53 protein-coding genes and 2 tRNA genes are annotated in these 56647 nt (G+C 63.4%); 38 read left to right on the top strand and 17 right to left on the bottom strand.

The features are described 5' to 3' along the window. The first annotated feature begins 453 nt into the window (after window positions 1–453). Both ACMZ6R_RS06300 and ACMZ6R_RS06305 read left to right on the top strand, forming a co-directional pair. The gene (locus ACMZ6R_RS06300) at window positions 454–705 is read left to right on the top strand and encodes a hypothetical protein (protein ID WP_416110032.1); all 252 of its coding nucleotides are present in this window, start codon (window positions 454–456) and stop codon (window positions 703–705) included. Continuing rightward, a complete protein-coding gene (locus ACMZ6R_RS06305) occupies window positions 702–1172 on the top strand; it encodes a hypothetical protein (protein ID WP_416110033.1) in 471 nt (156 codons plus the stop codon). The genes ACMZ6R_RS06300 and ACMZ6R_RS06305 overlap by 4 nt, the downstream gene beginning before the upstream one ends. A 77-nt stretch (window positions 1173–1249) precedes the next feature. Here ACMZ6R_RS06305 and ACMZ6R_RS06310 read toward each other — a convergent pair whose 3' ends face one another. Both ACMZ6R_RS06310 and ACMZ6R_RS06315 read right to left on the bottom strand, forming a co-directional pair. Then, complete coding sequence (locus tag ACMZ6R_RS06310; RefSeq protein ID WP_416110034.1) at window positions 1250–5137, bottom strand: class I adenylate cyclase; 3888 nt, start codon at window positions 5135–5137, stop codon at window positions 1250–1252. Window positions 5138–5167: 30 nt separating this feature from the next. Continuing rightward, window positions 5168–6454, bottom strand: coding sequence for an HD-GYP domain-containing protein (locus ACMZ6R_RS06315; protein WP_416110035.1), 1287 nt, complete (start codon window positions 6452–6454; stop codon window positions 5168–5170). A 179-nt stretch (window positions 6455–6633) separates the two neighbouring features. On the opposite strand from ACMZ6R_RS06315, the gene ACMZ6R_RS06320 reads away from it, so the two are divergent. The 10 genes from ACMZ6R_RS06320 to thiD all read left to right on the top strand — a co-directional run bounded on the left by ACMZ6R_RS06320 (window position 6634) and on the right by thiD (window position 16631). After that, window positions 6634–7407: a tetratricopeptide repeat protein gene (locus tag ACMZ6R_RS06320; protein WP_416110036.1), complete on the top strand. Its 774-nt coding sequence runs from the start codon at window positions 6634–6636 to the stop codon at window positions 7405–7407. A 249-nt stretch (window positions 7408–7656) separates the two neighbouring features. After that, the gene (locus ACMZ6R_RS06325; RefSeq protein WP_416110038.1) at window positions 7657–7911 is read left to right on the top strand and encodes a hypothetical protein; all 255 of its coding nucleotides are present in this window, start codon (window positions 7657–7659) and stop codon (window positions 7909–7911) included. A gap of 116 nt (window positions 7912–8027) precedes the next feature. Next, entirely contained in the window at window positions 8028–8270 is a 243-nt protein-coding gene (locus ACMZ6R_RS06330) for a hypothetical protein (protein ID WP_416110125.1), read from the top strand. Window positions 8271–8406: 136 nt separating this feature from the next. Further along, window positions 8407–9330: a branched-chain amino acid transaminase gene (locus tag ACMZ6R_RS06335; protein WP_416110040.1), complete on the top strand. Its 924-nt coding sequence runs from the start codon at window positions 8407–8409 to the stop codon at window positions 9328–9330. A 48-nt stretch (window positions 9331–9378) separates the two neighbouring features. Beyond that, entirely contained in the window at window positions 9379–11154 is a 1776-nt protein-coding gene (gene dnaX, locus ACMZ6R_RS06340; protein ID WP_416110041.1) for a DNA polymerase III subunit gamma/tau, read from the top strand. A 25-nt stretch (window positions 11155–11179) separates the two neighbouring features. Beyond that, window positions 11180–11491 carry a YbaB/EbfC family nucleoid-associated protein gene (locus ACMZ6R_RS06345; RefSeq protein WP_416110042.1) on the top strand — a complete coding sequence of 104 codons (312 nt, stop codon included), beginning with the start codon at window positions 11180–11182 and terminating at the stop codon, window positions 11489–11491. Between the two features lie 469 nt (window positions 11492–11960). After that, window positions 11961–12575 (top strand): recombination mediator RecR, encoded by a 615-nt coding sequence (gene recR, locus ACMZ6R_RS06350; RefSeq protein WP_416110044.1) that lies wholly within the window; start codon window positions 11961–11963, stop codon window positions 12573–12575. Between the two features lie 14 nt (window positions 12576–12589). Next, window positions 12590–14782, top strand: coding sequence for an ATP-dependent RecD-like DNA helicase (locus ACMZ6R_RS06355; RefSeq protein ID WP_416110124.1), 2193 nt, complete (start codon window positions 12590–12592; stop codon window positions 14780–14782). 48 nt (window positions 14783–14830) lie between these two features. Continuing rightward, window positions 14831–15805, top strand: coding sequence for a lysylphosphatidylglycerol synthase transmembrane domain-containing protein (locus ACMZ6R_RS06360; protein ID WP_416110045.1), 975 nt, complete (start codon window positions 14831–14833; stop codon window positions 15803–15805). Between the two features lies 1 nt (window position 15806). After that, a complete protein-coding gene (gene thiD, locus ACMZ6R_RS06365) occupies window positions 15807–16631 on the top strand; it encodes a bifunctional hydroxymethylpyrimidine kinase/phosphomethylpyrimidine kinase (protein WP_416110047.1) in 825 nt (274 codons plus the stop codon). A gap of 99 nt (window positions 16632–16730) precedes the next feature. Here the strand turns inward: thiD and ACMZ6R_RS06370 are convergent, their stop codons facing one another. From ACMZ6R_RS06370 to ACMZ6R_RS06405, 8 genes are all read right to left on the bottom strand, one after another. After that, window positions 16731–16964 carry a hypothetical protein gene (locus tag ACMZ6R_RS06370; protein WP_416110049.1) on the bottom strand — a complete coding sequence of 78 codons (234 nt, stop codon included), beginning with the start codon at window positions 16962–16964 and terminating at the stop codon, window positions 16731–16733. A 13-nt stretch (window positions 16965–16977) separates the two neighbouring features. Next, window positions 16978–17487: a hypothetical protein gene (locus ACMZ6R_RS06375; protein ID WP_416110050.1), complete on the bottom strand. Its 510-nt coding sequence runs from the start codon at window positions 17485–17487 to the stop codon at window positions 16978–16980. Between the two features lie 239 nt (window positions 17488–17726). Further along, window positions 17727–18812 (bottom strand): NAD(P)H-dependent flavin oxidoreductase, encoded by a 1086-nt coding sequence (locus ACMZ6R_RS06380; protein WP_416110052.1) that lies wholly within the window; start codon window positions 18810–18812, stop codon window positions 17727–17729. A gap of 498 nt (window positions 18813–19310) precedes the next feature. Further along, window positions 19311–20147 carry a tRNA glutamyl-Q(34) synthetase GluQRS gene (gene gluQRS / locus ACMZ6R_RS06385; RefSeq protein WP_416110054.1) on the bottom strand — a complete coding sequence of 279 codons (837 nt, stop codon included), beginning with the start codon at window positions 20145–20147 and terminating at the stop codon, window positions 19311–19313. Between the two features lie 301 nt (window positions 20148–20448). After that, window positions 20449–20542, bottom strand: a tRNA-Ser gene (locus ACMZ6R_RS06390). 66 nt (window positions 20543–20608) lie between these two features. After that, window positions 20609–21154, bottom strand: coding sequence for a tRNA adenosine(34) deaminase TadA (tadA, locus tag ACMZ6R_RS06395; RefSeq protein WP_416110055.1), 546 nt, complete (start codon window positions 21152–21154; stop codon window positions 20609–20611). Between the two features lie 61 nt (window positions 21155–21215). After that, complete coding sequence (locus ACMZ6R_RS06400; RefSeq protein ID WP_416110057.1) at window positions 21216–21575, bottom strand: cupin domain-containing protein; 360 nt, start codon at window positions 21573–21575, stop codon at window positions 21216–21218. A gap of 56 nt (window positions 21576–21631) precedes the next feature. Beyond that, window positions 21632–22447: a phosphoribosylformylglycinamidine synthase subunit PurQ gene (locus ACMZ6R_RS06405; RefSeq protein WP_416110058.1), complete on the bottom strand. Its 816-nt coding sequence runs from the start codon at window positions 22445–22447 to the stop codon at window positions 21632–21634. 181 nt (window positions 22448–22628) lie between these two features. Here ACMZ6R_RS06405 and ACMZ6R_RS06410 point away from each other — a divergent pair, with 181 nt between their 5' ends. From ACMZ6R_RS06410 to ACMZ6R_RS06460, 11 genes are all read left to right on the top strand, one after another. Then, entirely contained in the window at window positions 22629–24263 is a 1635-nt protein-coding gene (locus ACMZ6R_RS06410; RefSeq protein WP_416110060.1) for a CTP synthase, read from the top strand. Window positions 24264–24459: 196 nt separating this feature from the next. After that, window positions 24460–25002, top strand: coding sequence for a KdsC family phosphatase (locus ACMZ6R_RS06415; protein ID WP_416110062.1), 543 nt, complete (start codon window positions 24460–24462; stop codon window positions 25000–25002). 117 nt (window positions 25003–25119) lie between these two features. Then, window positions 25120–26556 (top strand): RNA polymerase factor sigma-54, encoded by a 1437-nt coding sequence (gene rpoN / locus ACMZ6R_RS06420; protein ID WP_416110063.1) that lies wholly within the window; start codon window positions 25120–25122, stop codon window positions 26554–26556. Window positions 26557–26605: 49 nt separating this feature from the next. After that, a complete protein-coding gene (gene hpf / locus ACMZ6R_RS06425) occupies window positions 26606–27154 on the top strand; it encodes a ribosome hibernation-promoting factor, HPF/YfiA family (RefSeq protein ID WP_416110064.1) in 549 nt (182 codons plus the stop codon). Further along, window positions 27155–27607, top strand: a complete 453-nt coding sequence (locus ACMZ6R_RS06430; RefSeq protein WP_416110065.1) for a PTS sugar transporter subunit IIA — start codon at window positions 27155–27157, stop codon at window positions 27605–27607. Between the two features lie 80 nt (window positions 27608–27687). Then, window positions 27688–28575 (top strand): RNase adapter RapZ, encoded by an 888-nt coding sequence (gene rapZ / locus ACMZ6R_RS06435; protein WP_416110066.1) that lies wholly within the window; start codon window positions 27688–27690, stop codon window positions 28573–28575. A gap of 218 nt (window positions 28576–28793) precedes the next feature. Continuing rightward, the gene (locus ACMZ6R_RS06440) at window positions 28794–29231 is read left to right on the top strand and encodes a PTS sugar transporter subunit IIA (protein ID WP_416110068.1); all 438 of its coding nucleotides are present in this window, start codon (window positions 28794–28796) and stop codon (window positions 29229–29231) included. Window positions 29232–29235: 4 nt separating this feature from the next. Beyond that, the gene (locus ACMZ6R_RS06445; RefSeq protein ID WP_416110070.1) at window positions 29236–29697 is read left to right on the top strand and encodes a PTS sugar transporter subunit IIB; all 462 of its coding nucleotides are present in this window, start codon (window positions 29236–29238) and stop codon (window positions 29695–29697) included. Between the two features lie 171 nt (window positions 29698–29868). Then, window positions 29869–30618, top strand: coding sequence for a PTS sugar transporter subunit IIC (locus ACMZ6R_RS06450; protein ID WP_416110071.1), 750 nt, complete (start codon window positions 29869–29871; stop codon window positions 30616–30618). A gap of 246 nt (window positions 30619–30864) precedes the next feature. Continuing rightward, window positions 30865–31785: a manganese-dependent inorganic pyrophosphatase gene (locus ACMZ6R_RS06455; RefSeq protein WP_416110073.1), complete on the top strand. Its 921-nt coding sequence runs from the start codon at window positions 30865–30867 to the stop codon at window positions 31783–31785. 321 nt (window positions 31786–32106) lie between these two features. Beyond that, a tRNA-Arg gene (locus tag ACMZ6R_RS06460) sits at window positions 32107–32183 on the top strand. A gap of 129 nt (window positions 32184–32312) precedes the next feature. On the opposite strand, the gene ACMZ6R_RS06465 is transcribed toward ACMZ6R_RS06460, so the two are convergent. Then, a complete protein-coding gene (locus tag ACMZ6R_RS06465; protein ID WP_416110074.1) occupies window positions 32313–33815 on the bottom strand; it encodes a GGDEF domain-containing protein in 1503 nt (500 codons plus the stop codon). Between the two features lie 128 nt (window positions 33816–33943). Between ACMZ6R_RS06465 and ACMZ6R_RS06470 the strand changes: the two genes are divergently transcribed. From ACMZ6R_RS06470 to ACMZ6R_RS06515, 10 genes are all read left to right on the top strand, one after another. Next, complete coding sequence (locus tag ACMZ6R_RS06470; protein WP_416110076.1) at window positions 33944–35608, top strand: glycosyltransferase family 4 protein; 1665 nt, start codon at window positions 33944–33946, stop codon at window positions 35606–35608. After that, window positions 35605–36456 carry a 16S rRNA (adenine(1518)-N(6)/adenine(1519)-N(6))-dimethyltransferase RsmA gene (gene rsmA / locus ACMZ6R_RS06475; RefSeq protein ID WP_416110078.1) on the top strand — a complete coding sequence of 284 codons (852 nt, stop codon included), beginning with the start codon at window positions 35605–35607 and terminating at the stop codon, window positions 36454–36456. The genes ACMZ6R_RS06470 and rsmA overlap by 4 nt, the downstream gene beginning before the upstream one ends. 187 nt (window positions 36457–36643) lie before the next feature. After that, window positions 36644–36946 (top strand): HU family DNA-binding protein, encoded by a 303-nt coding sequence (locus ACMZ6R_RS06480; RefSeq protein WP_416110080.1) that lies wholly within the window; start codon window positions 36644–36646, stop codon window positions 36944–36946. Window positions 36947–36967: 21 nt separating this feature from the next. Next, the gene (locus tag ACMZ6R_RS06485) at window positions 36968–37153 is read left to right on the top strand and encodes a hypothetical protein (protein WP_416110082.1); all 186 of its coding nucleotides are present in this window, start codon (window positions 36968–36970) and stop codon (window positions 37151–37153) included. A 152-nt stretch (window positions 37154–37305) separates the two neighbouring features. Next, window positions 37306–37506 carry a 30S ribosomal protein S21 gene (gene rpsU / locus ACMZ6R_RS06490; protein WP_005990045.1) on the top strand — a complete coding sequence of 67 codons (201 nt, stop codon included), beginning with the start codon at window positions 37306–37308 and terminating at the stop codon, window positions 37504–37506. After that, window positions 37506–37952 (top strand): GatB/YqeY domain-containing protein, encoded by a 447-nt coding sequence (locus tag ACMZ6R_RS06495; RefSeq protein WP_416110084.1) that lies wholly within the window; start codon window positions 37506–37508, stop codon window positions 37950–37952. The genes rpsU and ACMZ6R_RS06495 overlap by 1 nt, the downstream gene beginning before the upstream one ends. Before the next feature lie 20 nt (window positions 37953–37972). After that, the gene (locus ACMZ6R_RS06500) at window positions 37973–40318 is read left to right on the top strand and encodes an endonuclease MutS2 (RefSeq protein ID WP_416110085.1); all 2346 of its coding nucleotides are present in this window, start codon (window positions 37973–37975) and stop codon (window positions 40316–40318) included. A gap of 304 nt (window positions 40319–40622) precedes the next feature. Continuing rightward, a complete protein-coding gene (gene dnaG / locus ACMZ6R_RS06505; protein WP_416110087.1) occupies window positions 40623–42347 on the top strand; it encodes a DNA primase in 1725 nt (574 codons plus the stop codon). Next, a complete protein-coding gene (gene rpoD / locus ACMZ6R_RS06510) occupies window positions 42340–44106 on the top strand; it encodes an RNA polymerase sigma factor RpoD (protein ID WP_416110089.1) in 1767 nt (588 codons plus the stop codon). Before dnaG ends, rpoD begins: the two co-directional genes overlap by 8 nt. Before the next feature lie 111 nt (window positions 44107–44217). After that, entirely contained in the window at window positions 44218–44406 is a 189-nt protein-coding gene (locus ACMZ6R_RS06515) for a hypothetical protein (RefSeq protein WP_416110091.1), read from the top strand. A gap of 84 nt (window positions 44407–44490) precedes the next feature. On the opposite strand, the gene ACMZ6R_RS06520 is transcribed toward ACMZ6R_RS06515, so the two are convergent. The 3 genes from ACMZ6R_RS06520 to ACMZ6R_RS06530 are packed head-to-tail and all read right to left on the bottom strand — an operon-like array spanning window position 44491 to window position 46508. Continuing rightward, window positions 44491–44757, bottom strand: coding sequence for an amphi-Trp domain-containing protein (locus ACMZ6R_RS06520; RefSeq protein ID WP_416110093.1), 267 nt, complete (start codon window positions 44755–44757; stop codon window positions 44491–44493). Window positions 44758–44781: 24 nt separating this feature from the next. After that, window positions 44782–45705, bottom strand: coding sequence for a hypothetical protein (locus ACMZ6R_RS06525; protein ID WP_416110095.1), 924 nt, complete (start codon window positions 45703–45705; stop codon window positions 44782–44784). Next, on the bottom strand, window positions 45702–46508 hold the full coding sequence (locus ACMZ6R_RS06530) for a ParA family protein (protein ID WP_416110097.1): 807 nt from the start codon (window positions 46506–46508) through the stop codon (window positions 45702–45704). The genes ACMZ6R_RS06525 and ACMZ6R_RS06530 overlap by 4 nt, the downstream gene beginning before the upstream one ends. Before the next feature lie 244 nt (window positions 46509–46752). On the opposite strand from ACMZ6R_RS06530, the gene ACMZ6R_RS06535 reads away from it, so the two are divergent. Further along, window positions 46753–47919 (top strand): radical SAM protein, encoded by a 1167-nt coding sequence (locus tag ACMZ6R_RS06535; RefSeq protein ID WP_416110099.1) that lies wholly within the window; start codon window positions 46753–46755, stop codon window positions 47917–47919. Window positions 47920–48068: 149 nt separating this feature from the next. Here the strand turns inward: ACMZ6R_RS06535 and ACMZ6R_RS06540 are convergent, their stop codons facing one another. Continuing rightward, complete coding sequence (locus ACMZ6R_RS06540; RefSeq protein ID WP_416110101.1) at window positions 48069–48764, bottom strand: class I SAM-dependent methyltransferase; 696 nt, start codon at window positions 48762–48764, stop codon at window positions 48069–48071. A gap of 265 nt (window positions 48765–49029) precedes the next feature. Continuing rightward, window positions 49030–51498 carry a glycosyltransferase gene (locus ACMZ6R_RS06545; RefSeq protein WP_416110103.1) on the bottom strand — a complete coding sequence of 823 codons (2469 nt, stop codon included), beginning with the start codon at window positions 51496–51498 and terminating at the stop codon, window positions 49030–49032. 633 nt (window positions 51499–52131) lie between these two features. On the opposite strand from ACMZ6R_RS06545, the gene pstB reads away from it, so the two are divergent. The 4 genes from pstB to ACMZ6R_RS06565 all read left to right on the top strand — a co-directional run bounded on the left by pstB (window position 52132) and on the right by ACMZ6R_RS06565 (window position 56061). Beyond that, window positions 52132–52893, top strand: a complete 762-nt coding sequence (gene pstB, locus ACMZ6R_RS06550) for a phosphate ABC transporter ATP-binding protein PstB (protein ID WP_416110105.1) — start codon at window positions 52132–52134, stop codon at window positions 52891–52893. Window positions 52894–52984: 91 nt separating this feature from the next. Next, a complete protein-coding gene (gene phoU, locus ACMZ6R_RS06555; RefSeq protein WP_416110107.1) occupies window positions 52985–53650 on the top strand; it encodes a phosphate signaling complex protein PhoU in 666 nt (221 codons plus the stop codon). A 28-nt stretch (window positions 53651–53678) separates the two neighbouring features. Further along, on the top strand, window positions 53679–54785 hold the full coding sequence (locus ACMZ6R_RS06560) for an HprK-related kinase B (protein ID WP_416110109.1): 1107 nt from the start codon (window positions 53679–53681) through the stop codon (window positions 54783–54785). 58 nt (window positions 54786–54843) lie between these two features. Next, window positions 54844–56061, top strand: coding sequence for a GAK system CofD-like protein (locus ACMZ6R_RS06565; RefSeq protein ID WP_416110111.1), 1218 nt, complete (start codon window positions 54844–54846; stop codon window positions 56059–56061). 132 nt (window positions 56062–56193) lie between these two features. Here the strand turns inward: ACMZ6R_RS06565 and ACMZ6R_RS06570 are convergent, their stop codons facing one another. Beyond that, the gene (locus ACMZ6R_RS06570) at window positions 56194–56601 is read right to left on the bottom strand and encodes a bacteriohemerythrin (RefSeq protein ID WP_416110112.1); all 408 of its coding nucleotides are present in this window, start codon (window positions 56599–56601) and stop codon (window positions 56194–56196) included. Between the last annotated feature and the right edge of the window lie 46 nt (window positions 56602–56647).

A 56647-nucleotide genomic window follows, 5' to 3' on the forward strand; every position in this document is an offset into this window, starting at 1 on the left:
GAGGAGGAAAGGCTCTTTCAATTATTCAAGCCCAATGCTCCGGAAAGGGCGAATTTTTCGGAGCATACCGCCAGATTTGGTGGTTTTTACTGTTGGGATCAGGACAACGTGCTGTTGCTTCCATACGAAGCGGTTATCATCCCGACATTCGCGTAGCGGGCGGGCATTTTTCCCGGGCACGGAAGTGTGACCAGGGCCGGGGCGGGGGCAGGGCGGACGCGAAGGCGTATTCTTCAAATATGCGCCGCGCGCGGCCGTCCTGCCCCCGCCCCGGCCAACCCGCGAACCGACCAACGGATCAACAAACCACCCACTCACTCACTCATTCACCCCCCAGCCAGCCGAATGAACCGAAAAGTACGGATTCCCGTGAGGCGAAATCCGTCTCTCTCCTCCGAGGGGAGGACTTGCAACATCGCAGGGAGCCCGATATTTGAAGACCCGGCGAAGCGTATGGAAGAGAAAGACCCCTTGGGACCCGACGCCGCCCGGCTTCTGGCCTCATTGGCCGCGCAGCCGGAAGCGGCCTTCCCGGATCGCGTCATGCCCGGCGAGGTGGCGACGCGGCTCGGCTTTGCGCCGGGAAAGGCCTGGCGGCTTTTCCGGACTCTCTTCGACAAGGGTTATTATCAATACGACATCTCGGCCTACAGCGGCCGGCTGACCGAAGCCGGACGCGCGGCCGCAAAGGACCTGCCCAAGTGAAGTTGTATCAGCATTGCCTCAGCGCCATCCCCTTGGCCGTGGCCGGTTACGCTGCCGCCGGGGGAAGTGTGGCGGCCGGGTTCATGGCCGGTTTCTCCAGTGTGCTCATGGACCTCGACCACGTGGCGGACTACGTGATCCACAATCGCGGCTGGGGCGGGGTGGAGGATTTTTTCAAAAGCTGTGAGGAGGGCCGGCTGACGAAGCTCTATCTCGTGATGCACGGCTTCGAGTGGCTGATTCTCCTGTGGCTTCTCATCGGCACGGGCGCGGCCGCGCCCTGGGGTGTGGGGCTGGCCATCGGCATGTCGGGCCATATGCTGCTCGACTGGCTCGGCAACCGCCACATCGTCAAACCCTCGTTCTACTGGTTCTGGTTCCGGGCCCAGCACAACTTCGACGGCAACGCGCTTTATCGTGTCCCGCCGGGAATGGCCGTCGAGGCTGTTCGCGAAAATCGCGTCTAGTATTGCGCTCGTAAGAGCCACACCCTTTCGGGGCTGTAGCGCCGGCGGGCTTCGGAAGCACGGCAGGCGAAGCGCCTTTAACGTCTGGTCTGACGCCCGGTGGGGCATTGGGATTTGACCGGGGCGTGCATGGCAAGGCGCAACTCGGGGTCCAGCTTCGTCTCCACGGCCCCGGTCAGGAAAAAGGCCGGGGAATCGTCGAGCGCCTCGAGTCCCGTGACGCGCTCCAGGTGGAAAAGTTCTCCCCAGCTTGTGGCGTAGAGCACATCCGCGGTCACGGTACGGCGTTCCTCGCGCGGGGCGAGCAGGTTGACCGCGATCAGGGCGGCGGTGATGCGCTCCGGAGCCAGCCCCCAGGACAGCGGCGGGGCAAAGGTCTCCCTGGCCGGAAAGGTGTCGTGGATGGCCGCGAGCAGCCCGGTGACATCGGGCAGGGTGAGCGGTGCCGGCAGGGGCGATGCGCCAAGGGCCATGCCCGGCCGGTAGAGCTCGTTGGCCACGATCCAGGCGCAAAGGCGCGGCAGCGAGGCGTCCTGGCGCACGGTTTCCCGCGTTCGCGCCCCGCGCTCGCCGTCGCCTCCCCGCGGCTCGGCGCGCAGCACAAAGCCCTTTTCCTTGGGCGCAATTTCCTCGTAGCCGAATTCCAGCGAATCGAACAGGTCATGCCCCGGCCGCACGAACGGCAGACGCATGATCTTGCCGACTTTGCGGCCGAAGCTGGCGGCAATGCGGCGCGACAACATGGTCTGGTCGCGCTCGGTCAGCCCGCCGCCGCTGGCCAGTTCCCGGCTTCGCTCCTTGAGCCGTTCATAAGCGCGCAGAAAATACCGGGTGATGGCGTCGCCCAGGGCCATGGCCGCGGCAAAGTTCGCCTGTCCGGTCTTGGCCTCCCGTTTGGGCGGCGGCGGACAACCGCCGCCGCCCGTCGGGGCATAGGGGAAATAATGGTCGAGAAGGGTGTCGCCGTCTCGGCCGACGTATTCCTCGCAGGGATCGAAGCCGGTTTTTTGCATGAAGGCCTGGCGCAGCAGCTCCGCGGCACCGGTCTGGCCGCCGGCCTCGTAATGCCGGCTGACTTCGCGGAAAAGCAGGGCGTACGGATCACAATGCCAAAGTCCGCTCAGGTTGCTGAAGATGGACTGCTTGAGCGTGTCGCAAAGCAGTTCCGGCGTGCCCGGGGCGGCGGCGTATTTTTCCAGCAGCCCGAACTTGATGATGGATTTGAACGGGCTCGTTAAGGATTTGACGATCATCCACAACGAGGCACCGAAGTATTCGTCTCCGGCGATGGACTGCACGCAGCCGAAATCCAGGCTGTCGGCCGCGATTTCCGGTTCGGACCGGACAAGGCCGGTGAGCGCCTTGGCGTAGACATCCGGGGTGACGCGCGGAGCCATGCACCACCAGGCCGGTTTGCGGCCGGCCACGACCAAGGCCGTGCGGTAGAACTCCTCCTTGAGCAGGCAGCCCTGGGCCGAGCCGTAACCCTCGTCCTCGGAATAGCCGAACACGTTGTCGCGCACGTCGGCAACGGTCATGCAGAAAAAGTGGATTTCGAGCCCAAGCTCGGCCATGGCCTGCCGGCTGATGGTTTCGAGCTTTTCCTGAAAGGCTGCGTAATCCGGGCGCGAGGCCGCCTTTTCGTTCAGGCAGACCCAGACGTCGAGATCCGACTGCGCGCCCTGGGCCACGGTGCCCACGCTGCCGATGGTGTAGACCGCCTCCACGCCGATGGGGGCCAGGGGACGGCTGACGCAGTCCGCGATCGTCCGGCCGCCATGACGTGCGGCATGGCGCACGGCCGGCAGGTCGGGGGAGTATCCGGCGATGCGCGCCGCCGGCGCTTGCCGCGTGCCCGAGGCGTCGCGCACGAAGGGCGCTTCGATAAGAACGGGCATCATGTCCACAAAGGCCGCGCCCGCTTCGCCAAGGCGCCTTCTGGCCCAGGACAGTCTGCGTTTGTTGTTGGCCAAAAGTGCCCGCCGCCGCCGGGCCACGTCCCGGGAGAAAAAGGCCGCGTCGCAACAGGCGGCCACAAGGCGCAGGCCCGGGCCCGCGGCAAGCGCCGAAGGGAGGGGGATGTCCATCTCGGTTTCGGCCAGGGCGTCGGCTTCGTCCTTGGCCATGGCTCCCAGAATGTCGGGTTCGTCCGTGGCGCCGGAAAAACGCGATCCGGCGAAATAGCAGCCCTTGGTGCGCACGCCGCGCAGGTTGGCCCGGGGAAAGAAGGCCATCTCGAACAGGCAGTCGGAAAAAAGCGCGCCCCGGGCCGAAAATTCGTGCAACACCGCCCGCACCAGACTGACGCCTCGAAACCGGCAGCGGGTAAGCTTCAGGTTGACGACGGCGGCGCCGTAAAAGTCGCATTCCCAGGCTTCGACCGCATCAAAGGCCAGGTTGCGGCCCGTGATCGAGGCAAGGGAGCACAGGCGGAGGTCGCACGCGTCGAAACGCACGTTTTCGAGCATGCTTTGGGAAAACCGGCAATCGGCGAAGCGGCAGCCGCGAAAGGCCACCGTGGAAAACGAGGCCCCCTCGAAGCCGACGTCCGTGAACTGGCAATTGGTGAAGGTCGTCTTGGCAAAAGAGGCCTGCCGCAGGTTTGCCGCGCGAAACAGGGCTTTGGAAAAGGTGGCTCCGGTTACCTGCACGCCGTCCAGGCGCACCCAGGACGCCTGGAAGTTGTTGATTTCGCCGCCGGCCGCCAGTGTACGGCGAAGCGCCTCGGTCTTGCCGTCCGCATCGTCCCCGGCCGGGCCGCCCACCATGGTTTTGACGCGTCCCCAAAGCCCTTTTTGCTCCTGCCGGGTCACGGCCGTGCCAGGCAAGGGAGGGGGGGGCGGGAAAGGACGTGCGGCGGCCCTGGCCCTGGCGGCCAGATCGTTTAGGAGAATTTGCCCCAGGTCGGGGGAGGCGATTCCCGATTTGAGCGCGGCCCGGGCGGCGATCTCCATGGTCCGGGGGACGGCGGCGGCCAGGATGGCATAGACCGCCGTCAGCGTCCCCTGGCGTGCCTGGGCCGGAAGCGCCCGCAGGGACTGGCCGAAGGCGGTCAGGGGCAGGGTGGCCAGAAAGGCGGCCAACTCGACCGTGCGGCCCGGCGCGTTGGCGATGCAGTCGGCAGCGGCGGCGGCGGCCTGGGCGGGATCGCAATGGGCCAGGGCGGTCAGGGCGGCGGCCGTTAGCGAAGGCTCCGGCGTGGCCAGCAGGGCCAGCAAGGGACCAGCCGCCACAGCCGGGTCGACGCCGGGGGTCTCTGCCAGGGCGAAGCAAACCGTTTCGGCGGAAACCTCGTCCATTTCGCCAAGGCGCAAGGCCAGCTTTTCGATCAGCGTGGGTTCGCGCAGGCGGCCGACGACACGGGCCATGTACCGGGTCTGCTCGGCGGAGAGGTCCATGTCCAACAGCCGGTGCAACCACATGCCAAGGCGGCCCCGCACCAGGGCGTTGCGCACGGGCAGGGCCGGATATTCGTGGCGGTTGGCCAGAAGGTCGAGCAGGATGAGCAGTTCGTCCGGCACGCGTTCGACCACGTCGGCGATGATCTCGAGGCAAAACTGGTCCGTTTTGGGGCGCGAGGGCCGGGGGCGGCGGTAAAAGGCATTGGCAAAAAGGAGTTTTTCCTCGACGCCAAGGGAACCGAGGATGGAGACGGCCTGGTCCTCGGGCAGTTTTTCCAGGTGGATGACGGCCAGGACTTCGCCTTCGACGCCGAGGCGGAAAAGGAGCCCGAAGGCCTGCCTGGCGAAGTGCTCATCGCCGGCGGCGAGCAGGGCGGCCAGCAAAAAGGCCAGTTCGGACGCTTCGCCGGCCGTGGCCGGATCGTTGACGGCTCCCCGGTCGATAAAGGCCAGCGCCTGCCTGGCCAGGGGGACCAGGGGGGACAGGTCGGACCCCGGCGGCTGGGACAGACCGGTGCGCAGGGTCCGCATAATGGCCTGGGCCGGGGAGCCCAGCCGGGTCACGGCGTGCCTCTGGCCGCGGCGGCAAGCGCCTTACGTGCGGGGTGCGGCGTCCACATAGTAGGAAACCTGCCTGCCGGGATTGAGATAGTGGAGCACGTCCGGGGCAAGATCCGCAGGCTTCACGGCCTTGGTCACGGTCAGTTCCGTCTCGATGCCGAGATCGATGATAAGCGCCTCGCGTTTGGGGATGTCGGGATGGTATATCTTGATGCCCGGCCGCATGGAGTCGCGCATGTTGGCGGAAACGACCATGCCCTGCATGCCGTTGGACAGTGTGACCAGGGTGCCGGGCGGATAGACGCCGAGCTTGCGGATAAAAGAGGTGACGGCCTTGGGGTCGTAGAGCGCGCGGTGCCTGTAGAGGGCCTTCATGGCTTCATGGGGCGTCAGGCCTTCTTCGCCGTCCTTGCCGTTGCAGAAGCGGTCGTAGGCATCGGCCACAGTGGCGATGCGGGCGCCGAGGGAGATGGCGGAACCGGTGAGATGCGCGGGAAAGCCCGAGCCGTCGATGAGTTCGTGGTGTTGCAGGACCAGGGCCTGGGACGCGGGAGGAAAGGCAGGCACGGCGGCCAGCATTTTCGACCCAATCCTGGGGTGCTCCATGTAATATTCCTTGAGCACCTTGTTCATGGTCAGCATGTTGCCCTTGGTGAAGCGCTGAATGGGCACACGACCCTTACCGACATCGTGAAAAAGCGCGCCCAAGCCGATTTCCTCGATGTCTTTTTTGTCGACGCCCATCTCCTTGGCCAGCATCATGGACAGCACGGCCACGTTTAACGCGTGGTAGTGCTTGGCCTCCTCCCGCATCTTGGCGGTCATGACGTTGATGAGGACATCGAGGTCGGAAAGGAACACATTGGCCATGGGGCCGACCACCTCGCCGGCCGCTTCCAGCACTTCGGCGCTGGGGGAGGAGACGCGCTTTATGGCCTCGACCACCTTGTCCATGGCCTTTGCGTAGCGCCGTTCACAGTTGGCGAAGCGTTCCAGCCGCTCCTTGTTGCGCTCGATGGTTTCGCGCTTGAGGCTCGAGAGTTCGGCCGAAACCGGGGTGCGGGCGGCGGTCCAGGGGCCTTTCTGGGGTTTGCCGGACATGCCGTCGATCTCTTCCAGCGAGATGGGCAGACGGTCGGATTTGTCCGGCAAGCAAAGGACATGGGCCAGGCCGAGGGCGATCACCTTGGCCACGTCGGCTTCGTTTTTGAGCTTGAACCCCTTGGCCGGAAACGGATGAGCGAGTCCCGGTTCGTCGATGCGGATGAAAAGTCCGGGGCAGAGCTGTTCCACCAAGATGGGGTATTCGTCGATATGCATGGGGCGTTTTTCCTGAGCGTGCGGTTCCGGTCGCGGCCAGGACGCCATCGTGCCGTCCGACAGCCGAGCGCGCGGCATTTCGAGATATATGCGCCCGGAAAAAAACCTGTCAACTCGCCGGACGCGCTTGCCGAAAAAGCCGGCCAAGGCTATTGTAGGCAGACCCAACCCTCTTGCCTATGGAAAATTCCGCTCCTCCCCGCCGCAAACCCGTCAAGGGCGTATTTTCCACCGACGCTCAGGACTTTCATGGAAAAAGACGGCTTGGCCACCTCACCCAGCGGGTGTTCGTCCATGCCGTCGAGCAGGACGACGGCCGGGTGGTCATCCAGCGCCTGAGCCGCAACTTCATTCCTTCGGGTGCACGCCACGTTATCACCAGGGAACGCCTGCTGGCCGACTATCTGCCCGAGCCGTCCATCTATATCAACAAACTCGTGCCGGTCATGCGCCGCCTGGAGGAGACCGTGGCCACGGCGGACCGGCATCGGGAGCGCCAGGAACTCTTTACTGCGGAATTCGAATATAAAAACGTGCTGCGCCTGGACGAGGAGCACGTCAAGGCCACGTTCGGGCTGGGGCTCACCTATCTTGAACGCCAGGAAAAACACAATGCGGATATTGTGTTTCAAAAAATCATGTGCATCGAGGCGGCCTTCACCCCGGAGCACAAGCATCTGTTCAACGATTTCGGCATCCAGATGCGCAAGCTCGGCATGTACGATGAGGCCATGCGTTATTACACCCGTGCTTACCGCTTGTGTCGCACCGATGAGCATCTGCTCTATAACATGGCCCGGACCCTGTATGAGAAGGGGCGGCTGAGAAGCTCCCGGGTGATGCTGACCCATGCCCTGCGCCTCAATCCGGAATTTCCCGAGGGCAAGGCTTTCATGGCCTATTTCGATTCCAGGCAGCGCGGCGAGATGCCGCCGGAACCACCACTTGAATAGGCGTTTGTTGGCCCCGGGGGGATGGAGGCTGCCGGTTTTGTTTTCTTTTTTGAATGTCTAGCGCCTGTCTTGATTGTCCTTGTTGCTCCACGTCATGTCCGAGTCGTATTTCCGCATTCGCCCGCATGCCTTCCGTGTACTGCCTGAATTGACAAAAATGGCATAAACAGGAATACTTTTTCGGTGGCATGTCTCTGGCGCTTCATCAGCGTTCATTTCCCAACCAAGCAGTTCCGGGGAGGGACGACCATGGGTCGGTTCAAGGTCGGAGTGAGGCTTTTTGTTTCCGTGATCGTCACCGCGCTGATCACCGTGGGCATCGCGGTGCTTGGTTACCAGGGCCTGCGCCAGACCGGGGCCCGGGTTTCGGATGTGGCCGGACAGGCCCTGCCCTGCGTGGAGGGGCTCGGGTTCGTCAAGGAGGGTATCCTTGCCGCCCAGTCTGGCCCTTTCCATTGCCCTCGGCACTTTTGTCACCCTTTCCATCGTGCGGCCGTTGCGTAAGGGCGTGGCCTTCGCCCGTTCGGTGGCCGACGGCGATTTGGACGCGCGTCTGACGGTTGTCGGCTGCGACGAAATCGGCGAGCTGGCCGACGCCTTGCGCCGGATGCTGGCCCTCGTTGCGGGAGAGCCTGGAAGCGGCCAGGAAGCGGGGCGAGAAAGCCGCCGCCTCCCAGGAACAGTCCGCCGCCACCGACGCCATCGAAAATTCCATCGCCGACGTCAACAGGGTGTCCGGGGAAACGGCCCAGGCCATGGAGCGCGCGACGATGACCGTGACCGGGCTTGGCGAACAGACCCGGATTTTGCAGAGCCTCATCGACGAGTTGCGCGGTTCCGGCCAGGCGGCCCTGCCGGTCTGAAACGGCCGACCTCCTTGACCCTCCCGGGCAAAACCCCTACAATGCCACGTTTACGTTCCAACGTCACGCAAACGCGACACAAAACGCCGCTGCCGGAATGGTTCCGGCGACGGCCATACGCAACGGGGGAAGGAAGATGGGGCTACGTACTGATTTTATCTGGATGGATGGCACGCTTACGCCCTGGGATCAGGCCAATGTGCATGTCCTGACCCATGCCCTGCACTATGGTTATGCCGTGTTCGAGGGTATTCGGGCTTACGAGTGCGTCGACGGTTCCTCGGCGGTATTCCGCCTCAAGGAACATACGGCCCGGCTGTTCGGATCCGCCAAGATTCTGGGGCTGACCATACCCTTCACCCAAGAGCAGGTCGCCGCCGCCTGCGTGGAAACGCTCAAGGCCAACAAAATGACCGCCGGCTACATCCGGCCGCTGGTCTTCGTCGGCTCCGGCTCCATGGGCGTCAACCCCGCCAATAACCCCATCCGGTTGTCCATAGCCGTGTGGCCGTGGGGGGCCTACCTCGGCGCCGATGCCCTGGAAAAGGGTATCAGCATCCGCACCTCGAGCTACACCCGCTACCACGTTAACTCCATGATGGCCAAGGCCAAGGCCGCCGGCAACTACGTCAACTCGGTGCTGGCCAAGATGGAAGCCCTGGCCGACGGATTCGACGAGGCCATGATGCTCGATGCCGCCGGCTACGTGGCCGAGGGTTCGGGCGAGAACATCTTCATCGTCAAGAACGGCGTCATCAAGACGCCGCCCCTGACCACGGTCCTGGCCGGCATCACCCGTGACAGCATCCTCACCGTGGCCGGCGAACTCGGCTTTGAAGTGGTGGAGCAGTTTTTTACCCGCGACGAGGTCTATGTGGCCGACGAGGTCTTTTTTACGGGCACGGCCGCCGAGTTGACCCCGATCCGGGCCGTCGACCGCCGCGTCATCGGCGAAGGCCATGCCGGCCCGGTGGTCAAGGCGCTTCAGAAAGCCTTCTTTCAGGTCGTCAAGGGCGAAAATCCGGCCCATACCGACTGGCTGTACAAGTACGGCCTGTAGTACTACACCCGGGCGGTCCCCCTAAGCGGGGCCGCCCGGATACTCTTCATGAGCACAACCAGCCTCACCGCCAAATACAGGCCCCAGCGCTTCGCCGACGTCGCCGGCCAGGACGCCGTCAAGCGCATTCTGTCCCGGGCCGCAGCCGAGGACAAGATCGCGCCGGCCTACCTTTTCAGCGGCACGCGCGGCGTGGGCAAGACCACGCTGGCCCGTGTGCTGGCCAAGGCGCTCAACTGCGAGACCGCGCCCACGGCCGAGCCCTGCAACGTCTGCTCCCAGTGTCGCCAGATCACGGCCGGCATTTCCCCGGACGTCATCGAGATCGACGCCGCCACCCACGGCAAGGTGGAGGACGCCCGCAAGCTCAAGGAGGACGTGGGCTACGCGCCGCTCAACAGCCGCTACAAGGTCTTCATCATCGACGAAGCCCACATGCTGTCCACGGCGGCCTTCAACGCGTTGTTGAAAACCCTGGAGGAGCCACCCGCCCGCGTCACCTTCATCCTGGCCACCACCGAGGCCCACAAATTTCCGGCCACCATCATCAGCCGTTGCCAGCATTTCCTTTTCAAACGCCTGGCCCAGCCCGAGCTCGAGGCCCATCTTGCCAGCGTGCTCGACCGTGAGGCCATCCATTACGAACCCCAGGCCATAAGCCTCATCGCCCGGCGCGGCGCGGGCAGTGTGCGCGATTCCATGTCGCTTCTGGGCCAAGTGCTGGCCCTTGGCGGGGCGGAACTGACCGAGGCCGATGCCCGGGGCGTGCTGGGGCTGGCCGGTCAGGATATTTTTTTCGGGTTGATCGAGGCCATTTTCGCCCAGGACGGCCCGGCCGTGGTGACGCTGTTGCGCCAGGTGCTGGACAAGGGCCTGGACATCGGTTTTTTCCTGCGGGAACTGGCCGCCATGTGGCGCAATCTGTTTTTGTTGCGCCAGGCCGGGGCAAAGGGGTTGTCCGTGGTCGACCTGCCGGCCGAGGAAAGCGGGCTTTGGCTCGATTGGGCCGGCAAGTTCGACGCGGCCCACATCCACGCCTGCTGGCAGATGACCCTGGAAGGCCAGCGCCGGGTGCTGACCAGCCTGGAGCCGGCCTTGTCTCTGGAGCTGCTGCTTCTCAATATGGCCTACCTGCCGAACCTGCTTCCCCTGCAAAATCTCGCCTCCTGCACCGTCCCCCCGGAGCGTACGCCCCGGTCCGGCCCGGGGGGCGCTCCCTCCGGCGGTTCGGCTCCTCGATCCCCGGCCGGGCAGGGAGCGCACCAGGGAGGACAGCCGCAGGGCACGCCGACGCCCCGTTTCGCGCCGTCGCCCGCCGCCTCTGCTTCGGCCACCCCGGCGTCCCCCACTCCGCCGCCCCCGGGGCAGGCAGGTTATGCCACCAGGCAGGCTCCCTCTACCGCCAGCCATGCGGCCGTGGCCGAACGTCCGGCCGCCGCGCCGGCCGCGTCCGCGCCCGCTGCCGCTTCCGGCCCCCGCAACTGGGACGGGTTCAAGCGCTTTGCCATCAAAAACGGCGGAATTTCCGGGCTCAAACTGGCGCGCGGCGAGTTTGTCCCGGACCCCGAGCCGGGCATGGTGCATATCGCCTGCACCAACGCCTTTCACCGCAGTCAGCTGGCGCACCCGGACAAGCTGCGCCAGCTGGACGCCCTGGCCGCCCAATATTTCGGCCCGGGCGTCACCGTGCGCGTGGATACAGCCGGGCCCGATCAGGATCGCATGTCCGGCGAAACGCTCACCGCCTATGTCGACAGCCGGCCCGAAGTGCGTCAGGCTGTTTCCGATTTCGACGCCGAGATCATCGAACGCAAGCCCCGCTAATGGCGGGACACAAGGAAGGTTCACCATGAAGGGAATGAATGAGCTTGTGCGCCAAGCCCAGGTAATGCAAAAGAAAATGGCGAAACTTCAAGAAGAACTTCAAGAACGTACCGTCGAGGGAACGGCCGGCGGCGGTATGGTCACGGCCGTGGTGTCCGGAGCCAACGAGCTCAAGTCCATCGCCATCGACAAGACCGTCGTGGACCCGAATGACGTGGAGATGCTCCAGGACTTGGTGCTCGCCGCCGTCAACGACGGCCTCAAGAAGGCCAAGGCCATGATGGAAGAGGAAATGGGCCAGCTCACCGGTGGCATCAAGATGCCGGGACTTTTTTAGAGGGGAAGGGCGCCTCCGGCGGCCAGGGGGAAACTTTTTGAAAAAAGTTTCCCCCTGGACCCCCTTTAAAAACTTTTCATGGTTTTTGGGGGAGATTCACCGGTTGCGCCACGGGGGCGGAACCGAAAAAGGCCTTTTTTTCGTGATGACAGGATGTTTCCTTTTGCTCCAAGGCGACCAGAGCGCAAAGGCATGCCCTCTATGTTGCGTTGGACATGGGGCGAATGACCAGGGTCGGCGGAGGGCTGGGCGGACGCGAAGGCGTATTCTTCAAATATGCGCCGCGCGTGGCCGACCAGCCCTCCGCCGACCAGCCAGCCGCATAAACGAGTCCGGACGGACCCCGATGGAATTCAACACAAGCACAAGCACAAGCACAAGCACGACCACGGCCTTGGTGTAAAATACCGCGACCTCGGTGGCCAACCAGAGGCGCTGCCGCGCCCGGGAAATCGGATAAAACGCAAAAATGGCAGTACAGACGACATTGCCCGCGCCGCTGGTAGAGCTGGTCGAACAGCTCGCCCGCCTGCCCGGGCTTGGCCCAAAATCGGCGCTCAAGGTGGCCATGACCCTGCTCGAATGGCCGCGCGGCCGGGCCGAGACCCTGGGCGAGGGTATCTTGCGCCTGCGGGAGCGGCTTTGCCTGTGCTCGCGCTGTTTCGGCCTGTCCGAAACCCCGATGTGCCCGGTGTGCGCCGATCCCTCCCGCGATCCTCAGCAGCTGTGCATCGTGGCCCAGTGGGATTCCGTCATGCTGCTTGAGGAAACGGCCCAGTTCGGCGGCTATTACCTCGTTCTCGGCGGTCTGCTTGATCCCCTCGACGGCGTGACGCCCGGCAACCTGCGCCTGGACGCCTTGCGCGCGCGTCTGCGGGAGGACGACATCACGGAGTGCATCCTGGCCCTCGGGGCGACGCTGGCCGCCGAATCCACGGCCTCGCACATCAAAAACCTGCTCGCCCGGGAATTTCCGGGTGTGCGCCTGACACGCCTGGCCCAGGGGATCCCGCTCGGGACCGAGGTCAAATACGTGGATAAGGAAACCCTGTCCCAATCCCTGCGGTACCGTCAGGATTTGTGAGGCAAGCATCCGCCATGGCCGACGCGGCGCCAACCAGCGAACTTTCGGCGGAAGTGCAGTCCGTCACCTTCTTCAGCGAGGAGACGAATTACCTTATCGCCCGGGTCAAGGCCAAGGACGAGCCGGGGCCGTTCTCCATCGTCGGCAACATCGGCCCGGTGACCCCCGGCGAGATGCTGCGCGTGACCGGCTCCTGGGTCACCCATCCCAAATACGGCCGCCAGTTCCTGGTGACCGTGGCCACCCGCGAGATGCCCGCCACCGTAAACGGCATACGGCGCTACCTCGCCTCGGGCATGATCAAGGGCGTCGGCGGGGTACTGGCCACACGCATGGTCGACGCCTTTGGCGAAAAGGTGCTCGAAATCCTCGACACCGCACCAGAGAAGCTTTTGACCGTGGAGGGCGTGGGCAAAAAAAAGCTCAAAGAGATCGTGGCCTCCTGGCAGGCCCAGCACGAAGTGCGGTCGCTCATGCTTTTCCTCCAGACCCACGAGATCGCAACAACCCACGCCGGCAAGATTTTCAAGCTCTATGGCAACGATGCCGAGACGCGCATCCGGGCCAATCCCTACGAGCTGGCCTACGAGATTCGCGGCATCGCCTTCAAGACCGCGGACAACATGGCCCTGCGCCTGGGCTTTGCCCCGGACAGCACCGAGCGCATCCAGGCCGCCCTGGTCTACGTCCTTTTTTCCATGGGCGACCAGGGGCATCTGTTCGTCCCGCGCGACCTGCTTTTCGAGAAAACCACGTTCATGCTCGGCGACGTGTCCCCGGAGCGCCTGGACGAGGCGCTTTCCGCCTTGGAGGAGCTCAAACGCATAAAAATCGAGCCCATGCCGGATCGCAATATCGAGGCCGCCGTCTATCTGCGCCATTATTACGCCCTGGAAGTGGAAATCGCCCGCCGTCTTCACGAGCTGGCCACCCATCCCGGGGCGGAACTGCGGGGCAAGGTCGAAAAGCTCCTGCCGGCCCTGGAATCCGAGGCGCGGCTCCAGCTTTCCCCGGAGCAACGGCAGGCGGCCGTGGACGCCTGCGCCGAAAAAGTCTTCGTCATCACCGGCGGTCCGGGCACGGGCAAGACCACCATCACCCGCATGGTGGTGGCCGCCCTTGACAAGTTGTCCTTAAAAGTCAAACTTGCCGCGCCGACGGGCAGGGCGGCCAAGCGCCTTTCCGAGGCCACCGGCGTGCCGGCCGCGACCCTGCACCGGCTGTTGCAGTCGGCCCCGAACGGCACGTTCGCCCTGTGTGAGGACAACAAGCTGAAAACCGACGTGCTGCTGGTGGACGAGGCCAGCATGCTCGACGCCAGGCTTTGCGCCCATATGCTGCGGGCCTTGCCGTTTACGGCCCGGTTGATCCTGGTCGGCGATGCGGACCAGCTGCCTTCGGTCGGAGCCGGGAACGTGCTTGAGGACATCCTGGGCAGTCAGGCCGTGGGCAGCGCCCGGTTGACCAGGATTTTCCGTCAGGCCCAGCAAAGCATGATCGTTGTCAACGCCCACCGCATCAACCAGGGCCAGTTTCCCCTGACCGCGCCCAAGCCGGCCCCCGAGGCGGATTTTTTCTGGGTGGAGCAGGACGATCCGGCCACGGTTCGGGACATGATCGCCACCCTTGTCTGCGATCGCATCCCCTGCGTCTACGGGCTCGACCCCATGCGCGACGTCCAGGTGCTTTCGCCCATGCACAAGGGCGAGGCCGGGACACAGTCGCTCAACGAGGCGCTGCGTGAGCGCTTAAACCCCAAGGGGCCGGAACTCGTGCGCGGCATGACGCGCTTTCGTCTGGGAGACCGGGTGCTGCAAACCAAAAACGACTACGAAAAGGACGTCTTCAACGGCGACATGGGACACATCGTGGAAGTCGACGCGTCGGAAGGCGAGGTGCTGGTGTCCTTCGAAGGCCGCAATGTCGCCTATGACCGCAGCGAGCTGGACGAACTGGCCCCGGCCTACGCCATCAGCATCCACAAGTCCCAGGGCAGCGAATATCCGGCCGTGGTCGTACCGATCCTCACCCAGCATTACGTCATGTTGCGCCGCAACCTCATCTACACCGCCCTGACGCGGGCCAGGCGTCTGGCCGTCATCATCGGCAGCCGGCGGGCGCTCAATCTGGGGCTCAAAAACGCCGGCGGCGATGCCCGTTTCACCCATCTCAACTACCGGCTTCGGGAGCTTTTCAATGCAGCATGATAGCAACAAGACCGGCCCCGTGCCGGATACGGCAGGGAGCGGTCCGCGATGCTCGTGAAAAAGGCCGCCAGCCTGGCCATTCGACTCATTCTTGTCGGCGGATGCCTCGTGTACGCTTTCTGGGGCATCGATTTCGCACAGCTTTGGGCAACGCTCGTCCAGTATGACGACATGGCTCTCCTTTGGACCACGGTCTTTTCCTTTATCGGCTACGGGGTCATGGCCTTGCGCCTGAACTTCCTTTCCGGGTTCAAGGCCGGTAACTGGCTGTGCTTCAAGGCCTTTCTCATGTCCATGGCGGTCAACAACATCGTGCCGGCCAAGCTCGGCGAGTTGGCCAAGGCGTTTTACCTGCGCCGGGAATGCCACTTTTCCCTCTCGCGCAGCATCACCATGGTCTTCTGGGAACGGTTTTTCGACCTCAACGCCATCCTGGCCATGGGCTTGGTCGTGGCCGTCCATTTCAAGCTCAAGATGGCCTTCGTACCCCTGGCGGTGGGCGTCGGCGGCATCTGGGCCGCCCTGTGGGTGGTGCGGACCTTCCCCGATTTCGTGGGACGCCTCATCGACAAGATGCCGTCCAACCGGCTGGCCGAGTTTATGGCCGAACTCAAGCTCCAAGTCCTGCACGGCGTCACCCCGACCTTCATGCTGGTCCTTGGCCTTTATACGGCCGTGTGCTGGGCTTTTTACGCCAGCACCACCTTCCTGGTCCTTTTGTGGGTGGCGGGGCTGCCCCTTTCCTGGGGCCATGCGGCGGCCGTCTTTGTCATCTCCTCGCTCGGCATGGCCATGCCGTCCTCGCCCGGAGCGATCGGGGTATTCGAGGCGGCGGTGGTTTTTTCGCTCGGGCTTTTCGGCATGGACCGCTCGCAAGCCCTGGCGGCCGGACTGGTGCTGCACATGGTGCAGTATATCCCCATCACCGTCACCGGGCTGATGGTTCTGGCCAAAAGCGGTCTGTCCCTGCGCAAAATCCGGGAGAGCGAGGACTCCCTGGGAGACGCGGAGGAGGCGGCATAACGTGCGGCCGCCATGCGTGTTGACGATCGCCGGTTCGGACAGCGGCGGCGGGGCCGGCATCCAGGCCGACCTCAAGACCATCATGATGCAGGGGGGCTACGGCCTTTCGGTCATAACCGCCCTGACCGCCCAGAATACCCGCGGCGTCACGGCCATCGAAGCGCCCACGCCCGGCTTTGTGGCCGAACAGTTGCGCGTGGTCATGGATGATTTTCCCATCCGGGCGGCCAAGACAGGTATGCTTTTTTCCGCGCCCATCATCGAGGCCGTGGCCGACGGGCTTTCCGGCAAGGATTTTCCCCTGGTGGTCGATCCCGTGTGCGTGGCCCAGTCCGGAGCCCGGCTCCTTTTGCCCGAGGCGGTTGCGGCGCTGGCGGCGCGCATCCTGCCCCTGGCCGACCTGCTTACCCCCAACCGCCACGAGGCCGCGCTTTTGGCCGGTATGGATATCGACAGCCCGGCGGACGTCCGGGAAGCGGCCGAGCGGTTGCTGACAAAGGGCGCCAAGGCGGTGCTCATCAAGGGCGGCCATTTTTCCCCGGCCGGGAAGGACGGGGCGGCGCGGGTGACGGATCTGCTCGCCGCTTGCCAGGGCACGGTCCGGGAATACGTCCGGCCCCACGTAACGACCCACAATACCCACGGCACGGGCTGCACCCTGTCCGCGGCCATCGCCGCCCAGCTCGCCCTGGGCAAGCGCCTTGACGCAGCCGTGGAAGCCGCCCGGGACTATCTGCAACTGGCCCTTGAAACGGCCTGGGACCTTGGCGGCGGCGACGGCCCGGTCAATCATCTGGCTCCGTACCAGCGCCTCCTCGGCATCTGACCGTCCCGGCCTTCGGACCGCTTCCAGGCGGTGCTTGGTGTGGGCGTCACGTCGACGGCGTCTTGTGCCGTTGGCGAAGCGCTGAACCCCTTCTTCGAATCAATCCCAAAATCCGGCCCGGAAAAACCGCAGCGTCTTGTTGCGGCAGCGCGGGCACAGGTAGTTTCCTTCCAGCAGGCGAACCACCTTGCCGTCCGGCAGATGCCACTCCAGGAGCGCCGTGCCATGGGACGGCGCGAGAAGCGGATCGGTGTAGGGAAGGCACCGGCCCGTGGGGCAGGTCTTGGGTCGGCGCGAAAGGTCGAGCAGATTGACGAGCGCGACGGGGGGCATGCCGTGAGCGGCGCTACCCTTTGGGCTTGCCGTGCGGCTTGATGGGGCCCATCTCGATTTTAAGGCCATCCGCTCCCAAATTGAGCGACACGCCCTGACTGGTGGAGCGCAGCTTCAAGATGACGCCATTGGAATTTTCGAGCCATTGCACGTCCTTGCCTTGAACAACGGTGAGGCCGGCGTGGGCTTGGAAAAACGCGCCCGGAAAGTCTTCCAGACGCTTGAGGCGGTAGACTTCCCCAATAGCGGTGATCTTCGACACGCCCAGGCTGCCGACGCCCAAGCCGCCGACCTTGAAAGGATAGGTGCGTCCTTTGAAGGTCACTGTTCCCCTGCCGCCGGTGGCGCTCAGTATGAACCCGCCTTGGCCGACCTGCATGGAAACATAAGCACTGGGCCGGCCAAGATCATCCGCCAGGATGGTTTGGGGCGTGAGCGCGCCAATAAGGAGAAGAACTGCGAAAAAAACGGCTGCCGCGCTCAAGGCGCGTCGGGGAAAAGGGAAAAGAGGAAAGCGCACCATACGAATACCCTTGTTTGCTGTTGAGGAGACAAGCGGGAGAATCGTATGTGCAGCCATACGCCTGATTGACCGGATTTATCAAGGGCGTGCGAGACAACGTATCAGGTCGGGCCACACCGGCAGGGACCGCACGGCCTTGGGCCGAATGGGGCGCTCACCGGGGAACCGTCTGGCGCGCCGGAACCGCTCCAAATGGAGCCGCGCGTGCGATAAAGGGCGGGGCCGCCTTGCCCGCGATCTTAAATCGCAGCCGCTTCGGCCTGCGCATACTGCGTGGCCAGCTCGTTAAAGAGCTCAGCCACGGGCATGATGCGATCCACGCGCCAAGCATTCTTGCCGGCGAAGGCGAAGCCGTATTTGAGGCGGCCTTTTTGCGCGTTGGCCAGGGCCAGGGTTATGCAGTAGGGGGCCTTTTGGTGATCGCAGGAGAGGATGCAGCGATACGGACAGGAGGGGGGCTTTTTGTCGCCGTGGGCGGCACTTTTCAGGAAGTCGTTGCGGATGGCCCGCCCGGGCATGCCCACAGGGCTTTTGATGATCATCAGATCCTCTTCGCGGGCGTCGATGTAGCTTTGCTTGAAACGCTCGTCGGCGTCACATTCGTCGGTGGCGACAAAGCGGGTTCCCATCTGGACGCCGGCCGCGCCGAGTGTGATGAAGCGGTGGATGTCGGCGCCGGTGTACACACCGCCGGCGGCGATGACCGGTATGGGCAGGCCGTTCGGCGCGGTGTAGGGGGCAAGTCCGGTGAGGACCTCGGACACGAGGTTCTCCAGGATAAAGGCTGGATCATCGATGTGTTCGGCCTTGAACCCCAGGTGCCCGCCGGCCATGGGGCCTTCCACGACGAACCCGTCCGGGGTGCGGCCAAAACGCGACAGCCATTTTCTGCACAGGATGATGGCGGCCCGGGCCGAGGAAACGATGGGCACGAGTTTGGTCTTGGAGCCTTCGGTCAGGTGGGAGGGCAGATCGAGAGGCAGGCCGGCTCCGGAAAAAATGACGTCGACATTTTCCCTGATGGCTGTTTTGACCAGTTCGGCGAAGTTGGCCATGGCCACCATGATATTGATGCCGAGAGCTCCGGCGGTTTTGGCGCGGACGGCACGGATTTCCCGGGTAAGCGCCCGGTTGTTGGCTTCGATATAATTGGAAGCGAAATCCGGCTCATTCATGCCGATGCCCGCCGCTGAAATAACACCGAGGCCGCCGGAAGCGGCCACGGCGGAAGCCAGGCCGGAGAGTGAAATCCCGACGCCCATGCCCCCCTGGATGATAGCCATGGGGAGGAACAAGTCACCGATGGTTAAGGAAGGAAACGACAAAGAAACTCCACGCGGTTAAAGGCGAACGCAATTCCTCGTAGCCATGAGGGTCCCGCCTGGAGGCGAGTGCCCAGTGGGGGGGTCAAGGCGCGGGGAATGAGACAACTTGGTAGAACGCTTGGAGGTGCCTTTGCGCGTCAGGGGCTCCGCATTCGTGCTCGGGGCTTCCAGGTGCGTCTTTTTTTTTATTACTGGAATTATACTTTCCCGTCAAATTTTATCATACTTAGGCCGCGTGGTTTTGGCAATACACCAGGGTTAGTCCTGCCTACGCCGAAATATCCCCTTCCTGAGGATTCCCACTCTGCCCGGCGATGCTTTCCGCCGGGCGGCGCAGAGTTCCAGGCTCGCCTCCCACCCTGTGGAAACGTCCGAGTCTACCGCCGCACGCTGTGTTGCAAATGGCGTGCGGCCCTCTCGTTGCCGCCAAAGAAGTCCAAGCCCGAAAACAGCAGGCGGGGCAATGCGGTTTGCGCGGCGTTTTGCGACAGTTCGCCATCAAAGAGGAACGCGGGGGAAGCCGGTCATCTCGCGCACCGCAGCCGGAGTTTTTCCGGCTTCACGCAGGGCGCGCAGCGTCAGGGACTTGTCGCGCTTGGCATAGCGGCGGCCCGTGGCATCGCGCAAAAGCGGATGGTGGCGGTAACGGGGCGTCGGCAGATCCAAAAGAGCCTGCAACAGACGATGGATATCCGTGGCCGCGAACAAGTCCTCGCCCCGGGTGACCAGGGTGACGCCCTGCAAGGCGTCGTCGACCGTGACACTGAGATGGTAGCTTGTCAAAACGTCCTTGCGGGCCAGCACGACATCGCCAAAACGGGCGGGGGCGGCCCGTATTTCCCCACGCGCTGCATCGTGCCAGGTCAGTTCGCCCGCCTGGGCGCAGGCCCGGGCCATGTCCAGCCGCCAGACGCAGGGGCGCGTTCGGGCCAGCGCCGCGCGGTCGGATTCGGACAGGTTGCGGCAGGTGCCCGGATAAATGGGGCCGACGTCGTCGTTTTCCTGGGGCGCGGCGAGTTCCCCGATCTCGCGGCGCGTGCAAAAGCAGGGATAAATGAGGCCCCTTGCGCGCAAATGGCCAAGCGCCGCCGCGTAATCCGCCATATGCGCGGACTGGACTCGCACGGGCTCCTCCCAGGTCAGGCCCAGCCAGTGCAAATCGTCGAGCATCGCCCGGGTGTAGGCCGGCTTGCAGCGCACGGGGTCGATGTCCTCGATGCGCAGCAAGAAACGCCCGCCGGCTTCCCGCGCCACGCAAAAGGCGGTGAGCGCCGAAAAGGCGTGGCCCAGGTGCAAAAAACCGGTGGGGCTCGGCGCGAAGCGGGTGACAATCATATTATATGCGTCCGGCGAGACGCGGGACCACGGAGGAACACGTTTCGAGAGCAGGGCAAGGACGCCGGAATACACCGAGAGTATCCGAACAGTTTGCTTGTAAGAATTAGGGGAATCTTCACTTCGATGAGGTGGGGCAAAATTCACTCAATAACGGCGTCAGGCCAGATTTTGCCCCGTTTTTGCCCCAAACGTGTCTCGGCTGTCAATGAAACGCAAAGAGCTCATTGGAAGAAATGAGCCCAAAAAAACAAGCCCTGAAGGGGTGTTGGAACCTGCGGGGCTTGATTAGAAGCTGTAATGGCGGAGAGGGTGGGATTCGAACCCACGTGCAGGCTATTAACCCGCAACCCGATTTCGAGTCGGGCCCGTTACGACCACTTCGGTACCTCTCCGCTCGTCAAGGAAAGACGCGCAACGAATTTAGAAAAATACACCTCTTGGGTGATCTTGGCAAGCATTTATTCACTGCCCGTGCCGGCCGGCCGGCTGCGCCGCTCTCGGAAAAAATCCCGCAACAGCCCGCCGCAGGCTTCTTCCAGCACCCCGGACACCACATCGAAACGGTGGTTGAAAAAAGGCAGGTCCGGACCGGGCAGCATCGAGGCGATGGCCCCGGTGCGGGGGTCGGACGCCCCGTAGACGAGCAGGCCCACCCGGGCGTGGATCATGGCCCCCAGGCACATGACGCACGGTTCCAGGGTCACGGCCATAATCGAGCCCGGCAAACGGTAATTGCCGACGTGGACCGCCGCCTGGCGCAGGGCCAGAATCTCGGCGTGGGCCGTTGGGTCGTGGCGCGTAATGGGCGCATTGCCGGCTGCGCCGAGCAGTTCGCCCGCCGCCGAGAGCACCACCGCGCCGACAGGCGCTTCGCCCTGGGCGGCCGCTTCCCGGGCTTTTCCCAGGGCCAGAGCCATCACCGCCTCGAAGCTGGCCCATCCCGGCGGGGCAGGGGGCGTATCGACAACGCCGGCGATAAATCGACGGGCCGGTTGCAGGGCCATGGAATGTCTCTCTGCGCAGAGGCCGCACTGGCGGCGCACGCTCCGGTAAAACGGCAGGGGCTCAAATATGCGCCAGGGTGGCCCGGGTCTTTTCCGTCACGACATTGCCGGTATTCAGTGTCCCTTTGGGCTCGATGAGCATGACCCGGACTTCCTGCCGCGCTTCGGGGCAGTGCTCCGTCCCCTTGGGGATGACGATGAGCTCCCCCGGGTCGAGGTCGATGGAGCGGTCCCGGAAATGGATGGTCAAACGGCCGGCCACCACGAAAAACAGTTCGTCCTCCTTTTCGTGGTGGTGCCAGTCGAAGGTCCCTTTGAGCTTGGCCAGCTTGATGTGGGCGTCGTTGCATTCCCCGATGATCTTCGGGTCCCAGTATCCGTCGAAAAGTCCGAACTTTTCCGCAAGGTTGATTTTTTCCATGGAGCCTCCGCCCGGATGAGGCGCAAAACGCTCCCCGGCCTTGACTGCGTGCCGGCCTAACCGGCCGAAGCGCGCAGGTGGCCCACGGCGTTTTCGAACAGCACGGTGCCGAGCATGGGGTGTTCGCCCCGGGTGTAGCCCGGATGGTTGGTGGGGTGGTTGAAGGCTTCGGGGTGGGGCATGAGTCCCAGAATGCGCCCGGACGGGTCGGTCAGGCCGGCGATGGCGTGGGGCGAGCCGTTGGGGTTGGCCGGGTATTCCATGGTGGCCGCGCCCGAGGCCGGGTCGGCGTAGGTCAGGGCCACGGCCCCGGTGCGCACGAGGTCGTCGAGCACGGCCGGGGACATGGGCACGAGCTTGCCTTCGCCGTGGCGCACGGGCAGATCCAGGCGCACGACGCCCCGGGTGAACACGCAGGGGCTGGCCGGATTGGCGGCGAGCGTCACCCAGCGGTCCTCGAACCGGGCCGAGTCGTTGTTGGCCAGACTCACCTGCCGGGCGAAATAGTCCCCGCCAAGGGCCGGCAGCAGCCCGAGCTTGACCAGCAGCTGAAATCCGTTGCAGATGCCGAGGATGAGTCCGCCGGCCTCGAAAAAAGTTTTTAATTGTCCAAGAAGCGATTCGCCGGCCGCGGTTTGGGCGTGTTTCCAACGCACTGCGGCGGCTTGGGCTGCGCCCAGATCGTCGCCGTCGAGAAACCCGCCTGGAAAAATCAGGAAATTATACGCGTCGATTCGCGTCCGGCCGGCGATGATGTCGGAGAAGAAAACGATGTCCGTGACGTCGGAACCGGCCATGCGCGCGGCATGAGCCGATTCCACTTCGCAGTTGGTGCCGTAGCCGGTGATCACGAGGGTGCGCACCTGCGCCATAGGGGTCCTCCAGGGGGTTCCTTGAAAAATTGCGCCCGAAGGCTTACTTTGCGCGGCTGAACATAAGGGGCCGCCCCGACCGCGTCAACCGGACCCGCCAGAGGGCGCCGGAATGTTTCGGCGCGGGCCGCCGGGTCCGCCGGCGCGGCCCAAACAGCACACATCAAGGACGGCATCAGCAATGAAGACCAAATTTATTTTCGTTACGGGGGGGGTGCTGTCCTCCCTGGGCAAAGGGCTGGCCGCCGCCTCCATCGGCGCGCTGCTCCAGGCCCGGGGGCTTAAGGTCACCATCCAAAAGCTCGATCCCTACATCAACGTCGATCCCGGCACCATGAACCCCTTCCAGCACGGCGAGGTGTACGTCACCGACGACGGGGCCGAAACCGACCTCGACCTCGGGCATTACGAGCGCTTTCTCGGCGTGCCCATGAGCCAGAACAACAACTACACCTCGGGCCGGGTCTATTTCAGCGTCATCCAGAAGGAGCGCCGGGGCGACTATCTAGGCGGCACGGTGCAGGTGATCCCGCACATCACCGACGAGATCAAGCGGGCCATCCTCGGCGTCGCCGGCGACGAAGACGTGGCCATCATCGAAATCGGCGGCACGGTGGGCGACATCGAGGGGCAGCCGTTTCTGGAGGCCATCCGCCAGCTGCGCATGGACCTCGGCCGGGAAAACGTCCTTTATATCCATCTGACGCTCGTGCCGTATTTGCGCGTGGCCGGCGAGGTGAAAACCAAGCCCACCCAGCACAGCGTCAAGGAACTGCGCTCCATCGGCATCCAGCCCGACATCATCATCTGCCGCAGCGAAGTGGACCTGACACGGGACCTCAAAGAAAAGATCGCGCTTTTTTGCGACGTGGACGCCGACGCCGTGTTCACGGCCGTGGACGTGAAAAACATTTATGAATTGCCGCTGCGGCTCTACGGCGAGGGCGTGGACCAGAAAATTGCCATCCTGCTGCGTCTGCCGGCCAAAAACGCCGATCTGACGGCCTGGCACTCCATGGTCGACCGCCTCGACAATCCCGCCGGCACGGTGTCCATCGCCATCGTGGGCAAGTATGTGGACCTGAAGGAAGCCTACAAGAGTCTGCACGAGGCGCTGGTGCACGCGGGTGGCCTCGCCGGCGTGTCGATTCGTTTCGTGTACGTCAATTCCGAGGACGTCACCCGGGAAAACGCGGCCGGGTATTTCAAAGGCATCGACGGCATCCTGGTCCCGGGCGGGTTCGGCTCGCGCGGGGTCGAAGGCAAGATCGCGGCCATCGAATACGCGCGCGTCCATGACATCCCCTTTTTCGGCATCTGTCTCGGTATGCAGTGCGCGGTCATCGAATACGCCCGCCACGTGCTCGGGCTGACCTGCGCCAATTCCGAGGAATTCGACCTGACCACGGCCGATCCGGTCATCTACCTCATGCGGGAATGGTTCGACTTCCGCACCAAAAAGATCGAGCGCCGCGATCCCTCCTGTGACAAGGGCGGCACCATGCGCCTGGGCGCCTATCCCTGCGTGGTCAAGCCCGACACCAAGGCCGCCGAGGCCTACGGCGCCGGGGAGATTTCCGAGCGCCACCGGCATCGCTACGAGTTTAACAAGGCTTACGCCGCCGCGTTCGAGGAGGGCGGGATGGTTTTAAGCGGCCTGTCCCCGGACGGGGAACTCGTGGAAATGGTGGAGCTGCCCGAGCATCCCTGGTTCCTCGGCTGCCAGTTCCATCCGGAATTCAAAAGCAGCCCCATGAAGCCCCATCCGCTCTTTCGGGAGTTCGTGATGGCTGCCAAGCGCCAGCAGGGGGCGTAGGAAGTTACGCCGCCGGCGGCCGGGGGGAAACTTTTTGGAAAAAGTTTCCCCCCGGACCCCTCTTCAAAAACTTTCAATAGGGATTCCGGAGCCCCACCTCGCGGGCAGCCAGGGGTATTGCTTGCTTTCAAGCTTTTGGGGCCGGTTCGAGGCGTTTGGGCGCGGCCTTGCGCCGGAAAACTAAAGGAGGCGCGCCGTGACGCACGACGCCACGCTTGCTGCGGCCAGGGCCGGGGATATCGCCCTGCTCGTGCTGGATGTGGACGGGGTTCTGACCGACGGCGGGCTCTACGTCGACGGCCGGGGGGAGATCGCCAAGCGGTTTCATGCCCAGGACGGGCTCGGCATCAAGGCGGCCCAGATCGCCGGCATCGCCGTGGCGGTCATAAGCGGCCTGGACAGCCCGGCTGTGGCCGCCCGCATAAAAGAACTCGGCATCGCCGAATACCATCCTGGCCATTACCGCAAGGTGCCGATCCTGCGCGCCATATGGGAGCGTACCGGCATTACCCCGGGGCAAACGGCCTACCTCGGCGACGACTGGGTGGATGCCGGCCCCATGGGGCTTGTTGGCCTGCCCATGGCCGTGGCCGACGCCCAACCGGAAATTTCGGACCTGGCCCTTTGGGTGACGACCCGGGACGGCGGGCAGGGGGCGGTGCGCGAGGCCATCCGGTTTATCCTGAACGCTTCCGGGCGGCTTGCGGCCGCGTACGACTGGTTCCTGCGGGAACGGTAAGCCGGGCGGATTGCCACAATCCTTTGATTGTGGCATGTTTTTTGTTGGGCGGAGGCCGGACACGCGCCGGACACCGCCGACACGAAAACCCATAAAAAAGCGCGTACGGCGGTAGACATGGCCCTGGAACTGCGACAGCAGCTCAAATTGTCCCAGCAGTTGGTGATGACTCCCCAACTGCAGCAAGCCATCAAGCTCCTGCAGTTGTCCCGGCTGGAGCTCCTGGAGAGCGTGCAGCAGGAACTCCTGGAAAATCCCCTTCTCGAGGAATCCATAGACGAAGATCGGCAGCCCGAATCCACGATGGCCGAGGACAACCTCGGTCCAAGCGGCGACAGCAGCGAAGTGGCCATGGAAAAGGAGCTGCTTAAAAACGCCGAGTGGGACGACTACCTTGGCGATTTCGCCAGCACCGGCCGGCAGGCCCAGTCCCGCGAATCCGAGATCCCCGAGGAGGGCATGGCCTTCGACGCAAGGCTTGCCTCCAAGCCCTCCCTGGAAGGGCATATCGGCTGGCAGATGCGCCTGTCCAATTTTACGCCAAAGCAACTCGAGATCGGCGAGACCATCGTCGGCAGCCTCAGCTCCTCGGGCTATCTCTGCGCCTCGATCGAGGAGCTGGCCCAGATGACCGCCACGAGCGTCGAGGCGGTGGAGGAAGTGCTGCACCGCCTCCAGCGCTTCGATCCGGTGGGCGTGGCCGCCCGCACCCCCAGCGAATGCCTGCTGACCCAGATCGAGGTCTTCGGCTACGAGGACACCATCCTTATCGAGCTCGTGCGCGACCACCTCGAGGATCTGGAAAAAAAGCGCTACAAGCCGCTGGCCAAAAAATTTCACATCACCATGGAGAAGCTCAAGGAATACCTGGAGCTGATCCAGACGCTCAATCCCATGCCCGGAGCCAGTTATGGTTCGGGCGACCCCATCTATGTGAGCCCCGACGCCTTTGTCTACAAGTACGGCGACGACTTCGTCATACTGTTAAACGAAGAGGGCATGCCCCGGCTCAACGTCAACATGACCTACATGGATGGGCTCAAGCCGAAGGCGGACAAGGACAAGGATTACCTGCAAGACAAGATGCGCTCGGCCATGTGGCTGATGAAAAGCCTTTATCAGCGCCAGCGCACGCTCTACAAGGTCCTGGAGAGCATACTCAAGTTTCAGCGGGAATTTTTCGAGCACGGCGTGACGCGGCTGCGGCCGCTGATCTTGAAAGACGTGGCCGACGACATCAGCATGCACGAATCCACGGTCAGCCGCATCACGTCCAACAAATACGTGGCCACGCCCCACGGTATTTACGAACTGAAGTTTTTTTTCAACAGTTCCCTGGACCTCGACGACGGTGGGACGGTAGGGTCGGAGTCGGTCAAGGCCATGATCAAGCGCATCATCGCCGGTGAGAACGCCAAGAAACCCATCAGTGACGAGGCCATTGCCGACATGCTCAAGGAAGAGCTGCAAATCAACATCGCCCGCCGTACCGTGGCCAAATATCGCACGGCCATGGGCATCGAATCCTCGTCCAAGCGCAAGGAAATTTTCTGATGCTTCGGGCCGGGACCCCGGCTCAATACCATGCCACCCGGAGGACTATATGAACATTACTTTTAATTTCAAGAACTTCGAGCCATCGGATCATTTGCGCGACTACGCCCGCAAGCGTTTTGAGAAGCTCGCCAAATATACCGTCGCCACCGACGCCTCGGAGTTGCAGGTCAATTTGGCCGTGGAAAAAAACCGCCAGATGGCCGACGTCATCTTCCTGGCCGACAACATGCACATCTCGGCCCACGAAGCCTCCGAGGACATGTATTCCACCATCGACATGATCCTTGACAAAGTCGAGGCGCAGGCCAAGAAATTCCGCGAGAAGCAAAAGGACCGCCGCCGCCAGAAGGCCGAGGTCGTCCATACCCAGGTCATCAGCATAAGCGAGGATGCCGCCGGGGCGCGGACGCCCACCATCGTCCAGACCGACGACTACGAGCCCAAGCCCATGGCCGTGGAAGAGGCGGCCATGCAGCTTGAAAGCCTCAAATACGAGTTCATGGTGTTTATCAACTCCGAAACCGACCGGCCCAATGTCATCTACCGTCTGCGCAACGGCGACTTCGGCCTCATTGATCCTGGAACGGGAGCATAAATGCGTCTTGAGGATTATCTCCAACCCGATTTCGTCATCGGGGAACTTGTGTCCGAGTCCAAACCCGACGTGCTGGCCGAACTGATCGCCCCGATGAAGGCCAGATGGCCCGATTTCGACGATGCCCGGGCGCGCCAAGTGCTGCTTGACCGGGAAAACCTCGGCACCACGGGGATCGGCGACGGCGTCGCCATTCCCCATGGCAAGATGGAGAACCTCGAGCAGATCGTCATTGTCGTCGGCCGCAGCCTCAAGGGCGTCAACTTCGATGCGCTGGATTTCAAGCCCTGCCGCATCTTCTTTCTCGTCCTTGCCCCGGAGCACGTGGCGGGCCTGCACCTGCGCATCCTGGCCCACATCTCCCGGCTCTTGTCCGACGAATCCTTCCGGCACGCCTTCATGAGCGCCGAAAACGACGCCGCCTTGTGGCAGGTGCTCACGGCCGCCGCCTGAAGCAACACGAAACGTCACCTCCCCGCGCGCCGGCCGGCGCGCGGGGAGTGTGTCCTATCGGGGCCGGGGGGCCATGCGCCATGGAAGACACGCCTGCGGAACTGACCATCGTCATCCTGACCGGACTTTCAGGGTCCGGCAAGTCCACCGCCTTGCGGGTCTTCGAGGACCTGGGTTTTTTTTGTGTGGACGGGTTGCCCGTCAGTCTCGTGCCCAAACTCATCGGCCTTTTCGAAGTGAAGGGCGGCCAGCGTTACAAAGGGCTGGCGCTCGGCATGGATGTGCGCCAAGCCGACATGGACACCGACTGGGGGGCGACGCTGGCCCAGGTCAAAGGCGCGGCGGCGGCCTTGCAGATCATTTTCCTCGAGGCCGACACCCAGGAAATCATCCGCCGCTACGCCACCACACGCCGGCCGCATCCTCTGGAAAGCGAATCGCGGGGCCTGGAGCAGGCTGTGCTCGAAGAACGCACGCGCATGACCCCGCTTCGGGACTCGGCCGACATGGTGCTCGACACCACCGATTTTTCCATCCATGACCTGCGTCGCAAGCTCCAGGAAAAATGGGCCTCCATCCGGGTCTCCACCGGCATGCTCAAGGTCCACGTCATGAGCTTTGGCTTCAAGTACGGGCCGCCATCCGAGGCGGACATGGTCTTTGACCTGCGTTTTTTGCCCAATCCCTATTTCGACAAGGCGTTGCGGGAAAAAACCGGGAAGGACGCGCCCGTGCGCGACTATGTCCTGGCCGAGGATCCGGGTCGGGAATTTCTCGCCCGGCTGACCGCTTTCCTGCTCTACCTCCTGCCGCTGTACGCCAGGGAAGGGCGTTACCGCCTGACCATCGCCTTCGGCTGCACCGGGGGGCGGCACCGTTCCGTGGCCGTGGCCGAGTCTGTCTTTGACACCTTGTCCAAGGCTGGATACAATCTTTCTCTTGAGCATCGGCATATCGAACGCGGTTGATCCGGCGCGCGGCGGCAAGGCCGCGGACGCCGGCAAACCGGAAGAAGCCGATGTGCCGGGCCGCGGTTGCGGCTATCGTGTCGGCCAGCGGGGGCATGCTCCCGTCTTGTTGGTGGGTCACTGCGGCAGCAGGACGCGTCGCGGCACTGGGCTGGATTACTCCGCCGCGCCGTTTTGACGCCAGGTTTGGGCCTGATAACGCCCCCGGATGCGCGAACATGAATGGGCAAACCCGCTCGGAGACGCCGGTTGGCGTGGTGATCGTCACCCACACCGATTACGGCACGTGGCTTTTGAAGGCGGCGGAATGCATCCTGGGCCACCAGGAACATTGCCGTTGCGTGAGCGTGGACATGGCCACCGAGGTGGACCACATCCTGGCGTCGCTGAAGGCCGCCATCAAGGAAACCGACCAGGGCGGCGGCGTGCTTATCCTGACCGACATGTTCGGCGGCACGCCGACCAACCTCAGCCTGTCGCTTCTGGGCTCGGGTCGGCTCGAGGTGCTCACGGGCGTCAATTTGCCCATGCTCATCAAAATCCTCGGCGCGCGGACCAAGAATCTGGAGGGGCTGGCCGCCGAAGGCAAGCAGGCCGGCTGCCAGGGCATCGTCGTGGCGGGCGAGGTATTGCGCAAGCGGGTTGCCGAGGCCTAGGACCATGGCGTTCGTGCGGGTGGACAACAGGCTCGTGCATGGCCAGATCATCGAAAGCTGGCTGCCTTTCACGCACGCCCGAACGATCCTGGTGGTCAACGACGACCTGTCCACGGATTTTTTGCGCCAGGAGATCATGTCCCTGGCCATACCCTCCGGGGTGCGCATCGAATTTCTCCCGGTCGGCGACTTGCTGGGGTTTTTATCCAGGAACCCCCTCGACGCCGAGGACGCCTTGATCTTGTTCGCCAGTTGCCGCGACGCCCGAATCGCCTACGAGCGTGGTTTCGGCTTCGGCAACCTCAATCTCGGCAATCTGCATTACGCGCCGGGGAAAAAGCAGGTCTGCCCCCATGTGGCCCTGTCCAAGGATGACGAGTCCTGTCTGGACTTTTTCCGGGACAAGGGGGTGCGGCTCGACTACCGTTGCGTGCCGAGCGATCCGCAGCAGTTGCGTTCCGTGTAATGTTGCGGCCTTGGAAAACCGGGTCGTATTTTCAAGGAAAAGGCAACGCAGGCACGTTGACTCCGCGACAAGCTTCGGGCTTGGTCTTGCGGATGCAAGTGGAGGCACGGCCCGGAAGCGGGGCGTGTCGGCCGGCTAAGGCAGGCGGCGAAGAGCCGCTACGGCCGCAGTTTGGGCCTTTGGACAGGAACCCGCCCACGGAAATCGCCCAGGCGAGACGACGCGCATGACCCATCAGGCCGATATCTTGCTCCACGTGATAAGCGTCGCTTTTTTTTTGTTCTTTTTTCGTCCTTCCGCTTCTTTTTAAACGCTGCGCTGATCGAAAGGCCGCTTGTCATCGGGTTTTTCTGGGCCGCCTGCTACGGTGACCTGGACGCGACCCTGAAGCTGAGCCTTTTTTACGAACTCTTTTGGCTCGACGGCATTCCCGCCGGCACCCACATCCCCCCCAATGCCGCCGCGGCGACCCTGGCCGGCCTGTCGCTTATGCACGTCTACCAGCTGACGACGCCGGCCGAAGCGCTCTTCGTGGCCGCGACCACGGCCATCCTGGGACGGCTTTTCGCCACCCTGGAAGGGGCGCAGCGGATGATGGAAAACATCGTTCTGTCGCGCTATACGGCGGCCCGGGAGCGATCAAAGTCCCATTTCGCGCCCGGCAGGCTGGTGCGCCGGGCCCTGCTGGACATGGCAGCCTTAAACGGCCTAGCCTTTAGCGTGGTCCTGGCCGGGCTGATCGCGCTTTATGCCGTGCTGCTGCCCATGGTCTGGCCGTATCTTGCCTCTTCCGGGGCGACCTGGAGCCAGCTTTGGATACTGGGCAGCCTGGGCGGGGTGTTGTCCCTGCGTTATCGGCCGGCGTACATGCTGCTGGCCGCCGGCATGATTTTGGCCGTGGCTTGGTGCCTGTTGGGCTGAGACGGCGGACGCGAAATCCCTCCTTTCCGAATATTGCGCGAAAGGGGACTTCCCTGCTTTTTTGTCGAAAAGGCTAGATATCCCTGATGGTAATGAACAGGATGGCGTGGCGAGGAGCCGAAAAAGGCTGGCGGCCCGGGGAATTTGACTTGGCAACTTGCTTCTTTTGGGATATTCTTCACAAGTTGTAAGTTTCGGCAGCCAACCCGCTAGGGTTATTGGGAAAAACACCAGGAGGACACTACTATGGCTTTGTATGTCGTTGGTCACAAAAATCCGGACACCGATTCCGTCGCCGCCGCCATTTCCGTGGCGGACCTGATGAACAAGGCCAAGGGGCTGGACGCCAAGCCGGCCGCGCAGGGCAAGCTTAACCCCGAAAGCACGTTCGTGCTCGATAAGTTCGGCGTGGCCGCTCCGGAGATCGTCACCGACGCCACCGACAAGCAGATCATCCTGGTCGACCACTCCGACCTGGCCCAGAGCCTGGAAAATCTGGACAAGGGCGAGATCATCGGCATCTACGACCACCACAAGCTCGGCGACGTGACCACCCCCAATCCCCTGGAGATCCTGGTCAAGCCTGTGGGCTGCTCCTGCACCGTGGTCAAGATGATGTACGACTGCGCCAAGGTGGAGATTTCCAAGCCCATGGCCGGCCTCATGATGTGCGCCATTTTGTCCGACACCGTCATGTTCAAGTCCCCGACCTGCACCCCCGAGGACAAGGCCGCCGTCGAGGCCCTGGCCAAGATCGCCGGCGTGTCCGACTACATGTCCCTGGGCGTCGAGATGTTCAAGGTCAAGTCGGCCGTGGGCGGCACCCCGGCCCGCGAACTGGTCTTCCGCGACTACAAGGACTTCGACATGGGCGGCAAGAAGATCGGCATCGGCCAGCTGGAAGTGGTCGACCTGTCCATCCTCGAGCCGGTCAAGGCGGATCTGCTTGCCGAGTGCAAGAAGGTCAAGGCCGAGGGCCGTCACAGCGTGTTCCTGCTTCTGACCGACATCATGAAGGAAGGTTCCGAGATGCTGATCGTCTCCGACGATCCGAGCTACGTGAAAAAGGCCTTTGGCGTCGAAGTCAAGGGTGATTCCGTGTGGCTTGATGGCGTGCTGTCCCGCAAAAAGCAGGTCGTGCCGCCTCTGCAGAAGGCCTTCGCCTAGTTCCGGTTTCCTCGAATCACTGGGGAGCGGCTTTCGGGCTGCTCCCTTTTTTTGTTGCGCAAGGCCGGCCAAGCGGGCATAGGGCCGGGGTGGGGGAGGGGAGATTGCCGCTGCCGCGGGTGCTTCAGAGAGGGGGCGCCGGCGCGCGGGGTTTCCGCTCCCCCCGTTTGGGCTTGCCCGGCGGGTACAATCTGGCGCTTGCCGGCCCTGGCCGCATTGTCGTCCTGCCGGACGGCCTGCTCCCCAGCAGAATGAATTTTTCCAAATGGGCCGGTTCGATATTGACAAGCCCGGGGCTCACGGATAGTTTACCGCTTCTTCGGGCAATTAGCTCAGCTGGATAGAGCGTTGGCCTCCGGAGCCAAAGGCCGGGCGTTCGAATCGCCCATTGCCCACCAAGAATATCTGGCGGTTAGATCAAAAATCTAGCCGCCTTTTTCTTTTTCAGTACAAGCAATAAGTGGGGGAAAGGGAGAGCGCGAGAGGGGAGAACCCTTTTTAGAGGATTTCCCCTCTCGCACGGTCGGTTAACCGGCTTTGGCGGCCGAGGCGGCGACCGCCTCCGTTGTCAGGGACACCGGCCCGAGCGCCGTGCAGACCTGGTTGCGGCCGAGTTTTTTGGCCTGGTACAGGGCCTTGTCCGCCTTCTCCAGCAGTTCCTTGCGCTTGGTCAGCGATCCGGGAACCATCGTGGCCGCGCCGATGGAGACGGTGATGGAAAAATCCTGTCCATCGTGGTTGAACCGGGCTTCCTCGATGACCCCACGCAGCCGTTCGGCCAGCACGCGCGAGGGCTCCTCGGCGGTCTGGGGCAGGATGACCGTGAATTCCTCGCCGCCGTAGCGGGCGGTGAAATCCGTACTGCGCAGCGTATCCGAGAGGAGGCGTCCCACCTCGCGCAGCACATGGTCGCCCACAAGATGCCCGAACCGGTCGTTGATGGTCTTGAAATGGTCGATGTCGAGCATGAGCAGGCTCAAGGGGTGGTGGTAGCGCTGGTGCCGCCGCAATTCCTCCACGAGGCGTTCGTCAAAAGCCCGACGGTTGTGGATGCGGGTGAGCCCGTCATGATCGGCCCGAATCTTGACCTGGCTGAAAAGCGCGGCATTGCGCAGGGCCAGGGCCAGGTGGTTGATGGAGGCGTAAAGCGCCTGCACCTGGTCCTTGCCAAGGGCCTTGCCCTGGTCGCGGTAGAGAATCAGCGCGCCAAAGGTTTCGCCCCCGGCCCGAAGCGACAGCCGGATGATTTCCTCCGGGGCTTGCGGAATGGCCAGCGGCTCCCGACTCGAGCCGCCTTCCAGAAACGTGGTCCGATAACTCTGCATGGACTTGCCGGAGAGCTTGGCCCCGTGGCGCAGCAGTTCCTCGGTCCAGTGGCGTTCGGTCGCGTGGTCCATGTCCGGTTGCAAAAACAGTTCGGCGTCCATGCCCCCGGAGCTTCCCGGTTGCCAAAGGACTCCCAACAGTCCGCGCAGGGGCAAAAGCAGCTCCAGGTCCTCACGGGCGTTGTCCAGGATGACCGTGGGGTCGAGGGACTCCGAGGCGCGGGTGAGTATGCGGTTCAAAAAGAGCACCAGGTCGGTCTTGCGGGCAAGCAGTTCGCGTTCCAGCATGATCTCGCGGGTCATGCGGAAAATGTCGTCGTAGAGGCTTTTGACTTCCTTGGCCCGAAAGATGACGTCGCGGACTTTTTTGTCGGTCAGGGGCTCGGAGATGGCGGATAAAAAGCCGTCCTCCAGCAGTTCGTCGAAATCGGATACGGATTGGGTGGCGGAGAGCACCAGCACCCGCTGAGGCACTTCCCAGTCCTCCAAACGGCGGCGGGCGGCGGCGGGCAGGGCATCCCAGGCTTCCTTGACCACGAAAATGACCAGGGGGGCGGCCCGACCGAGGTCGCGCTCGGCCGGATAGCGGCCCACCTGCCAGTTGCACAGCGTGTAACCACTGCCGAGGGCGGCAGAAATTGCCGACTCGAAGGCATCCGTGAGGCCAATGCCCCACACCTGTTCCGGGCGCATACCGCGCGTCATAACCGGCCTCCTTTGGTCCTGGGACCGCCTGGAGTGCGGATTCCCGTCTTGCTTCTTGCAATATGAAGGCCAAAGATGTCTTGTTCGCGTCGATTGACAAGACGGCCAGGGTGTGGCTCCGTCCCCCCATGTCCGCGCCACGCCTTTTCGCAACCCTCGATCCTTTCGTGGAATCCGGCGCCGTCATGGGCCGCAAGGTGGCCAATGCCGGTTTTCTGGATGCCTTGCTGCGGGTCGATCCTTTCGACGGCTACCATTTTTTCATGCCCTCGCCCCGGGAACGCGACATGCACGAGCGGCTGCTCGCAGTGCGCTACCCTGAGGCGTTTGCGCGCGGCAAATTCAAGGTTTTGACGCGTCGCGACCTGCCGACCGCCATTGCCGCGACCCCGTACGCCGTGTTCCACCTGTCGGACTGCATCACCTCCCAGCCGCGCCTGGCCGCCCTGCGCAACGCCACGGCCCAAAACATCTTTCCCATCACCGGCACCACCCATTCCTTAAGCTATGCCGCCTATGGCCGGGAGTTTCTGGCCCATCTGTGGCCCGGCGCCACCCGCCGCGACGCCATCGTGGCCACATCCAAGGCCGGACGGGATGTGGTGCTGCGCATCTTCGGCAGCCTGCGCCTGGGCTACGGCCTGTCTCCGGAAATCCATCCCGGGCCGGAGGTGGCGCGCATCCCGCTTGGCGTGGACCCCGGCGACTGGCAACCCCTCGCGGACTGCGACCGTCTCGAGGCCCGGGCAGGCCACGGGATTGCCGCCGGCGCGGTGGTCATGCTCGTCTTCGGGCGGCTGTCCCACAGCTCCAAGATGGATCTGCTGCCCCTTTTCCGGGCCGTGCAGCGGCTTTTGGCCCAGGGGGCCGACCCCGGGTCGCTGTGTCTGGTGGCGGCGGGCTGGACCGACGACGATGCCGGGCCTTTTTTGCAGGTGCTGGAGAATCTGGCCGCCAACATCAAATTGCCCTTTGTCCTGATCAAGCGGCCAAGCGAGCAGGAAAAGCACGCGCTTTTCGCCCTGGCCGACATCTTCGTCTCCTTGGCCGACAATCCCCAGGAGACCTTCGGCCTCACACTTTTGGAAGCCATGGCCGCCGGCATCCCTGTGGTCGCCTCGGATTACGACGGTTACCGCGACATCGTGCTCTCCGGCCGCACCGGTTATCTGGTCCCGACCATGGGCCTGCCGGACACGCGGCAGCGCGACGTCCTGGCCCCGCTTTGCTACGACAACCACACCCATCTATACTTGGCCCAGGGCCTGGCCGTGGATGTGCCCAGCCTGGCCGACGTCCTGGGCAGGCTGGCGGCCGATGGCGCTTTGCGCCGGGAAATGGGCAAAGCCGGACGCGAACGGGTGTGCCGGGAATTTTCCTTTGAAACGGTGATCGAGCGCCACTTGGCCATGTGGGAGCGCCTGGCCGCGTCGCCCGTCCCCGACCGCGAGGCGCTGCGGGCCTTGCGCCATCCGCAGACCCTGGCCTACGGTGAGGTGTTCGTCGGCTATCCCACCGAGGTCCTGTCCGACGCCGTGCGGCTCACCTGGAGCCGGGCCGGCCGGGCCGTCTACCGGGGGCAGGATTTCCCGGTCATCTACGCGGGCATGGCCGGGGACATATCGCTTGCCGCCATTCGCACGCTGCTTTTCCTGTCGCGCTCCGGCTGCCCGGGGCTGACGCTTGCCGCCCGGCTGGCCGTGGCCGAACCGGAGCTTGGTCCGGCCGCCTCCCGGTACCATGTCGTCTGGGCGCTCAAGCAGGACCTTTTGGAACGCCAGGAGACGGCATGAGTCACAAGTCCTTTTCGTCCGTGACCGACGCGCCCACGGCGGATGGGGCAGGGGAGCCCTTCGCCCGGGCCAAGCGGAGCCTGGGCCAGAATTTTCTAAGCGACCCCAACACGGCGGCCAAGATCGTGGCCGCCTGCGGTATTGCCGCCGGGGACACCGTCATCGAGATCGGCCCCGGCCGGGGGGCGCTGACCGGGTTGGTCGCCGCCGCCGGCCCGGGGTCCTTCCTGGCCCTGGAAAAAGACCGGGACTTGGCCGCGCATCTCGCCCGGACCTATCCGACGCTGTCCGTGGCCATAACCGATGCGCTGCGCCAGGACTGGGGCCGGCTCGACCTTCTTTCCGGAGACGTGCGGATCCTCGGCAACCTGCCCTACAACATCGCCTCGCCGCTGCTCTGGGACCTGTGCGCCGGGGCGACCCGGTTTGCCCGGGCGGTGTTCATGGTGCAGCACGAGGTGGCGCTTCGGCTTTGCGCCGCGCCGGGGGGCCGGGCGTACGGTGCGCTGACCGCCTGGATCGCCAGTCATGTGCGGGCCACGTACTGTTTCAAGGTGCCGCCCACGGTGTTTCGGCCCCGGCCCAAGGTCGATTCGGCCGTGGTGGCCATGACCCCGTTGCCGCTTGCGGACCGACCGGGCGAGCCCCGGGCGTTGTCAAAGCTGCTCAAGCTCCTTTTTTCCAAGCGTCGCAAGCAGTTGGGAGGAATTTTGAAATCCTGGCGCGATGCGACGCTGGACGATTGGCTGGCCGGGCAGGGCATCCGCCTGACGGACAGGCCGGAAACGCTGGCCCCGAAACAGCTCGCCGGATTGGCCGAAATGCTGAAACTGCGCTTGGCCTCTTGACTTTGGGCCGCAAATCGATTTTCTTTTGCCCACTCGTCCCGCATGCGGGCGAGGTTTCGGCTATGTGCGACGGAGCCGGACCGGCCTTCCTCGTCACGGGGAGGCGAGCGAGAGGGTGGCCGGTTTTCCATTGTTATCGTCACATGGCGACGGGTGAGTATGGGAGCACGACGCCGCCTGCTGGCAGATGGCGTATCAACCGAGGAGGAGAGGACAGATGACCAAGGCTGACCTGGTAGGAAAAATTGCCGAGAAGACCGGCCTGACCAAGGCGAATGCAGAACGCGCCCTGAACGCTTTTATCGAGGCCGTGGAGGCCACGCTGGTCGGCGAGGGGAAAATCACCCTGACCGGTTTCGGCACCTTTATGGTGGACGAGCGCAAGGCCCGCACCGGACGCAACCCGCGCACCGGCGCCGAAATCAACATTCCGGCGTCGAAGGTTGTCAAGTTTCGGCCCGGGAAACTGCTCAAGGACGCCATTCAATAAAACCCTCTCTGGAGAATTTTCATGCTGCACGGCGAAACCATCCACAGCCCCCTGCCGCAGGATTTGCCCTGGTGGCAACCCGATCACTTCGTTTTTTTCAGTGTGTTGTATCTGGTGCTTTTCATCATTGCCTCCGGCATGGGCTATTGTGTGATCAAGGCCATCATTGACACCAAAAAGGCCGCTGCCCACGGGGCGCAGCACTAGATCCACGCCACGACGCCCGGCTTTCGCCAGTCCGCCCGGCTTCGGCAGGGCGGACTTATTCGATCCCGGAACGAAACCCTTGACGGTGAGGGACTTCCGGGTTAATTGTTCATTTTTGCCGTAAGGGATTTCCCAAAGAGGGGGTGAGGTCCGTGCCCGGAGTGTATCTTGACGAATCCGACAACTTCGATGTGGCGCTTCGCCGCTTCAAGAAGCAGGTCGAGAAATCCGGGATTCTCTCGGAGCTGAAAAAGCGCCAGCACTTTGAGAAACCCAGTGTCATGCGCAAGAAGAAAAAGGCTGCCGCTCGTAAGCGCCTGCTCAAGAAAATGCGCAAAATCAACATGATGTAATGAATCTTACAGCCCGAATCGAATCCGACTATCTGGCCGCCATGCGGGCCAGGAACGAGCTCGTCGTCAGTGTGCTGCGCATGCTCAAGGCTGCCGCCAAGCTGCGGCAGGTGGAGCTTTTGCGCCCCCTTGCCGACGACGAGCTTCTCGATGTCCTGGCCAAGCAGGCCAAGCAGCGCCGTGAGTCCATCGAACAGTTCGCCAAGGCGAATAGGGCTGACCTGGTCGAAAAAGAGGAGCGGGAGTTGGAGGTGCTTGTCGCCTACCTGCCCGCTCCTTTGACCGACGCCGAGCTTGGCGACGCCGTTGCCGCCGCCGTGGCCGAACTGGATGCCCACGGCATGAAGGACATGGGCCGGGTGGTGCAGGCGGTGCTTGCCGCTCACAAGGGGCGGGTCGACGGTAAACGGGTCAGCGGGGCCGTCAAGGCGCGCCTGGCTTCCTGACAACGCTTCCTCTTTTTCTTATGGAATCCAGAACCCTTTCGTTGCTGGAGTTTCCTAAGGTTTTGGAACGGCTGGCCGCTTTGGCCGTTTCCGAGCCGGCGGCGGCTGCCTGCCGGGAAATTTCCCCCATTGCCGATCCCAAGGTCCTGGCCGACGAACAGCGAAAGCTGGCCGAGGCCGTGGAGTTGCGTCGCGACGCCGCGTTCACCTTCACGCCCTTTCCCGACATCGAGGCGATTTTCCCCATCCTCGAAAGCGAACGCCGCGCCCTGGAACTCGACGCCCTGGTTGCCCTTAGCCATGTGCTGGGGCAGGTGGCCGCCCTGCGCGAGGCGCTCGGCAAGGGCGAACCCGGGAGTTCGCTGTTGCGCGATGTCGTGGCCGGCACGCCCTGGGCGCAAAAGACCCAGGCCGCCCTGGCCCGCTGTCTGGCCCCGGATGGAAGCCTGCGCGACGAATCCTCACCCGAGCTTTTTTCCGTACGCCAGGAAATTCGCGCCATCCATCAGACCATCATGACCCGGGTCAAGGAGTTCGTGGGCGAAAAGGAGATGGGGCCTTTTTTGCAAGACGATTACGTCACCATCTCCTCGGACCGCTATGTCCTGCCACTCAAGGCCAACTTCAAGGGCCGCGTCCAGGGCATCATCCACGACTATTCCCAGACCGGCGAAACCGTTTACATCGAGCCGTTTTTTCTGGTCGAGACCAACAACCGCCTCCAGGAGCTCAAAAACGAGGAGCGCGAGGCCGAAGCCCGCGTCATGGCCTTTTTGACCGGCTTGGCCCGGGACGAGCGGCGCGGGGTGGCCGCCGCCTACCGCCTGCTCGTGGCCTGCGACGTCCTGTGGGCCAAGGCCGCCCTGGCCGATCGCCTCGGCGGAACGCTGCCCGAAGTGGGACAGGGCCGCCCGGTGCATCTGCTGGCCGCCCGCCATCCGTTGCTGGTCCTGGCCGATGGGGACGGGGCCAAGACGCGGGTCATGCCCCAGGACTTGGTCCTGGGCGAGGACCAGCGGGGGCTCATCGTCACCGGGGCCAACGCCGGCGGCAAGACGGTGTGCCTCAAGACCCTGGGTGTGCTCGCCGTCATGGCTCTTTCCGCGCTGCCCGTTTCGGCCGGGGAGGGCAGCCGATTGCCGTTTTTCCACAAGGTGTTCGTTTTTCTCGGCGACGAGCAGAGCCTGGAGGACCATCTTTCCACCTTCACGGCCCAGATACGTCACCTCTCCCGCGTCTGGCCGGATATCGACGCGGACACCCTTGTGCTCCTCGACGAATTCGGCGCGGGCACGGACCCCTCGCAAGGCGCGGCCCTGGCCCAGTCCGTGGTCGACGGCCTGCTCGACAAGGGGGCCTATCTGGCCGCGGCCACGCACTTTCCGGCGCTCAAGGCCTACGGCCTGTCCCGGCCCGGCGTGCGCGCCGCCTGCATGCTTTTCGACCCGGCCACCAAGAAACCCGTCTACCGCCTGGCCTACGATCAGGTCGGCGCGTCCATCGCCCTGGACGTGGCCCGGGAGCACGGGCTGCCCGAGGAAATCCTGGAGCGGGCCAGTCGGTATCTTCTTTTGGATGGCAGCGACGCCGGGCAGGTGTTTGATCGGCTCAACGACCTGGCCCTGCGGCGTGAGCGGGAACTCGAGGCAATTGCGGCCAAACGGCGCGAGGATGAAGGGCGGGTGGCGAAGCTCAAGGAGAACTTGAAGAAAGCCCAGGATACCCTGGTCGAGGAGATTCGCGACCTCTCCCGCGAGATCGCCCGCCGCCACGAGGCCGGCCGCATCGGACGCAAGGAAGCGCAGAAGGCCCTTGCCGATGCGAGAAAAAGACTTATTGAACATGGTACTGCCATAACCGGTCGGCAGGAGCCCGAAGAGGCCCCTGCCAAGGCTCTCGATCTGGCCGCCCTTGCGCCTGGAGATTCCGTGCGCATTATCAGTTGGGACAAGACGGCCGTGGTTCGGGAAAAGGATATGCGACGCCAGGCGGCCAAGGTCGATGTGGGCGGCGTGAGCCTGTGGGTGCCGGTTGCGGATATGGCGCTTGCCGATGCCCCGGCCGCCAAACCGGGCGGCGTGACGGTCGCCATTGCCCCGCGCGACACAACGGCGGTTTCCGGGCTGGGACTCGTGCTCGACCTTCGCGGCATGCGCGCCGACGCGGCCGAAAGCGAACTGGCCATGTTTCTCGACGCGGCGCTTTTGCGGGGACACGGTGAGCTCGAGATCATCCACGGCAAGGGCACCGGAGCCCTGCGGCGCGAAGTGCATAGGTTACTCAAGGAACATCCCCAGGTCGCGTCGTTCGCCCTGGCCCCCGAGGACCGCGGCGGCGACGGCATGACCATGGTGACATTGAAATAGGCAGGTAGAGAGCCTCCGGCGGCCAGGGGGAAACTTTTTGGAAAAAGTTTCCCCCTGGACCCCTTTCAAAAACTTTTTTCCGGGGAGCATGTGCCTCCTGAGGTATGAAAGGGGAACAAATTTTTATTTTCACACTGCTGGAAGCGTGCTGGCGGCTTGTTTGGAATATGGCGTCGCAACCGAAGGTCGTAATGACCAAACTTTCGTCCCTCCTTGTACTCCCGGTAAAAGTTTTTTCGGGAAGGGGGCGCGGGGGAAACCCCTTTTTTTCAAAAAAGGGGTTTCCCCCGCACGCGTCTCACCCGTGAAACACGACGCAAGCGTGGTAGCCGCGGTCAAGGCCAGGGCCAACATTGCCGAGGTTGTCGGACGCTATGTGACGTTGCGTCCGGTGGGCGGCCGGTTGGTCGGGGCGTGTCCGTTCCATCAGGAGACCAAGGGCTCGTTCAACGTGCACCCGGACAAGGGATTTTTCCATTGTTTCGGCTGTCAGGCGTCGGGCGACGTCATTGATTTTTATTGCCGCATAAACGGCCTGGAGTTCCGCGAGGGACTGGAGCGACTGGCGGCGGAAGTGGGTGTGGACATCGGCCGGGTCAAAAGCGACCCGCGCGCGGCCAAGCGCAAGCAGGAGCGCGACACCTGCCTGGCCATGCACGAGCTGGCCGATCGCTACTTCCGGCATACGCTTACGCGGCCCGAAGGCGCACCCGCCCGGGAATATCTGGCCAGGCGGCAGGTGAGTCCGGAGATGATCGAACGTTTCGCCCTGGGCGTGAGCCCGACGGGCTGGCAAGGCCTTTGCGACGTGCTGCGCCGGCGCGGCTTTTCCGAGGATGCGGGCGTGCTGGCCGGGCTTTTGAGCATGGGCAAAAACGGTCGCGTCTGGGACCGGTTTCGCGACAGGCTCATGTTTCCCATCCGCGACGGCGGCGGACGGGTGATCGCCTTTGGCGGGCGCATCATGGGTGATGGCGATCCAAAATATTTAAACAGCGCCGAAACGCCTATCTACACCAAGGGACAGCATCTTTACGGATTGTTCGAGGCCCGGCCGCATATGGCCAAATCGCGGCGGGCGCTTTTGACCGAGGGCTACCTGGACGTCATCACCCTGCACCAGTTCGGCTACGGCGAGGCCTGCGGGGTGCTCGGCACGGCGCTGACCCCGGAGCAGACCAAGCGGTTGTCCGGGTTCGCCTCGCAAGTGGATCTTGTTTTCGATGGCGACCCTCCGGGGCGCAAGGCGGCGCTTCGCGCGGCGCAGATGTTCTTGACCCTTGGCGGAGCCTGCCGGGTGGTGCCGCTGCCCGACGGCGAGGATGTGGACAGTTTGCTTCACGCCAGGGGCCGCGACGGATTCGAGGAGTGGCTGGCCCGGGCCGAGGACGGGTTGACGTTTTGCGTGCGCGTGGTGCGCGACACCTACGCGCCCAAGGATATGGCCGCCTGGGCGGTTGCATTTTTAACGGGCCTTGGCGACGAGGCGTTGCGGGCGGTTTTCATCCCCCGGGTGTCTGCGGGGCTGGGGCTGGCCGAAATAGAGTTGCGTCGGTTCCTGGGCGAAGCCGTCTCCCGGCCCAGGCGCCAGTCAGGCCTGATGGCGGTCAAGCGGCGGCAGGCGTTGGAAATGTCCGCGCGCGACGCCCAGATGCTGTCGTTTGCCGTACGCCGTCCCGATTATCTGGAGACGCTGTCGGGCCAGGGCATGGCCGAGGCGCTGTCCACGGATGCGGCCCGGGATTTTTTCGCCAGACTGCTCGGGGGCGGCCCCGACGAGTTGGCCACGCGTCTGGACACGGCCCAGACGGCGTTTTGGACCAATGCGCAGTTGGAGCCGGCTATGACTGACGAGGAGGCTGCGTCATTTTACCAGGATATTTGCGTTTTTCTCCACGAGTGCAGGGAAGGCGACCGGCGGCGCGCCATGATGGACGCCCTGCGCCGGGCGCAGGAACAGGGAGCGCACGCGGAAGTCTTGCGGCTTTTAGGGGAACTACAGGCCCTTTCCGGGAGGGGAGATGAGTAATCTCAAGGAAATCCAGCAGATCAAGAGCCTTATCGTCAAAGGCAAACAGAAAGGCTTTCTCACCTTTGAAGAAGTCAACAAGGCTCTGCCGTCCGAGGTCATCAATCCCGAGCAGCTCGAAGAGGTTATCGCCATCTTCGACCAGCTCGACATCAACCTCGTGGACACTGACAAGGACGGGCATAAGGTCGAGGCGTCCAGCGCCGAGCCGGAGGATGCGCCTGACGCCGATCTGGAGCTGACCGAAAGCGAGGACACCCTCGATTATTCCTCGCGCAGTACCGACCCCGTGCGCATGTATTTGCGCGAGATGGGGGCCGTGCCGCTGCTCGACCGCGAGGGCGAGGTGGTCATCGCCAAAAAGATCGAAAACGGCGAGATGGACGTGCTCTACGCCCTGGTCGAAGTGCCGGTGGCCGTGGAAGAGCTTATCCAGGTGGGCGAGGACCTCAAAATCGGCCGCATCAAGCTGAAAGACGTGGTCAAGACCATCGAGGAGGACGATCCTTCCGAGGACGAGATGAACCAGCGCCAGCGGGTCATCTTTCTGCTCGACGAGGTCAAGGCGTCTTTCCGTAAGAAGCGCAAGATCTACAGCAAGCTCGATCAATGCGCCTGTCTGGATCGCCGTGTGTACGGCATCCAGAAGGAAATCATGGTGTTCAAGGAAGAGATCGTGGTGCGGCTGCGCGACATCAAGCTCGAAAAGACGCTTATAGACCGCATCATCGAGATCGTCGGGGACTATGTGCGGCAGATGCACAACTGCCAGCGCGACCTGTCGGCCTACATCCTGTCGGTCGGCAAGTCCCAGTCGGAAATCCAGGAGCTTTTCGCCCAGCTCGACGCCCGGGAGGTCAACCCGGTGGTCGCGGCCGAAGCGCTCGGGCTCACGGTTGAGGAGCTTTTTTCCTTCAAGGAAATGCTCACGGCCAAGATGGAGATTCTCGATCGGTTGCAGGATAAGTGCTGCCATCATGTCCACGACCTGGAAGAAGTGCTGTGGCGCATCAAGCGGGGCAACACCGCGGCCCAGCGGGCCAAGCAGGAGCTGATTCGGGCCAACCTGCGCCTGGTCGTGTCCATCGCCAAGAAATACACCAACCGCGGCCTGCAATTCCTCGACCTTATCCAGGAAGGCAACATCGGCCTTATGAAGGCCGTGGACAAGTTCGAGTACCAGCGCGGCTACAAGTTCTCGACCTACGCCACCTGGTGGATTCGGCAGGCGATCACCCGCGCCATCGCCGATCAGGCCCGCACCATCCGTATTCCGGTGCACATGATCGAGACGATCAACAAGCTTATTCGCACCTCGCGCTATCTGGTCCAGGAGCTGGGCCGCGATCCGACTCCGGAGGAGATCGCCGAGCGCATGGACTACCCGTTGGATAAGGTCAAAAAGGTGCTCAAGATCGCCAAGGAGCCGATTTCCCTGGAGACGCCCATCGGCGACGAAGAGGATTCGAGCCTGGGCGATTTCATCGAGGACAAAAAGGCCCTGGCTCCGGCCGAGGAAGTGGTCAACACTAAGCTCGGCGAGCAGATCGGCAAGGTGCTTTCCGACCTGACCCCGCGCGAGGAGCAGGTGCTCAGAAAACGCTTCGGTCTCGGCGAGAAGTCCGACCACACCCTCGAGGAAGTGGGCAAGCTTTTCAACGTCACTCGCGAGCGCATCCGCCAAATCGAGGCCAAGGCCCTGCGCAAACTGCGCCACCCGGTGCGCAGCCAGCATCTGCGGTCCTATTACGAAGGCTAAGGCGTCATCCTTTGCGCACTGTTGGGCAGGTTCCTCGGAGCCTGCCCTTTTTTTGTGCAAGTCGGGAAGAACGTGCTGTTGGCCTGGGACAATTGACACGGGAAAACCCGTTTGAGAAAAGTGGTCGGCGATCACAGAGTCGGAGAGCTTGGCCGGCGCGGTGGCCAATGCGTCATTCTCGGCTGCACGGAGCTCCCCGTGCTGTTGTCCGCATCGTCCCTGCCGCTTTTAAGCAGCAGCCTCGTGCACAGTCTCTACGCCGTCAATTGGGCCCTGGACGGGGAGGGACGGCAAGCCTGAGTCACTGCGCGCCGGTGCCCGAGACACAAAAGACGGCCGGAAGTCGCCCCCGGCCGTCCGTGTCCCATCGTCATCGCCATAGGCCTATTCGTCGACGGTATCCGCGAATCCCTCGATTTCCTTGTGCTTCTTCCAAGATATTTCCAGGGAGAACTTCTCCTTGTCCTTTTTCTGGGAAGCCTTCATCTCCACGTTGACCAGCACCGACGGAGAAAGCATCAGGCTTTCATCCCCGGCGGCCAGGGTGACCTTGCCGCACTGCATGTCCGCGACCAGCTTTTCCAGGTTGGCGATGACCTCGGAAAGCTGCATCACCCCTTCGATCTTGATTTTGTTTTTCTCTTTTTCCATGACGCGCTCCTTTGGCTTGCGTTGCTAGCCGATAATCTCGAATTCGACGCTTTTGCCCCGTTTGAGCAGAATCGAACCGTCACGTTTGATCACGAACAGCAGAAGCGGGCGCAAGGCTTCCATTTCCAGGGAAACATCCGGAAGAGAGCGCCCGAAAAACAGGCCGTTGTCGTAGATACGCAGGCTGTGGCGGCCGTTGCCGATGGTGCGCAGCCGCACGGACACGGCCGGGACCGGGCCGCACTTGTCGCCCGGTTTGCGTCTGGCCGCTGCCGGCTGCTCCAGGGGATTGACGAGCAGTTGCAGAACATGGCTGAAATAGAAAAGTTTTTCGACCGGAAGGGCGGAAGTGTCCGGGTCCGCTTCCACATCGGTCAGGAGACCGCCGGCCGGGGCCAATCCTTCGAGCACTCCGCGTAAAAAGACTTCGGCCGGGTGCGGATGCGGCCCGTCGGCCGGAGCCCAAAGGTGCAATGATTCGGGCGAAACTGCCCTGGGGGCCGGTTCGATGACCGGCGCGCTTTGGGGAATCGGCTGGACCGCTTCGGTCGTCGGGACCGTCTCGACGAGAGGTTCCGGCGTGGGCGCTTCCGGCACATCCTCGGCCGTGGCGGCGGCGACCAGTGGTTCGACCTCCGGCATGCTCTGCGGGATGGGCGGGATGGGTTCGGCTGCCGGTGCGGGGCCGGCAACGGTTTCCGGCATCGGCGCATCGATCTGGGCCTTGGGTTCGACCACCGGCATGCTCTGCGGGATGGGCGGGATGGGTTCGGCTGCCGGTGCCGTCTTTTGGGGCGCAGCCCCGGCCTTGGTCGGCCTGGGTATGGCGGATTTCTTGGGAGCAGCCTTTTTCGCCGTGGTTTTCGTCGCGGCTTTGGCCGTTTTCTTGGTCTCGGGTTGGGATACGCCGCTTAAGGGGTCACGGCCGAGTCGGGAGCGGGCGGTCATTTTGCACCTCGTTTCGCCGTCCTGGCCGGTTCGCCCGTGCGCCGGGCGAGTTCCCGACAGACGGCGGCAAAATCCCGGGCGCCGGCGCTGGTTGGCGCGTAGCGGAAGATATCCTGGCCGTGGCTTGGCGCTTCGGCCAGGGACACGTTTTCACGAATGGGCGTCTCGAAGGGAAGATCCGGAAAATGTCCGGCCACGACGCGCCTGACCTCGCGGTGCAGGCGTTTGCGCGCCGAAAATCGGTTGAGCACGATGCCGAGCACCGACGGGCCGCCGGATGTTTCGGCCGACGCCAGTTCGGACAGGGTGCCCATGAGCCAGGCCAAGCTTTGCATGGACAGGTAATCGGGCGTCATAGGCACGATCACCCGCGTGGCCGCGCCGAGCACCTGCCTTGTCAGCGGCCCCAGGTGGGGCGGACAGTCGAAAAGGACGACGTCGCTGTCGGACAGGTCCGCCATGGCCGTGGCCAGGAGGGTATCCGGCGCTTCGCGCCTGGAAAGTTCGGTCTCCACCGTGGCCAATCGGGCGGCGGACGGCAGCACGCGCAGGCCCTCGGCCTCGATCAGGCACCGGGAGACCGGGACGTCGCCCTCGAGTACGGCGGTCAGCCCCCCGTCCCCGGGATCGCCCAGCCCCAGGGATGCGGTCAGGTGGGCCTGGGGATCGGCGTCCACCACAACAACACGCCAGCCCGCGCGACAAAGCCCGGCCGCCAGATTCACGGCGCAGGTCGTCTTGCCCACGCCGCCCTTATGGTTGCAGCAGGCGATGCGCAACGCGCCGGGTTCCAGTGCGTCCATTCTCCAAACATGCCTGTGTTGTGTTACGATTTGAAGACAATGGTCGGAAATGCTACACGTTTTCCTGGCGATCCTCTGTCGCCGGATCGTAACCCTTCCGTAAAGCGGGCGGACCGGGCCACCGGGTATGAAGCCATGCCGCCGGTTGTTGCAGTACGACAGCCGTGCCCAACCGGTCGACAAAAGGAGCATCATGCCCATACTGCGCGTTTTGCGATGGCGGGGAAGGCCGCGACAGGTCGTCATGCAGATCACGAATCGGTGCAACGCACGCTGCGCCCAATGCGGCATGCGCGTGACGGCCGGCGGCGAGCGCGGCGACATGGACCCGGATACGGCCAAGCGCATCATCGACCGCTGCGCCGCCCTTGGCGTGGCCGCCTTGTCCTTTACCGGCGGCGAACCCTTTCTGACCGGATCGACGCTTTTTGACCTGCTCGACTACGCCGGCCGGGCCGGCATCACCTATCTGCGCACCGGCACCAACGGTTATCAGTTCGGGGGGCCCGACGCGCCCGGGTTCACCGACCGGGTCACGCGTCTGGCCGAGAATCTGGCCCAAACCCCGGTGCGCAATTTTTGGATCAGCCTCGACTCCGCCGATCCCGCCACCCACGAGGCCAACCGGGGCCATGCCGGCATGGTGGAAGGGGTTGCCAAAGCGCTGCCCATCTTCCATGCCCACGGCCTGTTTCCCACGGCCAATGTGGCGCTCAACCGCTTCATGGGCGGGCCGCGGCCCTTAAGCGGCGAAGGCGAAGCGCTCTACCGCGCCGCCTGCGCCCAGATTGGGCATTTTTTCGAAAAAGCCGCCGTCCTTGGCTTCACCATGGCCAATTGCTGCTACCCCATGAGCGATTCGGATCGGGAAAAGGGAGCCCAGGCCGTGTATGCGGCTACGGCTTCCGATGTGCGGGTGACGTTTTCCAACACCGAAAAATACGAACTTTTCCGGGCGCTGCGCGACACTGTGCCGCGCCACCGAAGCGACTTGCGGATTTTCACGCCACTCTGCGCGGTCCACGCCCTGGTCCGGCAATACGGCCAACCATCCAAGCCGCCCCGTCCCTGCCTCGGCGGGGTGAGCTTCTTCTACGTGGACCGACATGGCGACTGTTTCCCCTGCGGCTACCGGGCCGGGGAGAACATGGGGCCGTTCTGGAAACTCTCCGAGGAAAAACTTGGCGGCGAGCCGCAGTGCCGGGCCTGCGACTGGGAATGCTTCCGCGACCCAAGCGAACTGCTCGGGCCGCTCGGCGACCTCACGACCTTCCCCTCGGGCTGGCTGCGACTCCTCAAAGCCGACCGCCGCCAACTCCTGCTCTGGCTCAAGGATCTGCGCTACTTCGCCGCCTGCGGTCAGTTTGATGGGAGAAGAGAGTGGAAGCAGGGAGGAAGTGGAGGGAGGTGAAGACAGTGCGAGAGGGGAAACCCTTTGAAAAGGGTTCTCCCCTCTCGCGCTCTCCCCTTCCTAAACTTCTCAATAGCTAAAGTTTCGACCGTTACAATCCAATTCGAGTGGAAGTCTTTGGAAAGGGGGTCCGGGGGGAGAACCTTTCTTCAGAAAGGTTTCCCCCCGGCATCCTTCTCAAAATTCTTCTCTCCCTTTTGCAATATCAAACGCAGGACGCCGTGTGGGGGGATGGGGGCGGAGGGGGCGAGGGGCTGTTTGTGGAGGATGGAGGCGGACACGTTCTCGCTGAAAGGGAAGCGTGAGGCGTCGAGGACGCGCCATTTTCCCGGGAAGTGCCTGGCCAGGTCCCAGCCGACCAGGGTCGGTTCGCAGGGCTTGGGCGCCGGGCTGATCTCGCAGGCGACCAAAATGTGGCCGCCTGGGCACACGACGCGCGCCATCTCGGCTGTGGCTTTGGCCAGATCGTCCACGTGGTCCAGGGAATTGATCGAGGTCACCACGTCGAACGAGGCGTCGGGGAAGGAGATACTCTCCACGAAATCCGGCGTGTATTCCATCTGTTGCGGCGCTCGTTCGAGAAATCCGTAGGCCTCGGCCAGGGGATCGAGTCCGACGCGCTGGCTGGCGTTTCCCGCCCATTCCAGGGACCCGCAGGGGCCGCAGCCGATATCGAGCAGGCGCTTGCCGTCGTAAAAGGCCTTCTCCAGGCCGAAAAGCGAGGTGAAAAACGCCTCGTAATGCGCGTTCGGTAAAAATCCTTTTTCGGCCAGCTCTTTTTTCCAGAACATGTATTCGTGGACGTACTTGGCGATGGGATTTTTGTAGGCGCCTTGTCGCGTCATGTCCGAGTGCTCCTTGGGGGCATATCGGCCCTGGCCGGCCGTCTATCGTCTCCGGTTCCTGGCTGTTGTTGGAAAAGCCGGCTGATGCCGCGAAGATAGGCGCGTCCTGCCACAGGGTCAACGCCGTCTCGTGGGTGAGAGGCAAGCAAGCGCCTCCTGTTGTTCGTTCTGCCTGGCGGGGCGGCGGGGGACGACAAAAAAAGCGCGCCAAAGTCGCTGGCAGACGACTCTGGCGCGCGATGCGTGAGGAGTGCCTGGGAAAAAGCTAGGCCGCGAAAACCATGCGCTGGGGCTTTTCGGGTTTGACGGCGGGTTCTTCCATAATGGTCGGCGTGCTGTCCGTGTACATGTCCCAATAGGCTTCGAAGGCCTTTTCGATGGTGCGTTCCTCGGCATAGCTCCGGCCGGCCCGGCCCATGGCCCGCATGAGTTCCTGGTCGGCCAACATGCCCTCGATGGCGGCCAGCAGCGCCGCGACATCCCCTGCCGGCACCACCACCCCGGTTTCGCCGGGCAGAATGTTTTCCATGGGGCCGCCCTGGTTGGTGACGATGATCGGCAGGCCCGAGGCTTGCGCCTCCAGCACCACGTTACCGAAGGTGTCGGTGGCGCTCGGGAAGACGAACAGGTCGCAGGTGGCGAAAAGAGCGGAAAGCTCCTCGCCCTCGCGATAGCCGGTAAACGTGGTCGGTGTGCCGGCAAGGGATTCGCGCAGGTCTTCGAGGTAGGGACCGTCGCCGACCACGGTCAGGGTGGCGTCGGGGTGCCTGACGCACAGTTCCGTAAAGGCCTGGGCCAGCAGGTGCAGGTCCTTTTCCCGGGAAACCCGGCCGGCGTAGAGCAGGCGCACCCCGTCGCCCATGTTGTATTTCGCGGCCACCTCCCGGGAACGCTTGCCGGGATGGAAGCGGGAAACGTCCACTCCGCGCGGGAAAAGTCGCAACTTGGCCGGATCGAGCCCCTTTTCCTCAAGTTCGCGGCCGGTGTCGCGGGAAGGAATGTAAACCAGATCCATCTGGTTGTAATACCAGATGATGAATTTCCAAGTCAGGTCTTCCATGGCCTCGTCGCCGGTCAGTATCTGGGCGTACTGGGGCAGGGCCGTGTGGTAGGTGCCGTAGATGGGCAGGCGCAACGTCTTGGCGATGCACAGCGCGGCCAGGCCGATGGGGCCGGGCGTGGCTGAATGGATGCGGGTGAATCCCCCGGCGTAGACGTAGTGGAGCATTTCCAGAAGCGGCGGATAGAAGAGCTTTTGGTCCGGATATTCCTCGAACTGATAGACGCCGATGGGCTTGAAGTTTTGTACCCCCGGCTCGAACACGCGCTGGCCGTGGTCGCAGGTGATGATGGAAAGCCCCTTGCCGGTGCGGATGGCCAGTTCCGCTTGCTGGCGCAAAGTGCCGGAAACGCCGTTTATTTCGTGGAAGGTGTCGGTGAAGTGGGCCACCTTGATGTCATGCCCATGGCCGTTTGGGCTGGTCAGAGCCTTGCGCGCCTCGCTGCTAAACTGGCGCTCCTTGGTGAAGATGGAATAGGCCACAAAGTAAGGGGCGAGCATGGTGTAAAGGGCCCCGGCCGACCCCAGGGTGCCGAAGATGTCGAACACGTTGGCCCCGCTAACATGGTCGAGCAGGGTGCGAGCAAAATGGGAGGCCACCCGGTTGGTGGCCCGGTTGACGAAGGAGAACCAGCCGGTTTCCAGATTTTCGCCGTTTAAGACGCCCGCCTGGGCGAATTCCATGAGCATGGGGTCGGAGCGGATAAGCGATTCGGTCTCGGCGCGTATGAGATCTTTGAGCGGCGTGTTGGCGCGCGGGCGGCGGCGGGTCAGCGTGCGGACGAGGCGCGTGCGCAGCTTGAAGGCCAGCCCGGCGCTGCCCTGGTGTTCCGGCTCCAGGAAGCGGTCGATGACCTTGAGCGTCACGTCCTTGTCCAGGAAGCGGTCGATGCTGAAGCGGTGTTTGTAGAATTGGTAGGCGATGCTGTAGAGGGTGCGGGCCATGGTGCGCGGAGTGGAAGAGACGCCGAGCGCCCGGGAGGCGCCGTTTTCCATGCCGGAAAGGAATTCCTGGAGATTGGTCGCCCCTTCCACCTGGGTGTGGGTGCAGGCGATATACAGCGCGCTGTGGTCGTCGGAACCGCCGATGAGGTTCTTGCGCCAGGGCTGTTCGTAGCCGGGATCGATCTTGTATCTTTCCGCCAGCCGCCAGATGGTCTCTTCACCGAGGGAGGGGATGATCTCGCGCAGGCAATCGTTTTGCCAGGCGTCGCGCGCGCCGTTGATTTCGAAATTACGAAACAGCAGCAGCATCTTTTCGAAATTGGGCACCGTGATCCGGTCGTTGACCCCAAAAAGCGGGTGGGCCACGGCGTGGTGGAGCTTTTCCCGGCGCAGGTAATCGACCAGATCGTAGATGTTTTCCCGGATCCGCTGCAACTCGCGGTGGATGGCTTCGTTGATGTCGTAGACCAGCACGTGGACCTTGCATCGATCCTCGGGGAAATACGAGGTCACCTCTTCGCTGATGAAGGTGTCCGGCAGATGGGCGATGGAAAGGGCCCCTTCGATGCGGTTGTGGTCGGAGATGGTGACCAGCCCCATGCCCTTGCGCTTGGCTTCCTCATAGATGCGCATCGGCTCGGTGAAGCTCTCGGGGCAGTTGAGCTTTTGCAGCACCCATTGGGAGGGCCTGGTGGAATACTTGGAGTGCACGTGCATATCGATTTTCATGGTCTCTCCTTCGGCGAAGGCTGGCGGTGCGGCCGGGGGACGCCGGAAGGATGAGGCTTGGCGTCAGGCGGCTTTTGGGCCTTCTATCCCTGCCCCTGTTGCGGTCGGATTGCGTTTGGCCGCACTTTTGTTGACGCAACTGGCGGTATTGTCACGCAAACGTCGCTTGTTTCTACCGCAGCGGCCAAGCATGTTACGGGACATGGTTGCCAAACAGTCTGTTCCTTCGTCCGGACAGCCGGAGGACCCCGGTCAAGACGGGCTCTTGCGGCAGGGCAGGGACGTGCTGCGCGCCCTGGGCGAGCGGCGGCTGGCTCGCGAGTTTTGCCGTCGGGCCGGCAGCGCGTCGGATCGTGAGGCGCTCATTGCGGCGTTTTTGGACTGCATCGTCAGACGCCGGAGACGCCGGGACCGATAAGCGCCGGACTTCGCGGCAACGCGCCAGAGCTTTCACCGTGCCGCAGTGGCGTCACTTTCGGGATTTGCAGGCTTTCAAAGTGGTTACATCTGGTCGAACGTGATTTGTCACGGGTTCGCCACGTCTTCATGGCGCGATCGTCATGGGGGTTTGCCACAGCAACGGCCAGCAAGACGGCAGATTTGCCGCCGCTTGCGTCAGGCAAAGAAGGCGATATGAAACACGACCTCAAGATGGCCGCCGTCAACCTCGATTTCTACTACGGAAAATTCAAGGCACTGGATGGCATCAACCTCGAAATCCCGGGAAACCGGGTCACGGCGCTGATCGGCCCGTCCGGGTGCGGCAAGTCCACGTTCCTGCGCTGTCTCAACCGCATGAACGACCTGATTCCGGGAGCGCGCACCACGGGCGACGTGCTCCTCGACGGAGTCAGGATCAACACGCCCCAGCTCGATGTGGTGGAGCTGCGGCGCAAGGTGGGCATGGTCTTTCAAAAACCCAACCCCTTCCCGAAAAGCGTCTTTGAAAACGTGGCCTACGGCCTGCGGGTGGGGGGCGTGCGCGACAAGGACTATATCTCCAGCCGGGTGGAAAAGAGCCTGATCGCCGCCGGGCTTTTCGACGAGGTGAAGGATCGGCTGCACGATTCGGCCCTGGGTCTTTCCGGCGGCCAGCAGCAGCGGCTGTGCATCGCCCGCACCGTGGCCCTGGAGCCGGAAGTGGTGCTCATGGACGAACCGGCCTCGGCCCTCGACCCCATCGCCACGCAGAAGATCGAGGAGCTTATCGCTGTCCTCAAGCGCAGTTATACCATCGTCATCGTCACCCACAGCATGCAGCAGGCGGCGCGCGTCTCGGACCGTACCGCCTTTTTCTTCATGGGCCGGCTGGTGGAGGACGGCCCCACCGAGGACGTCTTCACAAGGCCCGCCAATCAGCAGACCGAGGATTACGTGACCGGACGCTTTGGCTAGTGCCGTGTTCGCCGAATGTGCGTAGACGAGTTTCGATCGCAACACCTAAAAAGACGCAACGATGGGCCCGAAACCGGGCGCGGGAGACACAATGGAAACCAGAGCACATTTTCACGCCGAATTGGATGCCCTCAAGGGACGCGTCATCGCGCTCTTCGAACTGGTCGAGGCATCCAGGCAGGGGGCCACGGATGCCGCTTTGCGCCACGACACGGGCGTGGCTCGCACGGTCATCGACGGCGACCGGGAAATCAACCAGGCGACCTGCGACATCGACGAGGCCTGCCTGCACATGCTGGCCCTGGAGCAGCCGGTGGCCCTGGACCTGCGCCGCATTGTCGGCTACGCCCGGGCAGTCATCAATCTGGAGCGGCTGGCCGACGAGGCCGTGGTGGTGGCCGAAGGGGCGCTGACGGGCGCCGGCCTTCCCGGGGACTGCGACACGGCCCTGGAGGCGCTGGCCAACCATACCGCCCACATGTTTCGGTTGGCGACCAAGGCCTTTGTCGATGACAATATCGACGACGCCCTGGAAGTCTGCCATATTGAGGAGAAAGGCCGGGAACTGGTCATCACGGCCATGCGCACCATTACCGAAGCGCTTTCCGAGTGCCACGCCGCGCCCGATGCCTCGGTGCGCGCCATCCTGGCCGCCCGCTGCTTCGAGCGGATGTGCGGCTATGCCGCCAACCTCGCGGAGACGGTCGTTTTCATTCTCAAGGGGGCCACGCTGAGCCAGCAGTGCCAGCCCCGCTAACGCTCGATTGCGGGCCTTTGGAGAACGCATGGGGGCCAGTGGAGTCACCTGCCGCGGCATTGTCGCGGCCTATCAGCGGGACATGATGCCGACCCTCGCGCTCGGTTTGCGTCTTGCCGACACGCGCGTCGCGGTGCGCTCGAATTCCTGCGAGCTCATGGACGCCCTGACCGCCCATTACCAGGATTTCCTCGACGAGGCCGGCAATCCCGACATCGTGGTCACGGCCCTGGACGGCGGCCCGGTGCCGAGTGTCCTGCCTTTCGCCTCGCGGGAAGGGCTGGGCGAGGATGCCAAGGAAGAATACGTCGACCTGCCGGACGGCCGCGTGGTGCGCAAGCGCCGCACGGGCTTGTGGCTGGTGTTCGGCCAGAGCGGACACTACGTGCTCGGCCCCTGCCGGCAAAACGTCGACCAGGTCGTCAATGCCGTCAACGCCCGTTGCGGGGACAGGGAACTGCGCGCCGGGGCCTTGCTCTTCCATGCCGCCGGCGTGTGCCTGGGCGGGGCAGGGATTACCCTGTCCGGTTTCGCCGGGGCCGGGAAATCCACGCTGGCCCTGGAAATCATGCGTCACGGCGCTTCGTTCGTCTCCAACGACCGGGTGCTTATAGGCCCCGGTGCCGACGGCCTGACCATGACCGGCATCGCCCGCATGCCCCGCATCAATCCGGGCACGCTGCTTAATAACGAAGCCTTGGCCCCGGTTTTGACCGAAGCGGAGCGGGCGGCCTACGCCGGGCTTTCCCCCGACGCGTTGTGGCGCGTCGAGCGTAAATACGACGTGCGCATCCGCGACTGTTTCGGCCCTGGCCGGTTTCGGCTTCGGTCCGGGCTTCGGGCGCTGGTGGTCCTCGGCTGGCGGCGCGGCGGCGGCGACATGCGCGCGCGTTGGACGGATGTCGACGCTTCTCCGGAACTGCTGCCGGCCTTCATGAAGGATGTGGGCGTGTTTTTCGAGGAGGGGCCGCGTCCCGCCACGCAAGACGCCTATCGCGCCCTGCTGGGAGCCTGCCCGGTGCTGGTCATCGGCGGCGGTGTGGATTTCCAGCGGGCCGCCGCCTTGTGCCTGGACGTGCTGGGGCCGCTTGCCGTCCCAGCCTCCGGGCCGGTTGCCGCACCCTGTTGTGTCTGAAGGTTTGGCGCGCCCGTCCTACGACGTCATCAATCCGTTCCCCATTCGGGACAGAGGAATGCCTGTGGCTGACTCGAAATCCTTTCCGCGCGTGAACATCTCCCGTTCCGTCAATCTGCCCGACCTGTCCAAGGCGGCGCTCTACCGCCGCGCCCCGGAACTGGGGCCCAAGATACTCTTTTTCAGCGGCGGCACGGCGCTGCGGCATTTAAGCGAAACGCTCATCGAATACACCTCCAATTCCATCCACCTGATCACGCCCTTCGACTCCGGCGGCTCCTCGGCCGTGCTGCGCAAGGCCTTCCACATGCCGGCCGTGGGCGACCTGCGAAACCGCATCATGGCCCTGGCCGACCGTTCCATCACCGGCAATCCGGCCGTGTTCGAGCTTTTCGCCTACCGCCTGCCCAAGGATGCCTCCCAGGAAGAGCTGGCGGCGCGGCTCGGCAAGATGCTCACCGGCGACGATCCGCTCGTGCGCCACATTCCCGATCCCATGCGCAAGATCATCCGCACGCATCTGCGCTTTTTCGAGCAGAAACGGACCGATAGCTTCGACCTGCGCGGGGCCAGCATCGGCAACTGCATCCTGACCGGCGGCTATTTCAACTACAACCGCATGCTCGACCCGGTCATCTACCTGTTCATGAAGCTGGTCGAGGCGCGCGGCGTGGTGCGGCCCATCGTCAACTGCGACCTGCATCTGGCCTGCCAGCTGGAAAACGGCCGTGTGCTCCTGGGCCAGCACCTCATGACCGGCAAGGAAACCGCGCCCATCGATGCGCCCATCGCGCGGCAATGGCTGGTGGCGAACCTCAGCGACCCGACGCCGGCCACGGTGCGCATCCGGGAAAAAACCGAAGTCCTCATCCGTCAGGCCGACGTGATCTGCTACCCGTACGGCAGCTTCTATTCGAGCCTGCTCGCCAACCTGCTCCCCCAGGGCGTGGGGGATGCCGTGGCCGCGACCCACTGCCCCAAGGTCTACATCCCCAACCTCGGCCACGACCCGGAACAGCGCGGCATGACCGTGGCCGGGCAGGTGGAGCGGCTTTTGGAAACGCTTCGCGCCGGCTGCACCAAGCCCTGCCGGACCGAGGACCTGCTGCGGTTCGTGCTGGTGGACAGTAAAAAAGGCCGTTACGAAAATCCGCTGGACCTCGCCGCCATCCGCAAGCTCGGCGTCGAGGTGGTGGATGTGGCCATGGCCCGGGAGGACGAACCGGGCAAGGCCGACAGCCGTCGGGTGTGCGAATTGCTGCTGTCCTTGGCGTGATGGGGGAAGAAAATGCGAGAGGGGAAACCCTTTAAAAAGGATTCTCCCCTCCCGCGCGCTCCCATTCCTAATTTTTCAATAGGTTTTAACGCGTTAGCGTGCCACAGCATCCCGTAGGAGAAGAGGGGCGTTTTATTTGGACGCTGCCCGGGTGCGTACGAAAGCGGCCAGATCCCTGTCCTCGGTGGTGATGTGGTGGAGAAACCAGTCCAGCAGGAAGGCCAGGATCTCGTCGAGCATCTGGTCCGTTACCATGCCGAATTCCTTTTCGATTTCAAAAAAGACGACATGATTGGCGAACAGCTCGTGACTTTCCCGATGGCGGTCTATACCGGGATAGCCGGTATCCCGCATCAGCTCGGTTTCCAGTACGAAATGACTGTTTAAATAGTCGTGCAAAAATCGTAACGTCTCGGCGGCGAGTTGCGCTTTACCGCCCCCCCGCTTGGCGGCCAGTTCATTGATCAACCGGATGATTTCCTGGTGTTGCGCGTCGATTTTCTCGAGTCCGACGGCCAGGGCCGTGTCCCATGCGATCATGTGTAGCTCCGTGTGGTGGACTGGCGGTATGGTATCGGGCCGCCCG

It is taken from the genome of Solidesulfovibrio sp. C21, assembly GCF_047785625.1.
GTDB lineage: Bacteria > Desulfobacterota > Desulfovibrionia > Desulfovibrionales > Desulfovibrionaceae > Solidesulfovibrio.

Coding starts and splice junctions, on each gene's coding strand:
- ACMZ6R_RS06470 (WP_416110076.1), top strand. CDS start 33,944: ATGTCCGCGCCACGCCTTTTCGCAACCCTCGATCCTTTCGTGGAATCC.
- ACMZ6R_RS06335 (WP_416110040.1), top strand. CDS start 8,407: ATGGGGCTACGTACTGATTTTATCTGGATGGATGGCACGCTTACGCCC.
- rapZ (WP_416110066.1), top strand. CDS start 27,688: ATGGAAGACACGCCTGCGGAACTGACCATCGTCATCCTGACCGGACTT.
- ACMZ6R_RS06430 (WP_416110065.1), top strand. CDS start 27,155: ATGCGTCTTGAGGATTATCTCCAACCCGATTTCGTCATCGGGGAACTT.
- ACMZ6R_RS06355 (WP_416110124.1), top strand. CDS start 12,590: ATGGCCGACGCGGCGCCAACCAGCGAACTTTCGGCGGAAGTGCAGTCC.
- pstB (WP_416110105.1), top strand. CDS start 52,132: ATGAAACACGACCTCAAGATGGCCGCCGTCAACCTCGATTTCTACTAC.
- ACMZ6R_RS06325 (WP_416110038.1), top strand. CDS start 7,657: ATGGGTCGGTTCAAGGTCGGAGTGAGGCTTTTTGTTTCCGTGATCGTC.
- ACMZ6R_RS06445 (WP_416110070.1), top strand. CDS start 29,236: ATGGCGTTCGTGCGGGTGGACAACAGGCTCGTGCATGGCCAGATCATC.
- recR (WP_416110044.1), top strand. CDS start 11,961: ATGGCAGTACAGACGACATTGCCCGCGCCGCTGGTAGAGCTGGTCGAA.
- ACMZ6R_RS06315 (WP_416110035.1), bottom strand. CDS start 6,454: ATGCATATCGACGAATACCCCATCTTGGTGGAACAGCTCTGCCCCGGA.
- ACMZ6R_RS06530 (WP_416110097.1), bottom strand. CDS start 46,508: ATGGACGCACTGGAACCCGGCGCGTTGCGCATCGCCTGCTGCAACCAT.
- ACMZ6R_RS06400 (WP_416110057.1), bottom strand. CDS start 21,575: ATGGAAAAAATCAACCTTGCGGAAAAGTTCGGACTTTTCGACGGATAC.
- gluQRS (WP_416110054.1), bottom strand. CDS start 20,147: ATGATTGTCACCCGCTTCGCGCCGAGCCCCACCGGTTTTTTGCACCTG.
- ACMZ6R_RS06370 (WP_416110049.1), bottom strand. CDS start 16,964: ATGCCCCCCGTCGCGCTCGTCAATCTGCTCGACCTTTCGCGCCGACCC.
- ACMZ6R_RS06565 (WP_416110111.1), top strand. CDS start 54,844: ATGCCTGTGGCTGACTCGAAATCCTTTCCGCGCGTGAACATCTCCCGT.
- ACMZ6R_RS06485 (WP_416110082.1), top strand. CDS start 36,968: ATGCTGCACGGCGAAACCATCCACAGCCCCCTGCCGCAGGATTTGCCC.
- ACMZ6R_RS06480 (WP_416110080.1), top strand. CDS start 36,644: ATGGCGTATCAACCGAGGAGGAGAGGACAGATGACCAAGGCTGACCTG.
- ACMZ6R_RS06410 (WP_416110060.1), top strand. CDS start 22,629: ATGAAGACCAAATTTATTTTCGTTACGGGGGGGGTGCTGTCCTCCCTG.
- ACMZ6R_RS06535 (WP_416110099.1), top strand. CDS start 46,753: ATGCAGATCACGAATCGGTGCAACGCACGCTGCGCCCAATGCGGCATG.
- ACMZ6R_RS06495 (WP_416110084.1), top strand. CDS start 37,506: ATGAATCTTACAGCCCGAATCGAATCCGACTATCTGGCCGCCATGCGG.
- dnaX (WP_416110041.1), top strand. CDS start 9,379: ATGAGCACAACCAGCCTCACCGCCAAATACAGGCCCCAGCGCTTCGCC.
- ACMZ6R_RS06500 (WP_416110085.1), top strand. CDS start 37,973: ATGGAATCCAGAACCCTTTCGTTGCTGGAGTTTCCTAAGGTTTTGGAA.
- ACMZ6R_RS06320 (WP_416110036.1), top strand. CDS start 6,634: ATGGAAAATTCCGCTCCTCCCCGCCGCAAACCCGTCAAGGGCGTATTT.
- rpoN (WP_416110063.1), top strand. CDS start 25,120: ATGGCCCTGGAACTGCGACAGCAGCTCAAATTGTCCCAGCAGTTGGTG.
- ACMZ6R_RS06465 (WP_416110074.1), bottom strand. CDS start 33,815: ATGACGCGCGGTATGCGCCCGGAACAGGTGTGGGGCATTGGCCTCACG.
- ACMZ6R_RS06570 (WP_416110112.1), bottom strand. CDS start 56,601: ATGATCGCATGGGACACGGCCCTGGCCGTCGGACTCGAGAAAATCGAC.
- ACMZ6R_RS06300 (WP_416110032.1), top strand. CDS start 454: ATGGAAGAGAAAGACCCCTTGGGACCCGACGCCGCCCGGCTTCTGGCC.
- hpf (WP_416110064.1), top strand. CDS start 26,606: ATGAACATTACTTTTAATTTCAAGAACTTCGAGCCATCGGATCATTTG.
- ACMZ6R_RS06540 (WP_416110101.1), bottom strand. CDS start 48,764: ATGACGCGACAAGGCGCCTACAAAAATCCCATCGCCAAGTACGTCCAC.
- ACMZ6R_RS06360 (WP_416110045.1), top strand. CDS start 14,831: ATGCTCGTGAAAAAGGCCGCCAGCCTGGCCATTCGACTCATTCTTGTC.
- ACMZ6R_RS06560 (WP_416110109.1), top strand. CDS start 53,679: ATGGGGGCCAGTGGAGTCACCTGCCGCGGCATTGTCGCGGCCTATCAG.
- tadA (WP_416110055.1), bottom strand. CDS start 21,154: ATGGCCCTGCAACCGGCCCGTCGATTTATCGCCGGCGTTGTCGATACG.
- ACMZ6R_RS06520 (WP_416110093.1), bottom strand. CDS start 44,757: ATGGAAAAAGAGAAAAACAAAATCAAGATCGAAGGGGTGATGCAGCTT.
- ACMZ6R_RS06545 (WP_416110103.1), bottom strand. CDS start 51,498: ATGAAAATCGATATGCACGTGCACTCCAAGTATTCCACCAGGCCCTCC.
- ACMZ6R_RS06405 (WP_416110058.1), bottom strand. CDS start 22,447: ATGGCGCAGGTGCGCACCCTCGTGATCACCGGCTACGGCACCAACTGC.
- rpoD (WP_416110089.1), top strand. CDS start 42,340: ATGAGTAATCTCAAGGAAATCCAGCAGATCAAGAGCCTTATCGTCAAA.
- phoU (WP_416110107.1), top strand. CDS start 52,985: ATGGAAACCAGAGCACATTTTCACGCCGAATTGGATGCCCTCAAGGGA.
- ACMZ6R_RS06375 (WP_416110050.1), bottom strand. CDS start 17,487: ATGGTGCGCTTTCCTCTTTTCCCTTTTCCCCGACGCGCCTTGAGCGCG.
- ACMZ6R_RS06440 (WP_416110068.1), top strand. CDS start 28,794: ATGAATGGGCAAACCCGCTCGGAGACGCCGGTTGGCGTGGTGATCGTC.
- rsmA (WP_416110078.1), top strand. CDS start 35,605: ATGAGTCACAAGTCCTTTTCGTCCGTGACCGACGCGCCCACGGCGGAT.
- ACMZ6R_RS06455 (WP_416110073.1), top strand. CDS start 30,865: ATGGCTTTGTATGTCGTTGGTCACAAAAATCCGGACACCGATTCCGTC.
- ACMZ6R_RS06345 (WP_416110042.1), top strand. CDS start 11,180: ATGAAGGGAATGAATGAGCTTGTGCGCCAAGCCCAGGTAATGCAAAAG.
- ACMZ6R_RS06525 (WP_416110095.1), bottom strand. CDS start 45,705: ATGACCGCCCGCTCCCGACTCGGCCGTGACCCCTTAAGCGGCGTATCC.